Source organism: Aporhodopirellula rubra (genome assembly GCF_014192335.1).
GTDB lineage: Bacteria > Planctomycetota > Planctomycetia > Pirellulales > Pirellulaceae > Rhodopirellula > Rhodopirellula rubra.
The window spans coordinates 592,144-649,814 of sequence record NZ_JACHXU010000001.1; the positions used below are offsets into that span (position 1 = coordinate 592,144).

Annotated in this window: 41 protein-coding genes; 24 read left to right on the plus strand and 17 right to left on the minus strand. The window is 57.9% G+C overall.

The genetic code is table 11. From position 1 onward, the window contains the following. Window positions 1-170 precede the first annotated feature (170 nt). The gene (locus tag FHS27_RS01945; protein ID WP_184300918.1) at window positions 171-1,505 is read left to right on the plus strand and encodes a redoxin family protein; all 1,335 of its coding nucleotides are present in this window, start codon (window positions 171-173) and stop codon (window positions 1,503-1,505) included. A 123-nt stretch (window positions 1,506-1,628) separates the two neighbouring features. Here the strand turns inward: FHS27_RS01945 and FHS27_RS01950 are convergent, their stop codons facing one another. Together FHS27_RS01950 and FHS27_RS01955 are read right to left on the minus strand one after the other, a co-directional pair. Beyond that, window positions 1,629-2,087 carry a DUF3592 domain-containing protein gene (locus tag FHS27_RS01950; RefSeq protein WP_184300921.1) on the minus strand — a complete coding sequence of 153 codons (459 nt, stop codon included), beginning with the start codon at window positions 2,085-2,087 and terminating at the stop codon, window positions 1,629-1,631. Window positions 2,088-2,534: 447 nt separating this feature from the next. Beyond that, a complete protein-coding gene (locus FHS27_RS01955) occupies window positions 2,535-3,128 on the minus strand; it encodes a hypothetical protein (protein ID WP_184300924.1) in 594 nt (197 codons plus the stop codon). Between the two features lie 217 nt (window positions 3,129-3,345). Here FHS27_RS01955 and FHS27_RS01960 point away from each other — a divergent pair, with 217 nt between their 5' ends. Beyond that, window positions 3,346-4,257: an alpha/beta fold hydrolase gene (locus FHS27_RS01960; protein WP_184301241.1), complete on the plus strand. Its 912-nt coding sequence runs from the start codon at window positions 3,346-3,348 to the stop codon at window positions 4,255-4,257. Continuing rightward, window positions 4,254-5,213 (plus strand): triphosphoribosyl-dephospho-CoA synthase, encoded by a 960-nt coding sequence (locus tag FHS27_RS01965; protein ID WP_315854456.1) that lies wholly within the window; start codon window positions 4,254-4,256, stop codon window positions 5,211-5,213. The genes FHS27_RS01960 and FHS27_RS01965 overlap by 4 nt, the downstream gene beginning before the upstream one ends. Window positions 5,214-5,222: 9 nt before the next feature. Here the strand turns inward: FHS27_RS01965 and FHS27_RS01970 are convergent, their stop codons facing one another. Both FHS27_RS01970 and sthA read right to left on the minus strand, forming a co-directional pair. Next, the gene (locus FHS27_RS01970; RefSeq protein ID WP_009095008.1) at window positions 5,223-5,498 is read right to left on the minus strand and encodes a DUF202 domain-containing protein; all 276 of its coding nucleotides are present in this window, start codon (window positions 5,496-5,498) and stop codon (window positions 5,223-5,225) included. Window positions 5,499-5,502: 4 nt separating this feature from the next. Further along, window positions 5,503-6,972: a Si-specific NAD(P)(+) transhydrogenase gene (gene sthA, locus FHS27_RS01975; protein WP_246418990.1), complete on the minus strand. Its 1,470-nt coding sequence runs from the start codon at window positions 6,970-6,972 to the stop codon at window positions 5,503-5,505. A gap of 115 nt (window positions 6,973-7,087) precedes the next feature. Here sthA and FHS27_RS01980 point away from each other — a divergent pair, with 115 nt between their 5' ends. The 5 genes from FHS27_RS01980 (at window position 7,088) to rlmKL (ending at window position 13,218) form a co-directional block, all read left to right on the plus strand. Beyond that, complete coding sequence (locus FHS27_RS01980) at window positions 7,088-7,942, plus strand: carbon-nitrogen hydrolase family protein (RefSeq protein ID WP_184301246.1); 855 nt, start codon at window positions 7,088-7,090, stop codon at window positions 7,940-7,942. Between the two features lie 13 nt (window positions 7,943-7,955). Beyond that, window positions 7,956-8,300 carry a rhodanese-like domain-containing protein gene (locus tag FHS27_RS01985; protein ID WP_009095005.1) on the plus strand — a complete coding sequence of 115 codons (345 nt, stop codon included), beginning with the start codon at window positions 7,956-7,958 and terminating at the stop codon, window positions 8,298-8,300. 364 nt (window positions 8,301-8,664) lie between these two features. After that, window positions 8,665-9,474, plus strand: a complete 810-nt coding sequence (gene rpsB, locus FHS27_RS01990; RefSeq protein ID WP_184300927.1) for a 30S ribosomal protein S2 — start codon at window positions 8,665-8,667, stop codon at window positions 9,472-9,474. A 297-nt stretch (window positions 9,475-9,771) separates the two neighbouring features. Beyond that, on the plus strand, window positions 9,772-10,749 hold the full coding sequence (gene tsf, locus FHS27_RS01995) for a translation elongation factor Ts (RefSeq protein WP_184300930.1): 978 nt from the start codon (window positions 9,772-9,774) through the stop codon (window positions 10,747-10,749). Window positions 10,750-10,917: 168 nt separating this feature from the next. Beyond that, the gene (rlmKL, locus tag FHS27_RS02000) at window positions 10,918-13,218 is read left to right on the plus strand and encodes a bifunctional 23S rRNA (guanine(2069)-N(7))-methyltransferase RlmK/23S rRNA (guanine(2445)-N(2))-methyltransferase RlmL (RefSeq protein ID WP_184300933.1); all 2,301 of its coding nucleotides are present in this window, start codon (window positions 10,918-10,920) and stop codon (window positions 13,216-13,218) included. Between the two features lie 72 nt (window positions 13,219-13,290). Here rlmKL and FHS27_RS02005 read toward each other — a convergent pair whose 3' ends face one another. Further along, the gene (locus FHS27_RS02005) at window positions 13,291-13,974 is read right to left on the minus strand and encodes a tellurite resistance TerB family protein (RefSeq protein WP_246418991.1); all 684 of its coding nucleotides are present in this window, start codon (window positions 13,972-13,974) and stop codon (window positions 13,291-13,293) included. A 254-nt stretch (window positions 13,975-14,228) separates the two neighbouring features. Here FHS27_RS02005 and FHS27_RS02010 point away from each other — a divergent pair, with 254 nt between their 5' ends. From FHS27_RS02010 to FHS27_RS02025, 4 genes are all read left to right on the plus strand, one after another. Continuing rightward, window positions 14,229-15,689 carry a hypothetical protein gene (locus FHS27_RS02010; protein ID WP_184300939.1) on the plus strand — a complete coding sequence of 487 codons (1,461 nt, stop codon included), beginning with the start codon at window positions 14,229-14,231 and terminating at the stop codon, window positions 15,687-15,689. 126 nt (window positions 15,690-15,815) lie between these two features. Further along, window positions 15,816-17,570, plus strand: coding sequence for a type II secretion system protein GspK (locus FHS27_RS02015; protein WP_184300943.1), 1,755 nt, complete (start codon window positions 15,816-15,818; stop codon window positions 17,568-17,570). 179 nt (window positions 17,571-17,749) lie between these two features. After that, window positions 17,750-19,336, plus strand: a complete 1,587-nt coding sequence (locus FHS27_RS02020) for a hypothetical protein (RefSeq protein WP_184300946.1) — start codon at window positions 17,750-17,752, stop codon at window positions 19,334-19,336. Next, on the plus strand, window positions 19,336-20,589 hold the full coding sequence (locus FHS27_RS02025) for a hypothetical protein (RefSeq protein ID WP_184300949.1): 1,254 nt from the start codon (window positions 19,336-19,338) through the stop codon (window positions 20,587-20,589). Before FHS27_RS02020 ends, FHS27_RS02025 begins: the two co-directional genes overlap by 1 nt. A gap of 4 nt (window positions 20,590-20,593) precedes the next feature. Here FHS27_RS02025 and FHS27_RS02030 read toward each other — a convergent pair whose 3' ends face one another. After that, window positions 20,594-23,302 (minus strand): FAD-dependent oxidoreductase, encoded by a 2,709-nt coding sequence (locus tag FHS27_RS02030; RefSeq protein ID WP_246418992.1) that lies wholly within the window; start codon window positions 23,300-23,302, stop codon window positions 20,594-20,596. A gap of 114 nt (window positions 23,303-23,416) precedes the next feature. Between FHS27_RS02030 and FHS27_RS02035 the strand changes: the two genes are divergently transcribed. The 3 genes from FHS27_RS02035 (at window position 23,417) to FHS27_RS02045 (ending at window position 26,763) form a co-directional block, all read left to right on the plus strand. Next, the gene (locus FHS27_RS02035) at window positions 23,417-24,160 is read left to right on the plus strand and encodes a hypothetical protein (RefSeq protein WP_184301268.1); all 744 of its coding nucleotides are present in this window, start codon (window positions 23,417-23,419) and stop codon (window positions 24,158-24,160) included. A gap of 91 nt (window positions 24,161-24,251) precedes the next feature. Next, window positions 24,252-25,298 carry a F0F1 ATP synthase subunit A gene (gene atpB / locus FHS27_RS02040; RefSeq protein ID WP_184300952.1) on the plus strand — a complete coding sequence of 349 codons (1,047 nt, stop codon included), beginning with the start codon at window positions 24,252-24,254 and terminating at the stop codon, window positions 25,296-25,298. Between the two features lie 169 nt (window positions 25,299-25,467). Continuing rightward, window positions 25,468-26,763, plus strand: a complete 1,296-nt coding sequence (locus FHS27_RS02045; protein WP_315854457.1) for an amidohydrolase family protein — start codon at window positions 25,468-25,470, stop codon at window positions 26,761-26,763. Here the strand turns inward: FHS27_RS02045 and FHS27_RS02050 are convergent. From FHS27_RS02050 to FHS27_RS02060, 3 genes are all read right to left on the minus strand, one after another. Beyond that, window positions 26,709-27,500 carry a CPBP family intramembrane glutamic endopeptidase gene (locus FHS27_RS02050; protein WP_246418993.1) on the minus strand — a complete coding sequence of 264 codons (792 nt, stop codon included), beginning with the start codon at window positions 27,498-27,500 and terminating at the stop codon, window positions 26,709-26,711. The two genes, FHS27_RS02045 and FHS27_RS02050, sit on opposite strands and share 55 nt — an antisense overlap. Before the next feature lie 66 nt (window positions 27,501-27,566). Continuing rightward, the gene (locus tag FHS27_RS02055) at window positions 27,567-29,450 is read right to left on the minus strand and encodes an ATP-binding cassette domain-containing protein (protein ID WP_184300958.1); all 1,884 of its coding nucleotides are present in this window, start codon (window positions 29,448-29,450) and stop codon (window positions 27,567-27,569) included. A 106-nt stretch (window positions 29,451-29,556) separates the two neighbouring features. Further along, window positions 29,557-31,248: an ABC transporter permease gene (locus FHS27_RS02060; RefSeq protein ID WP_315854460.1), complete on the minus strand. Its 1,692-nt coding sequence runs from the start codon at window positions 31,246-31,248 to the stop codon at window positions 29,557-29,559. Between the two features lie 365 nt (window positions 31,249-31,613). Between FHS27_RS02060 and FHS27_RS02065 the strand changes: the two genes are divergently transcribed. Beyond that, the gene (locus FHS27_RS02065) at window positions 31,614-33,026 is read left to right on the plus strand and encodes a magnesium chelatase (RefSeq protein ID WP_184301253.1); all 1,413 of its coding nucleotides are present in this window, start codon (window positions 31,614-31,616) and stop codon (window positions 33,024-33,026) included. A gap of 40 nt (window positions 33,027-33,066) precedes the next feature. Here the strand turns inward: FHS27_RS02065 and FHS27_RS02070 are convergent, their stop codons facing one another. Then, a complete protein-coding gene (locus FHS27_RS02070) occupies window positions 33,067-34,110 on the minus strand; it encodes a GntG family PLP-dependent aldolase (protein ID WP_184300961.1) in 1,044 nt (347 codons plus the stop codon). A gap of 207 nt (window positions 34,111-34,317) precedes the next feature. Here FHS27_RS02070 and hisD point away from each other — a divergent pair, with 207 nt between their 5' ends. Next, window positions 34,318-35,685: a histidinol dehydrogenase gene (hisD, locus tag FHS27_RS02075; protein WP_184300964.1), complete on the plus strand. Its 1,368-nt coding sequence runs from the start codon at window positions 34,318-34,320 to the stop codon at window positions 35,683-35,685. A gap of 218 nt (window positions 35,686-35,903) precedes the next feature. On the opposite strand, the gene FHS27_RS02080 is transcribed toward hisD, so the two are convergent. Next, window positions 35,904-37,103: a hypothetical protein gene (locus tag FHS27_RS02080; protein WP_184300967.1), complete on the minus strand. Its 1,200-nt coding sequence runs from the start codon at window positions 37,101-37,103 to the stop codon at window positions 35,904-35,906. A 610-nt stretch (window positions 37,104-37,713) separates the two neighbouring features. On the opposite strand from FHS27_RS02080, the gene FHS27_RS02085 reads away from it, so the two are divergent. The 3 genes from FHS27_RS02085 (at window position 37,714) to FHS27_RS02095 (ending at window position 40,732) form a co-directional block, all read left to right on the plus strand. After that, the gene (locus tag FHS27_RS02085; protein ID WP_184300970.1) at window positions 37,714-39,168 is read left to right on the plus strand and encodes a DUF1598 domain-containing protein; all 1,455 of its coding nucleotides are present in this window, start codon (window positions 37,714-37,716) and stop codon (window positions 39,166-39,168) included. 165 nt (window positions 39,169-39,333) lie between these two features. Then, the gene (locus tag FHS27_RS02090; RefSeq protein ID WP_009094974.1) at window positions 39,334-39,516 is read left to right on the plus strand and encodes a hypothetical protein; all 183 of its coding nucleotides are present in this window, start codon (window positions 39,334-39,336) and stop codon (window positions 39,514-39,516) included. Window positions 39,517-39,934: 418 nt separating this feature from the next. Then, window positions 39,935-40,732, plus strand: a complete 798-nt coding sequence (locus tag FHS27_RS02095; protein ID WP_184300972.1) for a hypothetical protein — start codon at window positions 39,935-39,937, stop codon at window positions 40,730-40,732. 279 nt (window positions 40,733-41,011) lie between these two features. On the opposite strand, the gene FHS27_RS02100 is transcribed toward FHS27_RS02095, so the two are convergent. From FHS27_RS02100 to FHS27_RS02110, 3 genes are all read right to left on the minus strand, one after another. Continuing rightward, entirely contained in the window at window positions 41,012-44,101 is a 3,090-nt protein-coding gene (locus FHS27_RS02100) for a valine--tRNA ligase (RefSeq protein WP_184300974.1), read from the minus strand. A 146-nt stretch (window positions 44,102-44,247) separates the two neighbouring features. Beyond that, entirely contained in the window at window positions 44,248-45,879 is a 1,632-nt protein-coding gene (gene cimA, locus FHS27_RS02105) for a citramalate synthase (RefSeq protein WP_184300977.1), read from the minus strand. Next, window positions 45,876-46,454: a hypothetical protein gene (locus tag FHS27_RS02110; protein WP_184300980.1), complete on the minus strand. Its 579-nt coding sequence runs from the start codon at window positions 46,452-46,454 to the stop codon at window positions 45,876-45,878. The genes cimA and FHS27_RS02110 overlap by 4 nt, the downstream gene beginning before the upstream one ends. A gap of 187 nt (window positions 46,455-46,641) precedes the next feature. On the opposite strand from FHS27_RS02110, the gene nagB reads away from it, so the two are divergent. Further along, window positions 46,642-47,379, plus strand: coding sequence for a glucosamine-6-phosphate deaminase (nagB, locus tag FHS27_RS02115; protein ID WP_184300983.1), 738 nt, complete (start codon window positions 46,642-46,644; stop codon window positions 47,377-47,379). Between the two features lie 53 nt (window positions 47,380-47,432). Here nagB and FHS27_RS02120 read toward each other — a convergent pair whose 3' ends face one another. After that, the gene (locus FHS27_RS02120) at window positions 47,433-49,091 is read right to left on the minus strand and encodes a sulfatase (RefSeq protein WP_184300986.1); all 1,659 of its coding nucleotides are present in this window, start codon (window positions 49,089-49,091) and stop codon (window positions 47,433-47,435) included. A gap of 123 nt (window positions 49,092-49,214) precedes the next feature. Between FHS27_RS02120 and FHS27_RS02125 the strand changes: the two genes are divergently transcribed. Then, window positions 49,215-52,442, plus strand: a complete 3,228-nt coding sequence (locus FHS27_RS02125; protein ID WP_221224797.1) for an O-linked GlcNAc transferase — start codon at window positions 49,215-49,217, stop codon at window positions 52,440-52,442. A 157-nt stretch (window positions 52,443-52,599) separates the two neighbouring features. Here FHS27_RS02125 and FHS27_RS02130 read toward each other — a convergent pair whose 3' ends face one another. Continuing rightward, window positions 52,600-52,752, minus strand: coding sequence for a hypothetical protein (locus FHS27_RS02130; RefSeq protein WP_184300992.1), 153 nt, complete (start codon window positions 52,750-52,752; stop codon window positions 52,600-52,602). Between FHS27_RS02130 and FHS27_RS02135 the strand changes: the two genes are divergently transcribed. Next, window positions 52,751-53,770, plus strand: a complete 1,020-nt coding sequence (locus FHS27_RS02135; RefSeq protein ID WP_184300995.1) for a transcriptional regulator — start codon at window positions 52,751-52,753, stop codon at window positions 53,768-53,770. The genes FHS27_RS02130 and FHS27_RS02135 overlap by 2 nt on opposite strands. Before the next feature lie 273 nt (window positions 53,771-54,043). On the opposite strand, the gene FHS27_RS02140 is transcribed toward FHS27_RS02135, so the two are convergent. Continuing rightward, window positions 54,044-54,274 carry a hypothetical protein gene (locus tag FHS27_RS02140; RefSeq protein ID WP_184300998.1) on the minus strand — a complete coding sequence of 77 codons (231 nt, stop codon included), beginning with the start codon at window positions 54,272-54,274 and terminating at the stop codon, window positions 54,044-54,046. 319 nt (window positions 54,275-54,593) lie between these two features. Here FHS27_RS02140 and leuS point away from each other — a divergent pair, with 319 nt between their 5' ends. Further along, complete coding sequence (leuS, locus tag FHS27_RS02145; RefSeq protein ID WP_184301001.1) at window positions 54,594-57,461, plus strand: leucine--tRNA ligase; 2,868 nt, start codon at window positions 54,594-54,596, stop codon at window positions 57,459-57,461. Window positions 57,462-57,671: the final 210 nt, after the last annotated feature.

Below are 57,671 nucleotides of genomic sequence, written 5' to 3' on the forward strand. Positions count from 1 at the left end.
TCGAGAGCTGGCGGTGTGTGTTTGGGTGAAGGTGTCATTTAAACCTGAAACCTTCTGAGATTCTGCCACCGAAATTGGCGTCTGTTACGCAGCAGAGTCTTTGTTGGCATGCGGTTTCAGTTCACCATCCGTATCCCTCTTTCTTAACGCGATAGACCAGGAACGAATTGATGAAAAAATTGTTGCTTACCGTCTCTTTCACGCTGGCTCTCGCCTTTCTTTGTCCGAACGCGATCTGCAAAGAAGCCGACACCGAGGGAGGGAAGCCGGATTCAGCAAAGCCAGCGAAGGTGACGCCAACACCGGTCAAGCCAGCTCCGACCAAGGTCGCAAAAGCAGCTTCAACGCCTGAGGTGGAGGAAGTTCCTCCCATGACGATCGGTTCACCGGCGCCTTCGTTGGATATTGAAAATTGGATCCATGACGGCGAAGGACGTTTTCCCAAAGTCACGGAGTTCGAGCCCGGTAAGGTTTACGTTGTGGAATTTTGGGCAACGTGGTGTGGCCCTTGCATCGCGTCGATGCCTCACATTGTCGAGTTGCAAAACAAGTACGCAGATCGCGGCGTGCAGATCGTCAGCATCACTCGAGAAGATGTTGAAACCGTGAACGCGTTTCTCGAACGCGAGGTTCGCCAGAACTCACGCCAGAGCGACGATGACAACGTGGCCGATGATGAAACGGGTGAGGATGAATCGGACGAGGAGCCCGCGCCATTGACCTATCGCGAGCTCACGAAATCGTATTGCCTGACATCGGATCCCGACGCATCGACGAACGATGACTACATGAAAGCCGCAAAGCAAAACGGGATCCCTTGCGCGTTCATCGTGGGCAAGGACGCAAAGATTGAATGGATCGGACATCCCATGTCGATCGATGATGCGTTGGAACAAGTCGTCAGTGATAGCTGGGATCGCGAAGTGTACCGCGAGGAATTCGCCGCGAAGCAAGAATCGCGTGCGGTCATCACTCAGTTGAGCAAACTGTTGCGATCGAAGAAGGAAGATGAAGCAATCGAGCTGATCGACGACTATATCGCCAATGGTAAATCTGAGTCGTCAAAGACTCAGTTGAAATCGATCAAGCTCAGTATGTTGATGACGAGAGTCAAAACAGCTCAAGCTGCGGCAAATCGGGCCGCCTCAGAGATGTTGGCGGACGATTCATTGGACGCTTCGGGTGTCAATCAGATTGCCTGGTCCGTTTACGAAATGAGCCGCCAAAACCGAGCGAACAAGAATGCTGTCTTGAAGATGGCGTTGGAGGCCACGCAGAGTGCAGTCGCCGGTGCGGGCACCAATGCTGTTTTTCTGATGGACACGATCGCCCACCTGCAGTACCAACTCGGTGACCGCGAAGCCGCTCTCAAAACGCAGCGTGCTGCCGTCGAAGCGGCGACTCCGGAAGTTCGCTCTCGATTGGCCAAGTATCTGACCGAGTTGGAGAATGAAATTGCGGATGAGGATGGCGACAGCCAGGAGGTCGATTCGGACAACGAGTAGTTGTTGACGTCGGGGGCATCGTTCTTCTCGCGTTGTCACGGCCGCATTCTTTGCAGCGGGACTCAACATGAGTTCCCCGGCATCTGGCTACCTACTTTGGAAAATGCAGCCGCCTTTCGAGCCCTACGTTACTCTCAGAAACGCACTCGAGGTGTTTGAGGTTGGGGCGATTGGCGTTCGGGATTTTGGTGTTCGAAATGCCGTGAACATGAACATGCAGATGAAGACCGCGAGCGAAAACGCGACTCCAAAGAACGACGTGATGCCGATGAAGAACCATCGGTGGAGCCAGTCGTTGACGAGCACGTTGGTGGGGGTGTTAGGGTCGACGTAAAGCTCTGCGGAATCTCCGACGGAGTACCTCGGAGGGTTCGACGAGATCGAGCGTTCCCAGCGGTAGTCTTTTCCGTGGATCTGGTATTCGAACACGGGACGCTGCGCACCGCCCTCTGTTGAACGCATCGAAACCACGTCTGCGATTACCATCTGCGAGCGGGCGATGAGTTGTTGTTGCGATGACCAGGTGTAGTACGCGGTCGCGAACATGATCGTGGCGAGCGTGCACCATAGAAGTGTTTGCAACGCAAGAAATCGAGATGGTTGCCAAGTGCGCGTTGGTTGGTTCTTCGTGCCACGTTCGATTGACGTTTCGTGGGGCGGTACCGAAATTCGGGAATTCGGAGTGTCGCCCGATGCCGCACGCAATCGTGAGCCGGTTTGTTTCGGCCGCGAGCGGGCCACATGTTGTTCCACAAATTCTTTCGACTCCATGAGTGAGAGGCGAAACGTCTCGCGGACAAACTTGATCGCTTCGATTTTGCCCTGTGTTTGAAAGACTTCAGCGACCGAGTGGATTTGATCAGGGGTTGGGGGGTGGCAGCCACACATTTCAATGGAACCTGCATCCGAGTTGCGTGGATTCAGCCGACGTGGCTGTGGCTACCAAGCGTGACTCGGAGGGTTTTGTTACCAAGAGAAGTCTGGACCGAGGGAACTATCGGTGATTTCCGGCGGTCGTTCCTGCAGAATTTATTCAGCGGGCGCGGATTGGGTGGCGGGTTCGATCGTGCCGAACAGGTGACCGCCTTTGGCGTCGTGTTGCCAAGTTCCGGCGTAACGTCCGTCATGGATCAACACGCGTGACGAGAACGTGCCCAGGCCTGGGATCCAAACACCATCGAGGGTGATCACGGGAGTGGAACCCGACCAGAGGATTGTTAGGTCCATCGGAAATTCACCGTCGACGTCGCCGTAGCGAATCTTGACCTTGAGCCGGTACATGTCTTTTTCGGCCAGCGGTTCGCACGATGCGATTTTGTAGGATTCCGGTTTCGGATCGGCCTTCGCGTTTCCCTCGATGGTGAATTGTCCGGTAAAAGTTGAGCCTGATAGATAGGCCGCCAATCGGGCTTCGCGACCAGTCGGGGATACTTGACCGGCTTTCATTTCGCCCTGTGAATCGGCCGGTGGTGGGGCGGGCTCTGAGGGGGCTGGCGCCGCAGGGGGGGCTGGCGCCGCAGGCGGTTGGGCGGACCCGGACGTCGCGGACAAGGCGACGACGAGGACACACGTCAGGGTGTGAGTTGAGATGGCCAGGATCGTGTTCGCAGGACGAAAATTCATCGCGTCGCCTCAGTGGGTGGGGTGTGGGGGAGCGGGAGGATTGGGGGCAATCTTGGTCCGACGCATTATTACAGACCTGTCGCCTTGCAGGTACGCCGCCGAACCGACAAACTTCGCAGACGGTCGGGATTCTCGGTGATTCGGCCACTTCGAACGCTTTCGCACCCATTCTCCCACCCCTGACGATCTCTTGACGACGGAAACGAACGAACAGGAAATGATCTCCGTTGCTGAGGATTTGTTCCCCTACAAATCAGAAACGCTTTTGATCGATGGGAAGGCACTTCGCTATATCGATACCAAGGTTCCGTCGAGCGATTCCGAGTTGACGCTCCTGTGCGTGCATGGCAACCCGACGTGGAGTTTTTACTACCGCCGAGCGGTCGAGCGATTTTCGCCTCGCTGCCGCGTTGTCGCGGTCGATCACATCGGGTGTGGGCGTAGCGACAAACCGGCAGCCAGCGAGTTCGCGTACACGTTGGCCGCTCACCGCGACAACTTGATCCGTATGATCGATGAGCTCGATCTCCAGAACATTGTTTTGTTGGCGCATGATTGGGGTGGTGCGATCGGGTTATCGGCGGTGCACGAGCGTCGCGACCGTTTGCGAGGGATCACGTTACTCAATACCGCGGCCTTTCCGCCGCCCTACATGCCCCGCCGCATTGCCGCGTGTCGATGGCCGATCGTGGGCACGCCTGCGGTACGCGGGTTGAACATGTTCGCACGCGCCGCGATTACGATGGCAATGTCGCGAACGAAACTCTCCGCCGATGCCGCGCGAGGGTTATTGGCCCCATACAACAGTTGGGCCAACCGGGTCGCCATCGATCGATTTGTCCGTGACATCCCGCTCACGCCAGATCACCCAACACTCGCAACGCTCCAGCAACTCGAAGCCGATTTGCCTGATTTTTCGAACGTTCCGATTCAATTGATTTGGGGGATGAAAGATTGGTGTTTTCGACCTGAATGTCTGCGTCGTTTCCAACAAGTGTGGCCGCACGCCGCGGTGAAGGAATTGGCCACGACCGGCCACTATGTGATCGAGGATTCTCCGGAGGAGACTCTCGAGACGATGGAAGCATTCTTGTCCCAATTTGGCATCCCCGCTCGCGATGCCACGTGAGTGATTCACGACCGATTGCCAGTAGAGACGCGCCGTGGCGGGTGATCTCATCGGCGACACGTTGCCGAGCCGACGCGGTTCGGATGGCGTGTGTTCTTGAAGCGACCGCGCCGAAGGTCGGCAACGTGCATCCGGCGGCGCGGTTTGATGATCTCGCGTACGCCGATTTCGTGATTGCTGCGGGGGTGACGGCGGACGCACTCGGGAATCTCAAAAACGATGATCCGGTCGGCGATGCCATTGCGAGTGCGGTGCGGGCATCGGTGGAGGCGACGGGCACGAACGTGAATCTCGGCATCGTGCTGTTGCTCGCTCCGCTAGTAGCGAGTGAACCGGATTGGTCTGCGTTGAACGAGTCACAGTCCGCGAAGTCGTTCGATCAGCGCTGTCGGCAGTGGCAAGCCCGTGTTGAGTCGTTGCTCGCCGATGTCGACCCGCAACAGGGAGCGGTGATTGCCGGGGCGATCTCCGGTTCATCGGCTGGTGGACTGGATGACGACTCGCTCGGGGAGGATCATCCGCTCGACGTCAACGGCGATGTTGGCATGTCATACGACATTTTGGCGGCGATGCGTTTGGCGTCCACGCGGGACCGGATCGCTCGTCAGTATGCCGAAGGTTATCGCGATTTGTTTGACGTCGTTGTTCCCACGGTTCGTGAACGGGTTGACCGAACGGGTGACGTGTTGTCAGGGATTGTGCTCGCGCACATCGAATTGCTTGCGGCGGAGGGAGATAGTTTGATCGCGAGGAAATGCGGGAACCAAGAATCGGCTCGCGTCGCGGAACTTGCTCGAGAATGTTTGGCGGCGATCGACGGGAGCGATCCTGCGCAGATGGCCGGACACGTCCGCGTGCTCGATGAGCAATTGAGAGCGGACGGGAACCGGTTCAATCCGGGAACGTCGGCTGACCTGATTGCTGCTGCGGTTTACGTGTTGCTGCGGGTGATTTAGCGGACGGTTTTAGGCTCGACCGCTGATTTGTTTTCTCTTGATGTTGAAACGGGCGATGCCGGTAACAAACATCACCCCGCCGAGGATCAACAACACGATGCCCAACACCAGCATGTCAGGGGAATCGCCAAAGAATTTGATTAACGTGCCACCGGTACCCGCCATCATCAGCGCCGTCCGCCCGTAGGCGAGCAGCGTTCTTTCGTTGGCGAGGTCGGTTCGGAGCAGCGCGAGTTCGTTTCGTCGGTCTTGCGGTGCGTCTGGGGCATGCGGTTCGTTTGTCATTAAATCAAAACAATCGGTTGATGCCGTTGAGCGCTGCAACGCGGTAGGCTTCTGCCATCGTCGGGTAATTGAACGTGGTCTCGATGAAGTATTCGATCGTGTTGTGCTCGTCGGGCTGATTCATGATTGCTTGGCCGATATGCACTATTTCGGATGCGTTGGCACCGAAGCAGTGCACACCCAGGATGCGCTTGGATTCGCGGTGAAAGAGCAGTTTCAACATGCCGACGGTTTCGCCGGTGATTTGAGCCCGTGCCAGCGATCGAAATTGTGCTTGGCCGACTTCGTAGGGGACGCATTGGGCCGTGAGTTCTTTTTCGGTGGCGCCGACCGAACTGATCTCAGGACTCGTGTAGATTCCCGTCGGGATATCGTGCAGTCGCAGGTTACCGCTGCATTGGCCGAGCATGTGCATCCCGGCGGCCCGGCCTTGCGTGTAGGCGGCGCTGGCCAGGGACGGGATGCCGATCACATCGCCGACGGCGTAGATATGCGGAAGGCAAGTTTGGAATTGTTCATCGACATCAATTTGCCCGCGATTGTTGGCCTCGATCGGCAAGTTTTGCAAACCGAGATCGTCCGTGTTGCCTTGGCGACCGTTGGCCCACAGGAACACATCCGTTTTGAGCACTTTGCCGCTCTTGAGGTACAGCACCACGCCATCGGAATGACCTTCGATGCGGTCGAAGTGTTCGTTGTGCCGAATGATGACACCCTGATCACGCAGGTGATATGACAACGCGTCGATGATTTCGTCATCGAGGAATTCGAGCAATTGGGCTCGTGTGTTGATCAGGTTGACTTTGATACCGAGATTGCGAAACATCGACGCGTACTCGGTGCCGATCACACCGGCGCCATAGACGGTGATCGAACTCGGTCGCTCTTTCATGTCCAGGATGGTGTCGCTGTCGAAGATTCGCGGGTGCGAAAAATCGACGCCCGCAGGTCGATAAGGACGCGATCCGGTTGAGATCACAAAGTGGGCAGCCGTGATTGTTTCGCCGTTATCAACACGGATGGTGTGTTCGTCGACGAAGCGTGCTTGGCCACGATGGACCGGAACATTGTTGCGGTCGTAGAACGATTGTCGCATCGAGACTTGCCGACCGATAATCGTTTGGGTGCCGCGACCAAGTTGTTCCATCGTCGGGGCGACGGTAAACCCGAGTTCCCGCATGACGGGATTCTTCAGCGACTTCATCGTGCTGGTTACCGCGTACCGGAGTGCTTTGCTGGGGATGGTTCCCCAGTGAGTGCATCCGCCACCTATTTGTCGGTAACGTTCGGCGACGCCGACTCGCCATCCCCCTTTCGCCGCCTGCATCGCAGCCCCTTCGCCTCCGGGGCCGGTTCCGATGACGAACAGGTCGTAGTCAAATTTGGATCGCTCGGCTTCGGTCATTGGCTTGGGTTCCTTCTCAGGATCGTTGCTGGTTTCCGTCGATGCCGTCTTGGTGATGGTCGAACTCAATTGTGAGCTTCCTGTTTTTGAGAAGGGACGTGTCGCGGGCCGAATGATTTTGGTCGAATCAGGAGCGAGAAAGACAACAAATGATATTCCGGTTCCGCCAGCCCCTGGTTTTACGATGTTGCTAGCCTGCGTCCAGACCGACATCCAATTTGCATCGGTGAGAGAGAATCTCAAGACGGTTCTCGACACGCTCGAACGGCTCAGCGAGAAAGGCGTCGATCTCGCGGTTTTTCCCGAGTGCATGTTGACCGGGTACGCCTTCGACAGCCGCGAAGAGGCGTGGGGAGTGGCCGTTGCGGAAGATTCTGACGAGATTGCTGAAATCATCGCCACGTCGAAGCGGACGGGGGTCGCGTTGACGATCGGTTCGCTCATTCGCGACGGCGAAAAGCTGCACAATGCGGCATTGCTGATCGCGGGCGGGGACATCGTCGGCCGTTACCACAAAATTCATCTTCCGCATTTGGGGGTGGACCGCTTCGTTGACCGAGGTGAGATTCCTTACCAGGCATGGACGTTGCCCGGCGAGCACGCCGCCCGGGTGGGGCTCGGGATTTGTTACGATATCTCGTTTCCTGAGCCGATGCGGGCCCTCGGGTTGGCGGGGGCGGATGTGATCGCGTTGGGGACCAATTGGCCGGTTGGGGCGTTTCGTACCGCCGAAATCGTGCCGCCGGCCCGAAGCATGGAAAACCATCTTTTTTTTGTGGCCGCGAACCGGATCGGGCACGAACGCGGGTTTGATTTCTGCGGAATCAGTTCCATTTGTGGCCCCGATGGCGTTGAACTCGCTCGTGCGAAGGGCGCCGAACCCGAGATTTTGTTCGCGGAGGTGGATTTGGCGCAGGCCCGCAATAAGCGAATCGAGCGAACGACGGGCAAACACGTGATCGACCGGTTTGCTGATCGCCAACCTGAGTTTTACGATACGCTGACGCATCCCGTCCGCCCGAACTCCCCCTCTGAATGAACCTGAGAGTCCCATGAACGAATCTGACGAATTGCCGATCGAGGTTTCCGTTGAGGAGGTGGACGCACTTCGCAAGTCGGGCAAAGACTTCATTTTGCTCGATGTTCGCGAGCAACAGGAATACGACACCGCCCGAATTGAGGGGGCTCGACTGCTGCCGATGAGCGAGTTGCGGACGCGGCTGGGAGAGTTGGAGTCGCACCGAGATGACCATATCGTGGTTCAGTGCCATCATGGCGGACGCAGCATGCAGGTGACCCAGGCTCTACGTGGTGTGGGATTCACGCAGGTTCAAAACATGGCCGGCGGGATCGATCAGTGGTCCCTCAAGGTGGACCCGTCGATTCCCCGATATTAGAGAAACTGACTTAGGTTCTCCGATTTGCCTGCGGGGCTGAAGACTCACGAGAGCGAGTTTTTGGCGTCAATGCCCAGGATTTGCCGGAGAACAGAGCGTTGGGGTTGTGGGAAAACGTTTCGTTTTCTAGCATTTCGCGTTCCGATAAGCCGGCGGTAAATCTGCCCCGGCTCCCAATTCCCCTTTTCTTTCATGTCCTTGGTGGGGCGAAGGGCGTTAGCGTAGGTCCCGACCGGTGTAACCGGGGGTGCTGCCGAAATGCTCTGGAATCGGCACTCGTTATGACGATGTGCCTGTATTCTCGAACCCGACGTGAAAAGAAACAACATGGAGATTGCCCGCATTTACGGGCAAACAAGCACTGATGGCAAACGAAATTGTTAAAGAGATGATCGAGTCGGGCGTCCACTTCGGGCACCGCACCAGTCTCTGGAACCCGAAGATGGCCCCGTACATTTTCGGCAAGAAGAACCAGATCCACATTCTCGACATTCGCGAAACACTCCGCGGACTTCTGCGGGCCAAGAAATATCTTTCGCAAGTCGCAGCGGGCGGCAGCCTGATTCTGTTCGTCGGAACCAAGCGTCAAGCTGGTGAAGCCGTCGAAGAGCAGTCGCTGCGTGCCGGCATGCCTTTCGTCAGCGAACGCTGGCTCGGTGGTACGTTGACCAACTTCCGTACCATTCGCAGCCGTCTGGGCCGATTGGAAGAACTCGAAGCACTCCGCAGCGGCGACCGTATCAACGAATACAGCAAGAAAATGCAATCCTCGCTCAACCGCGAGTATCGCAAGATGTACCGCAACCTCAACGGTCTGCGGACCATGAACCGTTTGCCCGAAGTGATGTTCATCGTCGACCCAGGCAAAGAGCGTAATGCGGTTCGCGAAGCCAAGCGTCTCGGCATCACCACCGTTGCCTTGATCGATACCGACAGCGATCCGAGCCTGATCGATTTGCCGATTCCAGGTAACGATGACGGTATCCGCAGCGTTGAGATGATCATGCGAGAACTCGCTGATGCGGTCATCGCGGGCAAGGGCCAAGCTCAAACGCAGGCTGCCGACACTCCCGCTCCTGCAGCGGCCGCAGCACCCGAAGCTGCCGCACCGGCGTCGGAACCAGCCGCCGAAGAGGCCGCTGCTGCCCCAGCGACTGAACCTGCTGCCGAGTAGTTCGTGTCTCTCGTGGGAGTCAAAACGGCTTCCTGAATAATATCGCGGTAATCATTCGATTGCCGCGATTCGTTGGCCCGGAATCGGGGCGATCACGAGTTTCGTAAAACGAAGATTTCGTGAACCGGCGAACCAAAATTCTACGGCGCCGTTACTCATGGCGGGGGTGATTTCACAGCCTCATCTTGCCGGCAGCAATGCGGGCGGCCGCCGGCGCAGGCGGGCACCCGCACCGATTCACCAACCCATCTCCCCAATCAATACAGTTGACTCTCTAAAATTAGTTAGGAACAAAGAATGAGCATTTCTGCAAAAGACGTTAGCGAGTTGAGAAAATCAACCGGCGCTGGCATGATGGATTGCAAGAAGGCGTTGGAGGAATCCGGCGGCGACATGGAAGGTGCCCTCGATTACCTTCGCAAAAAAGGTCAAAAAGTTGCTGAGAAGCGTGCCGATCGTGATGCCAACGAAGGCGTCGTTGTCGCGTTGACCGAAGGCAAGAAGGGCATGTTGTTGGCTCTGAGCTGCGAAACGGACTTCGTCGCCAAGAACGAAAACTTCATCGCGCTGACCGAGCGAATCGCTAAGCTCGCAATGGAAAATGGCGCCTCGACGGTCGACGAAGTTAACGCGTTGAGCATCGAAGGCACGACCGTCAAAGAACACCTCGTGACTGAAACCGGTCGTACCGGTGAGAAGATCGAAGTCTCTGACGTTCAAGTCGTCGAAGGCGATAACATCGCGTCCTACATTCACGCCGGCAGCAAAATCGGCGTGTTGGTTTCTTACAAAGACGGCGGCAAGGAAGAAGCTCCTCAATTCTTCCGCGGCGTGTCGATGCACATCGCAGCGATGAAGCCATCGATCCTGCACCCCGATGAATTCGATGCCGAACTGGTTGAGAAAGAAACCGAGGCTCTGCGGGCTCAGATCATCGCCGAAAATGAACTCAACGAAAAAGAGAACCTCGGCAAGCCGGTCAAGAACGTTCCTCAGTTCGCCAGCCGTCGTCAGTTGACTCCCGAAGTCATGGCAGCGACCGAAGAAGCGATCAAAGCTGAACTCAAGGCCGAAGGCAAACCAGAAAAGATCTGGGACAAGATCATTCCTGGGAAACTCGAACGATTCATCGCGGACAACACCGCGTTGGACCAAGAGCGTTGCCTGTTGAGCCAGTTCTACGCACTCGATGACACCAAGACAGTCGAAGCGGCTGTGAAAGAACTCAGCCCTGAAGCTGAAATCGTCGAATTCAAACGCGTGGCCGTGAACTAGTCCAGCGACACGTTCACAGTCGTGTAACGATGAAAGACACAAAACGGTTCCAGTTCGCTGGGACCGTTTTTTTGTGCCATGATCAGAAACGCTTCCTTCGCCGGAGCAAACAAAAAGGAATCAGCAAACGATTCCGAACCTCCGCCCATCTTCAGTCGGTGACATCCTATGAATCCCACACAAACTTACGACCTCATCGCCGTGTGTGCCTTCGGCCTCGAAGCGGTCGTGAAGCGGGAACTCGCGGCACTCGGGATCGAAGCGACCATCGGTGAATCCGGGCGGGTGCATTTCCAAGGCACGTCGGAGACGATCGCAAAAACGAATCTCTGGTTGCGCTGCGCCGACCGCGTGACCATTCGCGTTGCCGAGTTTCCCGCCGCGGATTTTGACGCGTTGTTCGAAACAACGAAAGCGATCCCGTGGGGCGATTGGTTGCCCGTGGATGCGGAGTTTCCGGTGACCGGACGCAGTGTGAAGTCAACATTGACGAGCGTCCCGGCGTGCCAGCGGGCGGTCAAGCGAGCCATCGTGGATGCACTGCAGCGTGATCACAAAACCGAAACGCTGCCTGAGACGGGGACGCAGTACAAGGTTGACATCGCGTTGCTCAAAGACACCGCGACGATCACGATCGATACAACGGGGCGTGGTTTGCATCGCCGCGGGTATCGCGCTCACGTGACAGCCGCGCCGCTTAAAGAGACACTTGCCGCCGCGATGGTGATGCTGAGTTATTGGAAGCGTGACCGGCCTCTCGTCGATCCCTTCTGCGGCAGCGGAACGATACTGATCGAAGCGGCCATGATTGGGCGAAACATGGCTCCGGGGCAATCCCGTGAATTTGCATTTGAGCAATGGGCCGGAGCACCTCGCGAGGCGATGTTGCAACTGCGTAGTGACGCACTGCAAAACGTTCTTGACCCCTTGCCGCAGAGACTGCTGGGCAGTGACACCGACTTTCGAGTCCTGCGTTTTGCTCGCGAGAATTCCGAAGCCGCGGGGGTGACCGCCGATGTGCATTTCGAAACGGCCGATGTCCGCGACCTTAAGAGCAGTCGTCGATTCGGATGTTTGATCACCAACCCGCCCTACGGAATGCGGATCGGGCGTGATTGGGAGATTGAAGAACTCTATGCCGCGATCCCGCATGTGCTGCGACACTTGCCAACCTGGTCGTTTTATTTTCTGACCGCGTACGGTGGTTTCGAGCAGGTGTTGGGGCGTAAAGCTGATCGGCGTCGTAAGCTCTATAACGGGCGGATTGAGTGTACCTATTACCAGTTCCAAGGTCCAAAGCCGGTGCTCGGGGAATCCGGGAGAACGGCAGCGCCGCCGGAAGAGGTGGCCGCTCCGGCGCCGGAGTCTGAACCGGATGTTGAACCGGCGACCGTGGCTAATCCGTGGAGCAGCAAGTCCGTAACGCAAGAGAGTGAGCCGAGTAAACCGACATCGGATCCGCCACGCGCCGCGAAGCCGTATGTGCATGCCGTTGGCGATGCCGCGTTTGGTGCATTGCCCGGCAACGCTCAACATCAGGCCGATCTGTTTGCGACGCGTCTGCGGAAACGGGCGAAGCATTTTCGTCGGATGATGTCGCGACGAAACATCACGTGCTACCGGATTTACGAACGTGACGTGCCCGAGATCCCACTCGTGGTGGATCGCTATGAAAACTATTTGCACTTGAGCGAGTTCGAGCGTCCTCATGACCGAGACGCGGCCAGTCACGCGAGTTGGCTCGACCTGATGGCGGAGACGGCGGGTGAGGCACTCGATGTCCCCAAACAGAACGTTTTCCTGAAGCGTCGATCACGCCAGCGTGGAAAAACGCAGCACGAAAAGGTGGCGGAGACGGACCGGAAGATTCCCGTTCAGGAAAGCGGGCTGACGTTTCTTGTTAACCTGGCCGACTACATCGATACAGGATTGTTCCTGGATCACCGTGTGACCCGGCAAATGGTCCGTGAAGAGGCTGCGGGAAAACACTTCCTGAACCTTTTTGCATATACCGGTTCGTTCACGACGTACGCGGCGTCCGGTGGTGCCGCCTCCACCACGAGCGTGGATTTATCGCAGACGTACCTGGATTGGGCTCAAGAAAATTTACAAGCCAACGGTCTCGCGGGATCCCAGCATCAGTTCGCCGCGATGGATATTGGGGAGTTCATTCGTCGTCATAAACCGGGCGAAGTCTACGACCTCGTCGTTTGCGATCCGCCGACGTTTTCGAACAGCAAGCGAACGGACCAGGATTGGAACGTTCAGACCGATGCGGTCCCGCTTTTAAACAACGTGTTGAAGCTGGTTCGACCAGGCGGCGTTATTTATTTCTCAACGAACTTCCGTCGGTTCAAGTTTGACTCAGAAGCGTTAACCGCGTCGACGGTTCACGAGATTTCCAAACAAACGGTGCCCGACGAATATCGAAATCGCCGTATCCACCGTTGTTGGAAAATCGTGAAGTAGTCGATCCGTCGGGCGAGTCTCGCTACGTTAAAACGAGGGTGCTCTAGGGTGCCGTTTCGTTGTGGCGAGGCACTAGAACGTTCCTTGGTAACCGTAGCGATGGTGGATCGCTTGGCATTCGGGACCGGTGATGTGCAGGCACTCGGCGAGCTGTTGTAGGTAGGCCACTTCGGCTCGCGTGTCGACATCGATCGCCATCAGCGAGACGCTGTACACCTCATATTCCATGCCTTGGGGGACCGCGTGGGCGAATGCGTGTAGGTCGTGAGGTCGTCGGAATTCACGCCTCAGGAATTCGGCTTCGCTGGCGTCGAGCGGTTGGAGTTGGGAGATGATCTCCTCCTGTTCGCGGGGATCAATGCGACCGTCGGCCTGTGCGGCCATGATCATCGCGGTGATCAGGAGTTGTGCGCGGGCGTCGTAGGCGAGACCGGAGTGGTGATCGTGATGATGTCGGTCGTGCTGAGGCGGTGGAGCGGGAATTCCGCGGCCCCGGTCGTTAATCCAGTTCGTCGCCTGAGACGGGAAATGACCACCCTGGCGATGGCGTCTTGCGACGCTGTCGCGAACCATGTGCTCAAACGGCGAGTGATGCGACGGCGGAAAACGACCGGGCGGGCCGGGCCGCGACGTCGGTTGGGCCGAGCGGGTGATTGCCGCGACACCGTTGAGCACCTCGCCGAGAATTTGACCGTTGCGGGGCGTTCGACCCGCCCGATTACCGAGCATGGCACCGAGAACTCTGACTGCGTCCATCGAGATTTCCTGTGGGGAAAATGAATTACTGCGAAATGATGTGTACATCAGGATACCATTTTGGCCGGGGGAGTGCGCGTTCCGGATATGCCGCGGGGAGGTCCGTCGATTGTGGTGAAGTGCCGGCAAAACCGTTTCAATTCCTTATCTCGGCGGGTATTCTGAGCGGATGCATGCTGAAACCACTCACCGTAATCAACGCAAATCGCTCGATCGCCCACCGGCGTTCCCGGGATGGGGAGCGTAACGCCGGTATGCCGCAATTTTTCAAATTTGTGATCACGACCTTGCTCTGGCTATCGATCGCCGGGACCGGGAAGGTCACCGTCGCGGAGACGGTGACTCGCGAGGGCGTGCATTTGCGTTTGACCAGTGACATTCCCGATGCCCGTTTGCTCGACGACCTGGTCTCATCGTTCGATGCCGCGGTCCCTCAGTGGTTGGCATTTTGGGGATTCCCGCCCGAGCGTGGCTCGGGGTGGCGGATCGACGGATATCTGATGGCGGACTCCGACGCGTTTCGGCGCAGCGGTGATTTGCCGGCGAGCGTTCCCAACTTTAAGAACGGGTTTGCGACTCCCACCGCGATTTGGGTCAACCGGCAATCGAGTGATTACTACAACCGGCATTTGATCCTGCACGAAGGCGTGCACGCTCTCGCGTTTGAGTTGTTTGGTGGAGGCGGGCCGAGTTGGTACATGGAAGGGACGGCTGAATTGCTAGCCACTCACCGTGACCGTCCGGCATCGTTTTACTTACCAAATTCAGACCCTGGTGAAGGAAACGGTGCCGCCAACGGCATGCTCGCCCAGGCGGACACTCAGTTCGAAATCAATGAATTGCCACGCAGTCGAGACGAATCCTCGATGTGGGGGCGTTATCGGGTGATCGAGCAACGCCGCAACGCCGACACGCTGCCGACTCTCGCGAGTGTGATGCGATTGCCGAACAATCTCGAAGGCGACGTGGACTCGTACACTTGGTGTTGGGCGGCTTCGCTGATGTTCACCTCGTATCCGGACACGCAAGACGCCTTCATCGCGGCAGCCAAAAATGGCCGCGATCAGTCGCCTTCCTTCACGACGCGTTTTTTTCGCGAGATTGGTGACCAATGGCCTGCCCTCCGCGCCAGATGGCAGTTGTGGATTCACGATTTGGAATACGGTTTTGACCGGGATCGGTATCGAGTCGAGCTTTCGACCGATGACCCCCGTTACGATGATGTTCCCAAAATATTGGCGATCGATTCGCGGAAAGGGTGGCAGTCCGCGGGAGTTTGGTTTCCCGCAGGAACGATTCGTCTTCGACCGAGTGGCCAATGTGTGATCGTCGCCAAGGAGAGTCTGGGCAACGATGCCGGGCGAGATGAGGAGGCCACCTTATTGCAGCGAGATTGGGTCAGTACTCCGGCGGGTATCACAGTGCATTTCCATCGTGGGGCCCCGATCGGCCAGTTGCAGGTTTGTGTCCTGCCGGTTCCGTCGGCGGATCTCAAGGAAGTCAACGCGTTGGACATCCGCCCGTTGGATTCCCGAAACGCCACCGCGGTCCATTCGGCCTCTGCCGGGGTTACATCGTCTGCGGAAGCGGTCCACACGGTGCAAATCGATCGTCCGAGTTGGCTGTTGTTTCGTGTCCACGACGTCCCAGGTGATGACGGTCGGTATCAGCGGGCGGACAACCGTGGCGGGTACCAGGTTCAAGTTTCCCGATAGCGGGCCGGTTTGTATTTGGTTCGTGTGTTGCCCCGTTGAGTCCAGTTTGCCCCCTCCGCCGTATACTTTGTTTCTCCAGCGTATCGTGCGAGATGCCCCGCTCCTTCTCGATGACAGATAGCCCCGATGAATCATAGCCGCCTCCGTCGCCGACACGGTTTTTTCTTGATACTCGTTTTGGTCGTTGTCGCGGTGGCGACGATGGCGGTTTATTCGTTCACGGAACTGATGTTGGCCGCGGATGAGACTGCGTACCTGCAAGGTGATCTGGTGCAGGCGAGGTTGAACGTGGACACCGGGGTCGAGGCGATGCGATTGATCTTGGCGAGTCCGCCGGCGGATCGCGACGCGATGGGAGGCGTTTACAACAACGCGGCCCGTTTCCGCGGAGTCGCGATTACCAACAGCGTCGATGGGTCGGTACAGCGGTTCACGGTGATTGCACCTGGGATCGGTGACACCGGGGCGTACGGCGGGATCCGGTTTGGTTTGCAGAACGAATCGGCGCGAATCAACGTCAACGCGTTATTGGTTTTGGAAGAAAATTCCGAGGCGATCGGGATGCTGACATCGTTATCAGGCGGCGATGTGGATGCCGGTGGTATCCTCGGTGATGCGATCGGCGTTGGCTCCGGTGCAGCGTCTGGTGACGATGAGATGTTGGATGCGGACAACATTGCGGTGCAACTGTTGATGACATTGCCGGGGATGGATGAGTCGACCGCCGACGCGATTTTGGATTGGATCGACACGGATTCCGACCCGCGCCCGTTGGGATGCGAAGACGAATACTATTCGTCATTAACGACGCCTTACGCGTGCCCGAACGAGCCCCTCAAGAGTGTGGAAGAATTGCTGTTGGTCCGTGGTGTGACACCGCAACTGTTGTTCGGGGCCGATACCAATCGCAACGGGGTTTTGGATCTCGACGAACAACAGCGGACCGCCGCGAGCATCGATACCGCGGGCGTGCTCGGTTGGGCATCCTACCTGACCGTTCACGGTGGTGAGAACAACAAGACCGCTGCGGGTGATGAACGTGTCAATGTCAACGACGAAGACCTCGAGGTTCTCTATGACGAGCTGCTGACGGCGCTCGGCGACGAAACCTATGCATCCTTTATTGTCGCTTACCGGATGGCGGGCAAATCGTCGATCGAAGATTCGGCGGCATTGATGGCTGTTGCGGCAGTCGGTGGTGGCGACGGCGGTGACGAAGTCACGTCACCTACCGGAGGAGGTTCCGAGGACGATTCAGAGAAAGAGTTGTGGACCGGGGAAGCGATCGCGGACCTCGATCTCACCGCCGGCGCGGGAGTGGAGATCAATCAGATTTTGGACCTCATTGATGCGGAGGTCACGATCGGTGAGGGGGACAACGCAGTGGTGTACATGTCCCCTTTTATTGGCGACCCGGCTTTGATGGCCGAGTACCTGCCTTTGTTGGTGGATCAATTGACGACGCAGGACGTCGATGTGTTGCCCGGACGCATCAATCTGAACGAGGCACCGGCAGAAATTTTGGCTGGGATTTCGCTGGTCGATGTCGACACGATGGCGGCGATTCTCGAGGCCCGAAATGCGGGAGGTGCCGGTGGTGGGTCTCTCGAGAGCGGATCTTCGACCGACCGCACCCACGAAACCTGGCCCCTGACCGAAGGGATCATCACGCTGGATCAGATGCGAGCATTGATGCCACTGGTAACCGCTGGCGGGGACGTATTTCGGGCCCAGGTGGTCGGGTTTGACGAAACGACGGGCTTGGCCGCTCGCGGTGAAGCGATCATTGACGCCACGACGGTCAACCCGCGGGTGGTCGCGTATCGAGACCTGACTCATCTGGGACGAGGGTTTGAACTGTCGGTTTTGGGCGGATACTAGTCCACCGATGTTCGCTTCTCGGTCGATTTCTCGATGTTCCTGCGAGTCACTGAGACTAGACTGGGGTTTACCCAGTATCTCACGCGAAAAGACGCGAAAAATGCCGTTTTTGGCAACGAATGAAACCAGGGACTGAACACCCTGCCGACGAAACTTTTAGCACTCAGCCGTACACTTTTATGCTTCGAATTGCACTCGATTGGGATGACGAACAGATCCGGATGGTGGCCGCCGACCTCACGGGGCGGCAATTCAAGCTGCGCGCCGCCGCGGTGGTGCCCATTGGCGACCGGGATCTTCCGACGGCACTCCGCGATCTGATCCGGGATCACTCGCTCGAAAAAGGCGAGTGCTTGGTCGCCATTGGACGCGATCGGGCGGAACTACGCCAAATGGATTTTCCTCCGGTACCGATGGAGGAATTACCCGAAATCGTTCGCTTCCAAGCGATCCGGCAATTCGCGTCGGCCGGCGACAGTGCCGCGATCGATTACATGACCACGCATGTCGACGCCGACGGGATCAAGGCGATCGTCGCGGCGACGGGCCCGGCTCAATTGAATCCGATTCAAAAGACCATCGAGGCGGCCGGTTGGACGTTGCACCGGGTCGCGCTGCGGCCAATCGCTGCGGCAGCACTGTACCGGATGAAGGTCGCCGACACGCCGCCACCGGTTGATGACGAAACACAACCGACAATCGCATTGATCGATTTGGTCGCCGACGAAGCTGAAATCGTGTTACTACGCGGAGGCGAAATTGTCTTCGTGCGTTCGGTCCGATTGCCACCTCATGCTCCTGTTTCCGCTCCAACCTCGCATGCTCGGACGAATTCACTCGCTGGTGAAATTCGTCGTAGCTTGATCGCCTGCGGGGCGGTCGCGTCTCAGTGCAATGTGGTCATGTGGGGTACCGAAGAACGGCACGGCGAAGAGATGACGTTGTTGGCCGAACGCATCGGTCAGCATCAAGACACGCCTTGTCAAACACGTCTGATCGACCCGCTCGAATTGGTCGGTGCCGATCCGAGTATTCGAGCGTCGACTGGTTCTTTGGTCGGTCGTTTGGCGCCGTTGGTCGGCTTGCTCGTCGCCGATGCGAGCAGCCCTGATGAGTTGATCGATTTTCTCAATCCGCGGAAAACGATCGAAGCCAAAACGGACACTCGCAAGGTCGCCGCGATGGTTGGCATCCCGGCGGCGTTGGTCTTGGCCGTCGTTTGGATGTTGTGGGGAAACCTTTCCCGACTCGATGAGCAAATCGATAAACAGACTGCCGCCAATTCAGAGCTGCGATCGAAGACGAAAACGTCTGACAAGATGATCGAACGGACCGAGTTGATTGATCAATTTCTCGATAGCGATGTGAACTGGATCGATGAGTTCGAACGTTTGGCAAAAACAATGCCCGCAGCCGACGAATTGATCGTCAAGGAGGTCACCGCGGTAGCGAACCCGAGAGACGGTGGAGGGCGTATCGTCATTTCCGGTTTGGTGACATCGCCCGAAGTAATTGATGCTTTCGAAACCGCGATGCGTGATGAGTTCCACCAAGTCACCGGTGACAAGGTCACGCAGTTGGCAACCGATGACTCGTACCGATGGCAGATGATCGAAACGATCGCCGTTGCTCAGTCCGCGGTTCGTGAAAAACGATACGAACGCATGCGAGCCCTGCAACAAGAGACGACTGCGGACGAAGCATCCCAGAGCGAGAACACGAGCGATGACGAGACGACCGAACCCACCGCAACGGAGGCCACCTAATGACTCAGCGTGAACGCATTTTGTCGATCGCGATCGGCGGTCTATTCGTGGCCCTCGCGTTTCAGTGGGCATTCAACCAATATCGTTCGGCGGTTCGGTTTCGTCAAAACCGTTTGAATTCGCTCGCCAACGAAACCGAAGAGCTGCAGGCACAATGGCTCGCCGGTGCCGAGGCCGAACGGCAACTCGGTGAGTACAAAGTCCGCTCGTTGTCGAGCGATTCGGAAGTCGCCAAGAGTGCGTACCAGTCATGGTTGCTCGAAACGGTTGGACGCATCGGGGTTGTCGACGCCGTCGTTGACCCGGTGGGCGAAGTCCCCGTTGGTGACCTGTACACTCGGTTTGGGTTTCGCGTATCTGGAAAGACGAATCTTCAAGGGCTCGTTGATTTGGTTTATGCGATTCAAGCCCGTGATCAATTGCACCGCATCCGTGAGCTTCAGTTCGCGCCGTCGCGGCAGGGCGTTCGGCGTACCGACGCCAAGAGCGAAAACGGCGAAACGTTGAGTGTGGTGTTAACGCTCGATGCGGTTTCGATGGCGATCGCCGAGGCATCACCGCCTCCGCCATCGAGTGATCCGTCATGGCGAATCACTCGCACACTCGCTCAAACGCGGGACATCATTCTGAACCGCAACCTTTTCCAACCGCCGAATCAACCGCCACTGTATCGAGGCGACGAGCAAATCGTCGCTTACCGAGGGCAGAAGAACCCCGTCGATTTTTCGTTCACCGATCCCGAGAATGACTCGGTCAGTGTTCGCGTGGAAGGTTACTTTCCTGAATGGGTCGAGTGGGATAGCGAGTCGGAGCGATTGATCGTGAGTCCGCCGGTCGATGGCGAGAGTGCGAAGGATGAGGACGGAAAACTGATCGAGCAATTTGAGGTGCAGGTCATCGCCAGCGACAACGGTTATCCACGTCGTCAAACGGCATTTCCGTTGGTTGTCAAAATGCAATCGCCGCCGCCTCCACCGGCTCCCGAAACGCCACCGCCTGGATTTGACGACGCGACACAGACGTTCCTGACCGCGCTCGTGCAGGGCCGTGATGACTGGACCGCGTGGATGAACGTCCGAACGCGAGGGAAGACGTTGAAGCTCAAAATCGGCGATGAGTTCGAAATCGGTTCGATCCGCGGCAAAGTCACTGGCGTTTCCGCACGACGAGTGACGCTCGAAATCGATGGCCAGACGTATGAATTGCGTCCCGCCGGAAAACTCAGCGACGTGCTCGTCGACGACGAGTCCTAGCGCGTCACGACGACGAGACGCTCGTTCGATCCACCGCCTCGGTTGCTTCGGCAGCAGGGCGGTCGATCGTGACGTGACGCAAGATCGCACCGGCCATCGCGGCTCCGCTGAGGAACGCGCCTTCGACCCGTGGGCCACCGCACCAATCGCCGCACGCACCCAACATCGTTGTCCGGTCCCAAAGGCAACGATCGGGTAACGCTTGTTTGGTGTTGGCGTATCGCCAACGGTGAACGGCAACGTGATGGACACTGCCCAGCGTTCGACCGAGGATGGTTTGCAACGCGTCGATGAGTTGTTCGCGGACATCTTCAGTGTCGCTCTCGAGGTGCTCGGCCGACCAGTTCTCTGACGCGTGCAACACCCAACTCGACGAGGACTCGGGAGCCGGTTTCGCTCGTCCCGGTTTGGCATCGTTGCGAGCGATCCATCGCAGCGGACCGTCGTTCACGAACGCACCTTCGAACGGCAAGTCCGATAGTCCCTCGCAGTGCAACATCACTGTCCAGCAAGGAACCATGGGCACCGACGCGGCGATTTCGGCGAGATCAGTATGTCCATCAAGTAACGCGGCGGACTGCAACGGTGGGCAGTTCATCACTACCGCATCGAAACGCCCGAGTGACTCGTCGCTCTCATCGATCAGTTCCCAGGCATTGGAGTCGCGGACGATTTTGCCAACGCGGCAACCGAGCGAGACGTTGAGATCCGTGGCTAAATGTTTGGCGATGGAGTTCATCGCGGGCGAACCGACATAGCGCGATTGCGAGCGTTTTTCGGCGACGACTTCGCCGCCGGGTATCAGCTCGACAATACGGCCCATCCACGGAGCGGCCTTTCCGCCAGCGATCCAGCTCCGAACGTACCGGGCGAACCGGTCGTCGCGAACGGTGAAGTATTGGGCGCCATGATCGAACGAGGGAATGCCGTCGCCTCGCCGCGTCGCCATTCGTCCGCCGACCCCGCGAGACTTATCGAAAACGCGAACGTCGAGCCCGTGGTCGGTCATCGTTCGGGCAGCGGTCAAACCTCCTATGCCGGCGCCAATTACGGCAACGCGGGGCAGTTTCGCCGCGATCGCACGATCACAGCGGGCGGCATAACGGTCGAGGTCGATCCGGTCTGTGTGTTCGCTGATTGATCGCGGACGTACCAGTCCGAACACCGGAGCTGCCGGTTTGAAAGGTCTGTCGAATTGACCAAAGCACCACAGGATCCCACCGTAGCTCGCCGGGCTGCGACCATCGAGAGCGTATCGGTGGTTCAGGTCGACGAGACAACACATCGCTTGTTCGGGGCATTTCGTCATCGGCAGGAACGCTTTACCCCACGTCATCCGGACGTTGTTGTGTAACTCGCCGTGCCGCACCAGGCTTCGCTGAGCCGCGTCCCATAACGGGATATCCGTTTTGCCTCGAGCGAGTGTTTCCCAGTCGCGGGGGTGTTCCCGTTCATCTTTGCTGTGATCGCAAAGAGTTTCTTGGGCCCACCCGGGGCACGCCTCCAACGTGTCGAGTTTCTCGGCGTGCAACTCGCAGAAGTGAAACGACATCTCTCGCCAAATCAGGAATTCGTCGAGGAATTTTTGAGCCGCTGGGTTTTGGGATGCCAGGTTTTGAGATGTCGGGTCTTGAGTCGCCGAATCATTTGTTGCTGGAGTTCCCACTTCCGCCGAATCCGCTGCCGCGAGTGCTTCGCGGGCGATGCGGAACGGACTGACCATACCGTAATGAAGGTAGGCACTCATGCGGCTGCCGGCGAGCGGATCGGCGGAGTCGTTGCGTCGCTGGTCGTAGACGTGCAGTCCTTCCTCGCGGAATGCGTCCCAGCGTGCGTACCCTGCTCGCGATCCACCGGGAGAATCAGGCACCGGTGCGATCGAATGGTCGATCTTGCATTGACCGATCAACTCCACCAGGCACGCGTCCTGAAGATCGAGCGGTTCTAAACCGAGAGGACCGACGTAAGCCTCCGGCAATGCGGTCTCGTTGTTCGGGTGATCGGACGACGTTGAAAAGTCGTAGGCCGTTTCGGTTCGCTGTTCGTAGGCGGCGGAGGTCAGATCGCGGTATCGGAATGCTCGACATACCCACGGTTCGAGTTTGGAATAATCAATCACCGTGGCATCGCCAGCAGTCGTGACTCCGCAATCGGAGTCGTTCGGATCGGGGGCGCGACTGGGAGCGTTCGGCTCGTCGATGCCCGGTCGTTTCGAAGCCAGTGCGGCGATGACCGAAAGCGGCAGGACACAGGTCGTGTCGACGCTGACCATCGGTGTCGAAGTGATGCAGCGTAAACGTTCGGTCCACTGCACCAACGGGGCCACCGGCATGGTCTCGGTGACGACGACGGCGGCGCGTCGGGCGAGGTCTCGCAGGTGGGCCCCGCGATGTCCTGCACGCTCGAGATGAAAGACGTACGTGTATCCCGCCGCGGCCATTTCTCGTTGAACGTCGCGGGCGCCCTGCAAGATGAACGCGTGATGGCGATCGCAGGCGTAGGGGTACTTTTCGGACAATCCGTGATAGATCAACAGCGGCAGACCGTTTTGGCGAGCCAGGGTCGCGGCGACGTCGAGGGCCGGGTTCTCGTGTGCTCGTAGGGCGTTGTGCATCCAGTACAGCACAAAGTCCCCCGGAGGGTGACTCGTCTGGTCAGGGGCGAGACACCAATGGCAACGTTCGGAGAGCGGGGTGGGGAGTTGGTGATCCAATCGAATTCCGTCGTTCCAACGGGTCCTTCGTGGTTTGGAAAAAGTCAGCGGCGTTTTCGTCTCGCCACTTGCAGGTTAGGGTTTTGGCAACGGTCGGGAACCTCCCGCGACCGAATGACCGCCCGGTTGGCAGGTCAAGTTTTCTCGCCGATGGAGACGCTCGCGTTCATGGACACCCCGCTCATCCGACCGTACCGCAACGTTTTGATCGCCGTTGCAGGGGTGTGGTTGATTGTCGCAGTTGCCTCGGTCGGGTTCGAGTGGTCTGCCCGGCCGGCACAGCGCGACGCCGCGAACACGGTGCTTTCCACACCCGATATCGTATTGATTGCTGTCGTCAGCGGTATGGTAGCGATCGGTTCCATCATGCCGGGGTGGTCGATCACGATTCCTCCCGAGGAGGATGCCGAATCTCACGTCGATGGTATTGGTCCCGGTGGCGTCGTTGGGGCGGGCTCTAGGGAGGTTTCGGGTGCTTTGGCGTCAGGCGAGACGGGACCACAGGAGCCGGTGGAGCGAATTCCGGCCGTGAACGAGCCACCGGACGCGGTCGCGGAGGGCAGTTCCGAAGGCCCTGCGGGTGGTGCTTCCGAGGGGAGTGCGGGTGATTCCGAGGAGGAGGCCGTGCCGGTGCCGTTGTCGCCCCGGGCGATGGCGATCGAGCGTCTCGGGCACGCTTTTCTGATCGGAATGATGATTCGCATCGCTGGCACCGTTGCTTTGTTTTTATTCAGCAGTTATTACATGGACGCGTCATCGACGAGGATCGGAATTTGGGTGTTAGCATGGCACTTGGTTCTCTTGATGACTGAAGTGATTACGCTATCTCGCGAGATCCAATTGCCGACGCAGAGTTAGCCCAAAAAGCCCGATTTTGATGCCGCTGGCGAATCTGCCGGCGAGCTCCCCACCCGCATTTCTCGGTTCACCTCCGCCTTTCCAACATTCCATGTTCTATTTTCTTGCCGCCGGACACGACCCGACCGACCACGCGATCCCGCACGCATTGCACCATTCGCCTTTGCTGAAGATCCCCGCTGGCGGTGCCGAAACGAACATCCCGGCGCTCGGGATCCGAGACGGCTACTACGAGTTTTTCATCACGAATCACTTGATGATGTCCGCGTTCGTCGGTTTGTGCCTGATCGTCGCCGGTGTGCTTTGCTCGCGGAAGATCAGCATCTACCACGGCGAAGGTCTCGGCCGCTATCAAACCCGTGGACGCATTTCGCAGTTGTTTGAAACGATCTGCGCGTTCATTCGTGACGAAGTCGCCTATCCGAACCTGCGTGGGCTCACCGACAAGTACATTTACTACATTTGGACGGTGTTCTTCTTCATCCTGTTTGCCAACATTCTGGGTGTGATTCCGTTCGGTTACATGTTGCAACTCATCACCGGTGACACGCACTTTTCCCACTGGGGCGGAAGTGCGACCGGAAACCTTTCATTGACCGGTGTTTTGGCGATCACCTCTCTGTTCGCGATCGTGTTCATCGGCATCCGTGAAACGAGCGTCAAAGACTTTTTGAACCACTTCAACCCGATCGGTTGGGACGGCGGGATTGCGATGTTGCCAATCGCTCTGTTGCTCTACGTCCTCGAGGTTCTCAGCCTCCTGATCAAGTGCTTCGTGTTGGCGATGAGGCTCTTCGGCACGATGATGGCCGGGCACTTGGTGCTCGCGGCGTTCGTCGGTCTGATTTTCGCCGCTCGTGCTGCGGGCGATGGAACTGCCTACGCGGTCAGCCTGCCTGTCGTGTTGGTCGGTACCGGTTTGACGTTGCTCGAACTGTTCGTCTGCTGTCTGCAAGCGTTCATCTTCACGTTCTTGACCGTGCTGTTTATCTCATCGATGGCCGTTCACGAGCATGACGAGCATCTCGATGATGACCCGCACGCGATGGAAGACGCCTACCAAATGGATCCCGACAAAGCTTTCGATCCAGGCCGTATCAGCCCTTCGGTCGGCGCCAGTCATCCTGCGACCAGCTAGAGCGGGTCTCTAGGAATTTATAGCCACCGGTGCCCGGCGGTGCCCACGTTTTGACGAACGTAGCAACCTTCGCCAAAGGTCGTTAACCAACGGCGGCATCGCGACGGATCTCTCGAAAGGTCCGCCTGACGCGATGAAGAAGAGTCAATCATTGAGCGTTGACTGACGCGTGGCGATCTCAAGATTGTCGAATCCACCGACGGAGCCTCCTACGGAGTGTGAACTCATTGACGGTGAAGTGACCCTGCGAGCCCGGTGGGTTGTCCCGATCAGCGGGCCGCCAATTGAGAACGGATTCGTTGTCGTGTCGGGCGGCCGAGTCGTTCGGGTCGGTCAGGTGCCGCAGAGCCAACCCGTTGTCGATGGGAGCGTGAAAGACCTCGGTGATGTCGCCGTATTGCCCGGCCTCGTCAACGCGCACACGCACCTCGAGTTCAGTGACCTGGACGCACCGATCGGTAATCCGGGCATGGAGTTAGCAGAATGGATCGTGCAGGTCGTGCGTGCCCGCCGCGAGGCGTTGTCGCGTGCTCCTGATGTGTTGACGCCTCGTACGACGGTGGCTCAGGGCGTCAGCGAGGCGTTGGCCAGTGGAACGGCCCTGATCGGCGAGATCGCGTCCACGCCTTGGCCTGGGGGCGATTCGCGGTGGGATGATCAGCAGGCGATAACGGTGGTCGCGTTCGCGGAGGTGCTCGGTCTGACGCCTGAACGTGCCGCGGAGAAGTTCGCCCTCGCTCGCGAGCATGTCGATTCGATCAGACCGTTTTCCGGCGTGAGTCCACACGCACCCTATTCGACGCCTCTCGAATTGATCAGCCGTTGTATTGAATTGGCTGTCCAGGTCGATTGCCCGCTCGCGATGCATGTGGCGGAGTCTCCGGCCGAGCGAGAGCTGTTGACCCAGGGCACCGGTCCGTTCGCCGAGAATCTCACGAGTCTTGGGTTCGATGTTGCGAAAATGTTCCCTTGGCGGCAGGCTGAGCCGATTCAAACGTTGATTGAATTGCTCGCCCGAGCACCCGCCTCGCTGCTCGTTCATGGCAACGGCTTGCAGCCTCATGAGATCGCGTGCCTTGCCGAGCATCCATCGATTAGTGTGGTTTACTGCCCGCGAACGCACGCCTTTTTCGGTCACGCCCGGCATCCGGTCGCGGATCTCATTGCGGCGGGTGTGAACGTGGCATTGGGCACCGATTCGCGAGCCAGCAATCCTGATCTGCAGTTATGGCGTGAGGTCCGACACTTGCTGAATCATCGGCAAGACCTTTTGCCCGCGACGGTATTGGAAATGGCGACGCTCGCGGGAGCCCGGGCGATGCGGCAAGACGATCGGTACGGGACGATCGCGCCCGGGCGAGCGGCAGCGTTTGCCTGTGTGCCGACGACGGCCGCCGACGTCGAAACGCTCTATGCCGACTTTGCGTCCTTGGATGCTTCTTCCGCGGCCGCGCTCCAAAGCTGAATCGCATCGTAGAGAGCATGAGCGATGATCGGAATCATCAGGTTCCCGGTCAGGATTAAGAGTGCCCCAAAATACAAACCCATCAACCCGGTCACGCCGATGTACAGCTTGCTGATCGGATGAACAAATCCGAATCCGATCGACGAGAGGATCCACGCGACAGTCATTTCCCAACCGATCGAGTTGGACCACCACTGCGTTAGTCCCGACCAGGTGACCGCCGCTGATTCTCCGGCAGCGGATGAGTTGCGGCTGAGTTCGTTGGCGATTTCAGACGTCCATCCTCCGAACGCCCACCAGGGCCGAACGATCGATGGATCTCCGCTGAGCAGGCTGACCGGGTCGCCGTGAAGCAATTGTGCAATCGCCGGCATCAGCCAGCCGCGAAACAGTAACTCTTCCCCGACGCCCGCGCATAGGCTGATCACCAGCAGTTCGGCCGGCCCGAGTTTCAGCATCAACTCGATCATCGGGTGTTCGCTCAATTGATCGAGCTGTTCCACGGCCGGGTGTTTGATCCGGCGGATCACTGCCATCAATAGCAGCAGCGGAAACGTGGCCAGGATACCGAGGCCGACACCGCCGAGAAGGGCGGGCAGTTGGTTGAACGCGGGGACGAGTTCCCGGGCGTCTGGACCTAGGAAATACCCCAGCGTGAGAGCCAGCACGCCCAAACCGCCTTCCACTCCGACGGCGGTATGGAAAAGTGTTTCGGGTGTCTGCGGCTCGTCGTCCATGTCCGAATCCGTCAAAGCTTTCTCGATCCGAGTGAAGTGGTAGAAGCTGGCGAGTGAGCGGCGATTCTAGTTGCCGCTACGGTGACGGTAGGGATTGAACAAGAGGTAGTTCAAGTGCCGATACAAATCGCTGGAATTGAGCAGTTCGGTGTGGCCGCCCTCTCCAACCAAGTTAGCGCCATTGAGTAGCACGACGCGATCGCATTGGCGGAGCGTCTGCAGTCGGTGTGGTAGCACTAATACCAACGCGCCGGAAGCGGCGAGGGTTTTCATCGCTTTCAAACACGGGTCGTTCGAAAGATGTTCTGTCGGGGCCGGTGGTTCTTTCGCGAGAATAATCGGTGGTCGGTGCAGCAGCGCCCGCGCAATGCCGAGCATGTAGCGGGCGTTCATCGACAACCCATCGCTCGAACGCCCGTCTCGCAGATCGGTAACGGGGCCAACCATCGTTTCGAGGCCGTCGCTGAGCCGCGTGATCTGTTCGTAGATGCCCAGTTCTTCGAGCACGTTCACCATGTCGCGTTTGTCGACCGATTTGCTCAATCCAGCCATCAGGTTTTCGGTGATCGTGCCTTCCCATAGCGGGCCATCGGGAGCGATCCACATCACCTGTTTGGCGAGTGCCTGTGGGTGAACGTCTCGCAGCGAGATCCCGTCGATTTCGACGATCCCGCGTTGAGGTCGGCCGAATCCCATCAGCAATTCGGTGAGCGATTGGGTGGAGACGTCGTCGGTGCCGAGCACCGCGACGAGCGACTTCGGCCGCAGCGATAGGCTGAGGTCACGGAGGATCGGTTTGCCGCCGGCGTCTTGCAGCGAAACGTCACGGAGGTCGACGGATTCACGCAGTCCTGCGAGCCCGACGAGGCGTTCGCTCGGTGCGACGTCGTCTCCGCGTTGCAAGTACAGATAAATCGATTCACAGGCACGGGAACTTCGTCGCAGCTGACGGGCGAGTTCGCTCAAGCGGGCTGCCGAAAATGCCGACGCGGTCAACGCAAGGCCCAGCACCAGTGATGCGGGCAGGCTCAGGCCCTGTTGCCCGTGCAGGATGTTGGCTCCCAAACCCATCACCAACAGGGCGATCGCGATACTGCCGGCGAACATCAACACCGGCCACAATCGACCACGACGAGCGTCGTCACCGGCGACCCATCGATCCAGTGCATCGAGTTCCGCCTGGAACGCTTGATCGGCCAAGCCTCCGGCCTGCAGTCTCGCCATCATCGGCGCGTCTCCGATCAGGGACACCAATCTTTCGCGGATTTTGGGGATCTCGAATCTCGACATCTGCAACCAGTCGGGGCTGCGCATCCATGAGTACAAACGCCACAGTCCGGCGCCGCTGATCACCGCAAGGATCGCCAACCAAACGTTGACGAGCAGTGCCAACACGACGCATCCGCCCAGCATCAAAACGCTGCGAGGGATCACGCGATGCCAGAGCGATAATCCGATTCCGAGTTCAGGGAGGTCGTTGCTGATCAATTGTCGGGCCCGCGATCGCTGTGCCGCGGCGCCCTCGCTCTCGGCTCTGCGGAGGCTCTGTTGCAGCAGACGTTGGTGCAGGTTCTTAACGACTTCGCGGGTGCGGTGATCCGATGATCGTCGGTTCATCCAAACGGCGAAACAGAAGATACCTGAAATCGCAATCGCGATGATGACCAGTTCTGTGAGTTGGGCGAACGGGGCCTGGGTCGCGAACGCGGACGGTACCGGAATGTTCAGGTACGTACCGAGTTCGACGGAATGTTGGTTTCCCGTTTCGCGAGCAAAGCTCGCGGTCGTTCGTGGCAATTCGCCGTACTCGATCAGTGCGGCAACCATCCCGAAAATGACGATCAGTATCGGGACGGAAAACCCGGCAATGATCGCCCAAAACCAATGGAACGCGGATCCCGAAGAGGTCGCTTCGTGGCGGGGTTGAGCTAAAGTTGCAAATCGATTCACGTTCACCAGCCTCATGATCCTGATCGTGGAATAGGCACTCGCAGGGGACCTGCCTGTGAACCGAGTTTACACCAAAAGATTGGGTTATTCAGCGAAGCCCTAATTGCTACGCCAGATCGCGATCCTCAAACAGCAACATTGCCAACATCCATACCGCGATCACAAACACGACCAGGTAGTTGAACACGCCCGCTAGGTAGATCAGCGGCACCGCATTCCCAGAGTCGACCGCCGCCTGGACGTTAAACGAGTTCAGGTTCGGCACCACCACCGCAATCAGTTTGCCGACAAAGCCGACTAGTTCAGTGTTCTCCTTCGCAGACGCCACCAAGGGGCTGGTCAGGTTACCGATCACATAGATCGAGAAGCATGTGATGAAGTTCGCCAGCAACGGCAAACGGGTTGCCAGAGCCACGGCCACACCACCGATTGCCATCGTCTCCATGAAATACAGGCCCAGAACCGGCAGGGTTGTCATGATCTCTTCATGTCCCACCTGCCACACGGGGAGTTTTTCGCTCGTCTCCCGGGCGTCATAGATCGGTTTGTAACTCAGCACCACCAACAACACAGCCGACAAGATCACGAACAGGACCAACACGCTCAGCATGATGCCCGTGTACTTGCCCAGGATGAACGAACGCCGGCTGACCGGTTTGCTCAAGACGGTCAACGCGGTCCGGCCTTCGATCTCTTCGCTGACCGACGTGCCCGCACTCCAAACAGCCAACAACATGCCCATGATCATGATCAGGGTCACGCCGCTGTCTTTGAGCAAACGGATGTCATCGCCGAGCGTGTTGAACGGGAAAATTCCAAACAGCAGCACGCCAAAGATGCCCAACGCGAGCAACAGCAGGTACAGCGGTTGAGCCATTTCGTTCTTCGCCGTCGAGAGAGCCAACGCCCAAACGCGTGGTGCGGCTTGGCGTGTCGCCATCAGCGCGGTCAGCGTCAGGAAGAAGATGATTGCGATGAAGACGATCGACGAGGCCTGTGGAATTTGCGGAAGGTTCTTGAATGTGAACACCACGCGGGCGGGGTCGATTTCTTGGTTGTAGATATGCAGTTTGCCCGGATCGCCTGGGATCGGTGGTTGTTCACGATCTTGGTAGCGGTACTTGATCGCCTCGCTGCTGCCCGGGTTCAGTTCCACCGGTGAACGGCTGAACGCGGCAGGATCCGCAGAGTCGGCCAGGAAGACTTTCTTGTCGCTCTCGATGGTCAGTTCGGCCACGTTGCGGAAGTTGTATTCGATTCCGGCGGCAAAGAATTCGGGTTCGTCCGAAGATGCCGGATCGATCGTGGCGACTTCCACTTGCGTGCCGTCGCTCATGACGTTGACCGAAGGGATGCTCTCGAGAATGCCTCGTGGGTTTTCGACAAACGGCGTCAGCACTAAACCGAGTACCGCGAATACCGCGGCTGTTCCGAGCAGGTAAGGAACCACGCCTTCGGTCAGCATCGAGAACCATTCATCGCGGGTCCGGTGCCACATGCCATAGATGAAGCCGAATCCCAGTCCGACGCCGATCGTGATCAGCGGCAGTAGCAGCAGTTGGCGGTTGTCACCCCCCTGCGGTAGATAGATTACACACAGGATTGCCGAGAAGATGGCTCCCGCAATCAGGGAAAGCGTGACGCCCTGCCGGGGACGGTCCGCGATCGTGCCGAGTGCCGGGACGAACGAGAGGATCGCCAAAACGCCGTAGGCTACCGCGGCCATCAAAACGCCGAGCAGCAATCCGATCGACAGTACCCAAATCGGCGTCGCGAACGTGGGCATCCATTTGCCCATCTGTCCAAGGACCAAAAACGAGTCCATCGAGCTGGTCGACAAAGAATCAACGAGTGAAATCGATTGTTCCCGGCCGAACGACAAGGACGAAAAGGCATCAGGTAGGCCAGCGATCATGCTCGGCAACTCAAAACGAGGGGAAGATTGCAAAAATAAGGTACCCATCGCGAATCGGGTTCGCGAAACCGGAGGTCTCGAAGCTACGCAGCGTTCCGGGTTTTGGTTTGCCGAAAAACTGCCATCTGTCGAATTCCGTTTCCGGCCTAGGCGATCCGGTAAGATGCCGTTGGCCGCCCCAAGGCCGCCTTTCGTTGAACCGTCCGAGTTTGCTTTCCTTTTCCCGAGACCGCCCCGTGAGTTCCACAATGGCCCCCCCGGCTGCCACTAACCTCCGCGATCTTCTCAGCCAAGGCTGGAAATCTAAAACCGTGAAGGAGGAGATCCGAGACAACTTTTCTCGCATGCTCGCCGCCGGTGAAGAGCTGTACCCGGGGATCGTTGGCTACGAGGATACGGTGATTCCCGAAATCAACCTCGCCCTGTTGGCCGGCCACGACGTGTTGTTTCTCGGTGAGAAGGGGCAGGCGAAGAGCCGGCTGATGCGGCAACTCGTGCAATTTCTTGATCCGTTCGTGCCTTACATCGATCATCCCGACCTTCCGATTCACGAGGACCCTCTCAAGCCGATCTCATCGCTCGGTCGGCGTATCGTCGAGCAGAACGCGCCCGAAGACATCGCGATCGCATGGTGGCCTCGCGATGAACGGTACGCCGAACGTCTCAGCCCCGGGACCAAGTTCGCCGACATTATCGGTGAAATCGATCCCGCCAAACTGACCGGCGGAGTCAGCATGAGCGCCGAGGAAGCTCTTTCGTTCGGTTTGATCCCGCGAATGCACCGCGGCATCTTTGCGATGAACGAATTGCCCGAACTCGACGATCTCGTCCAGGTCGGTCTGTTCAACATTCTCGAAGAACGCGATGTGCAGATCCGAGGTTATCCGATCCGCTTTGACGTCGACGTGATGATTCTGTTCTCGGCCAACCCGGCAACGTACAACCGCAGCGGCAAGGTGATCCCTCAGCTCAAAGACCGTATCGGCACGATCGTTCAAACACACTACCCGCGCGAACGCGATCAAGGGATCGAGATTCTGCAGCAGGAAATCGGCGGCGATCTCGGTGGCGATTATCCGGTCCATGTTCCGTTGTTCATGTATCAGATCATTGAAGAGATCACCAACCGTGCTCGGAAAAGCAAATACATCGATCAGGCGTCGGGGGTCTCGGCTCGCTTCTCGTTGGCGAACTTCCGAACGATTGTTGCCTCGGCACGGCAGCGTGGAATCGTCCACGGTGAGTCACCGGCCGTCCCTCGAATCAGTGATCTCGGTCACCTCTACGCCAGTTCGCTCGGCAAGCTCGAGTTGGATTTGATGGGGACGCATCAAATGAGCGAACGGCAAGTCCTCGATAATGTGGTCGCGGAAGCGATTCAGATCGTGTTCAGCGAATACATCGAGGAGCACGGACTCGCCGAAATTGCGGAGATCTTTCGAGGAGGAGTGCGAGTCGAAGTCGGCGATATGCTACCGAGTCGCCTTTACGCCGAACGACTGCAGCACGTGCCACCGGCGTGGGACCGGGCGTTCGAGGTCAATGCGAGCGAGAACGAAGCGATGCGAGCTTCTTGCGTCGAATTTATTCTGGCGGGCCTCTACAGCCTCGACAAAATCAGTCGCTCGCAGAAGCACGGCAAGATTCATTACGAAACCTGATATGCGGCCGCGTCGCGGCACGGTAACGGCGCTCCAGTGATCAGTGGATGCTGCCTGCCATGGCCATCACGTCACGTAAGATGCAGCTCGCCCGTTGGATTTGTTCGGGCGTGATATTCATGTGTGTCACGAAACGGATCGCTTGATCATCGATCGCAAAGCAATCGATGCCGGATGCAAACAGCCGTGATTGCAACTCCGACGCTGTGCCCCACATCGGATCGATATCCAGGATGACGATGTTTGTGTCAACACGTCCTCCGCGGATCGACAACGCCGGTAAGTGCGAGGCCGTGTAGGCGAGTTGTTGAGCGGCTTCGTGGTCGAAGTGCAATCGGGCGCGATGATTGTGGATCGCGTGCAACGCACCGGCGGCGATGATTCCGGCTTGACGCACTCCGCCACCGAACAATTTCCGGGCGCGGCGTGCTTCGTCGATGAACGCTTGAGACCCGACCAAGGCTGAACCAACCGGTGCACCGAGACCTTTGCTGAAACAAACGCTGACCGAATCGAACGGAGCGGCCATGCGAGCGACGTCGATTCCGGTCGCCGCGGACGCGTTCCAGATTCGTGCGCCGTCGAGGTGTGTTTTGAGAGAATGCTCATGTGCCCACAGACAGGCCGCGTCGATCGACTCTTGTGGGATCACTCGACCTCCCCAGCGGTTGTGGGTGTTTTCCAGACACAGCAATTGGGTGCGGACCATGTGGTCGTTTTCAGGACGGATCGTTCCGACGAGATGCTCCACACCGAGCTCGCCTCGATCGCCCGTAATTGTTCGAGCGACCAAGCCTGATAATTGAGCGAATGCCCCTTGTTCATAATGATAAATATGACAGTCCGTCTCGCAGAGGAATTCGGAACCCCGTTCGCAGTGCGTTCGCACGCCGACTTGGTTCGCCATCGTGCCGCTGGGCATGAACAGGGCGGCCGCTTTGCCGAGCAACGCTGCCGTTTCGCGTTCGAGTTGATCGACGGTAGGATCAACGTCGATGACGCCGTCGCCGACGATCGCGTTGGCCATGGCTCGCCGCATTTCCGCGGTGGGTTGGGTGACGGTGTCACTTCGCAGGTCGATCATGGCAGAGTTCTTGTGCAATTGCCGGGAAAGGTTGGGAAGAATACCGTTCTCGCAAGAGATGCCTGGCGATCGGTGTGCCCCCATGCTCTGGCGAAAGCCCGCCACTGGGTTTAGCTTAACGATTCGCCTCCTGGCTGAGACGGCCTCGAGACGGCTTCAGACTATCACAAAACGTATCCGAAATCCGACATCATACGACGAATTTTCATGACCTCCGAAACAGTCGACTCTTTGATCCGATTCGTGGACGCACGCGAAGGCGGGATGGACGTCCTCGCCGACCTTCGCGAGAAACTCAGCCCACGAGGTGATTTGGTCAGCCCCCGTGGTCGTGAATTGACGGCCGCCGTGTTCGGCAAACCGCTCACCCCCGTCGAAGTGGTCGAGACGATTTGTCGAGACGTGCAGTCCGAAGGAACCGCGGCGTTGCTGCGATATACCGAGTCGCTCGACCGAACCACATTGACCGGCGAAACGCTGCGGGTGCCCGCCGCAGACCTGGAGGCTGCCCACGCGGGGGCGGACCCGGATTTCCTCGCGTCGGTCCGTCGGATTCGCGACAACATCGTCGAATTTCAGACCGCGATCCGGCATCAGGATGTCACGATCCAACCGAGACCGGGCGTTCGATTGACCCAGCGATATGTCCCAATGCGGCGGGTCGGCATTTGCGTCCCCGGTGGCGCCGCGGCATATCCGTCGACAGTTTTGATGACCGCCGTGCCCGCCCAAGTTGCGGGCGTCGACGAAATCGTGGTGGTCGCGCCGCCGACGCCCTTTGGTGCGTACAACAAGGACATGCTCGCCACCTGTCATGAACTCGGAATCACCGAAGTCTACCGGTGCGGCGGCGCGCAAGCGGTCGCGGCGATGGCGTTCGGGTGCAACGCATTACCGGCGGTCGACAAAATCGTCGGCCCCGGCAACCTGTTCGTTGCTTTGGCCAAGAAACAAGTGTTTGGCACCGTGGACATCGATTCGTTCGCCGGGCCGAGCGAGGTGATCGTGATCGCGGATTCGACCGCGTCGCCCGCCTACGTCGCGGCCGATCTGCTCGCCCAAGCCGAACACTCGCCGGGGTCGGCGATCCTAATCACATGGGACGAATCGTTGATCGATTCGGTACGCGGTGAACTGCAAACGCAGCTCGCTAAACTCGAACGCAGTGACCTGACGCGTGACGCGCTCGCGGACTTCGGTGCGTTGATCTTGGTGCGTGATTCCGAGCAAGCGTGTGAGCTGACCGATTCCTTCGCTCCCGAACACTTGCATATCGAAACAGCGGATCCCGACAGCCAAATCGCTCGCATTCGCAACAGCGGCGCCGCCTTCCTAGGGCATCACACCCCTGTCGCATTGGGCGATTATGCGGCCGGACCGAGCCACGTGTTGCCGACCGGTGGGACGTGCAAGTGGGCGGCCGGGTTGTCGGTGAACAGTTTCTTGCGATCAGGCAGCGTGACGATGTTCAGCGAAGAGGCAACGAAAGAGATCGCCGGCGACGTGATCCGAATCGCCGAGAAAGAAGGCCTGACCGCTCACGCCCGAAGCGTTTCGATCCGAACGGACGCGTAAGCGTTGAGGGCCCCGCCTCGCAATCGCTGAAGCGTCCAAAGCGTCTGACGCGTCGTCTTTTTCGCCCTCGGGATCACGAAACGAAAACAGCCGGTCCACCTGAGTGGATCGGCTGTTGGTGTGTTCGGCGAGCGAGCGATTGGCGAAGTGTTCTGAACGGAGAAGCTTCGCTCATGCCGGCGGTATTTGCGACGGCGTCGACCCAAAACGATTGGGTGTTACGATTCGAGCAACATTTTCACGGCATCGAGGTAACGTCGAATCACGTCCGCGTCGACCTCTTCGAACCCGGCGGTCTTGTGTCGCAGCACTGATAATTTGAGCGACTCGATCACGTCGGCCAAATCATCCGGCAGTTCGGGCAATCCCGCGAAGGGCTGCATCGGCGAAGGCGAGGCCTCTTCGGCGACACCCACTCCGCCACCGCCTTCGGCTTGGTTGGCGTCGTTCATGTTGTTGCCTTCGGGCAACGCAGCAAGTTCGGTTTCTTCGCCGAAGTCGGGAGCCTCGTAGGCGGGACCGGCCGCAATGCCGTCGGTGTCGCCGTCGTAGTCTCGGGTCGAACTGCCGCCTTGGGCCGGTGCGGTACCGAGGTCAGGGGTGTCTTCGTCGAGGTCGACTTCGATGATCTGGCTTCCACCCGGTCGATCCGATTCGACGGCTCCGTTGGCCTTCCAGCGTTGTTCACGCATGATCGAGACGGACCATTTCTCCTCAACCGCCCCTTGTAACCAGAGGGCGGCATCGTCCCAGTCCAGGGCGGCGAGGAAGTGGCTCCAGTACAGCGATGGGTAAGTCTTGGCTTGCTCGCCGAAGCGATCGTGCACCCGTCGGAGTCGTCCGACGTGAGGTGACGTGACGCCGCCGACTCGCGACGCCCAGGCTTCGTCGGAGTAATCCGTGACAGGTGCACCGGCTTCGATGAGGGCTTCACGCCACTCGCTAATGATGCGGCCCTTTTCCCAGTTCGTCGTGCTGATCAACGAGTTCCATTGCCCAACGAAGGGTTGCTGCAACTCGATCAGTTCTTCGTCGCTGCCGGCGGGTTTGAAACCTGCGGCGGGATCAGTCGACTCGGCCGATTCGTCCACCGCTTCGAGTGCGGCGGGGGCTTCCTCGATCGTCGCCGTGGCGTCGGTGACGTCTTCGTATTGGTCGGCATCGCTATCGTCGGCGCTGTTTGGGTCAACGCTGCTTTCGTCTGACATTGCCGGCGAATCATCGACTGAATCGCTCACTTCGGCAGTGGCAACGGCCGCAGTTTCTTCGTCTGGCACGTCTTCGTAGACTTCCGATGCGTCAAAACGAGGGTGCGTGGTTGCTGGAGTCGCCGAGACATCCGACGACGCGGCGACATCGGTTTGGGCGGAATCAGCAGTGTTATCAGGGGCGGAGGCGTCAAAGTCGTCTTGGGTCATCGGCTTCTGCTTACGGGGTTAAGATTGGGCTCCATCACGTCGCCGCATACGCTACCCTGCCGCCGCCCCGATCGTGAAGATTCGATGTCGAATTTCGTCGATTCTCAGCCGTATCGGTATCCAATCGCACGGGCGAGGAAAGCAGTGCGGTGTGGGAAAACTGTCCGGAGTATGGGGCCGGGTGGATGTTCGGGTTGAGACCGCCTTGCGAGAGCTCGACGAACCACCCGTTAATCCGTGATTTAGCGATCCCTTCTCGAGAGGGTGAGGCGCGAGCGAGTTGCGATGGCTCGGTCGTGCCGGAGCCGCACGCGGACGGCTGGATTCAACTGATGCTCTCTCGCCGTGTGTTCTCTGAGCGTGGCACGCGCTGCCCTCAAAATTGATGTGCTGCCCTCAAAATTGATGTGTTCGATTCAACTCGAACCGTTCTGCGGCCAATTTGGGGCATTCACGGGCCGGCGCGGCAGGTTTTCGAAGGGTTTGATTGCGTTTTTGTTGCCCATATGAATCGGTCGAGCTATCCTGAGTCTCATTCACACATGCTGTCGCTGACCGCCCCCACCGTCCGCCGTGACGATGGTCTCTTCCACGCCGAATCTGCTCTCTCATGAACGCAACCTTCCGCCGTTTCCTGCCCGCCCCGGTTTCCTGCGGCCTTTCGAATTCAATCGTCCGCTCGGCCGGATGCTTAATCGCTGGTCTCATCCTGTCGCTGAGCGGTTCGATCGCGATGGCTCAAGACGGCGGTGGTGGCGATGGTGGGGACACGATCATTTTCGGTAACCCGATTGCCGGGGTTGATGTGGACGCGACCGGTGTTTTGAAGGTCCGTACGGTCGACCCGCGACTGGCACGTCAGCGAATGATGCAGGCACAGCAGGCGGCCAAGACCGAGGACGTGATGCGTCGCAGCGATCTGCGGAAAGTTTCGCTCAACCGTCTCGAAAAGGTCGTTGCCGAGCACGTCGCCGCCGATCGTCGGCTGCCCGACGATATTCTCGCGGTGGCGGGTTTGACGACGGTGAAATACGTCTTTTTCTATCCTGACACGCAAGACATTGTGATCGCAGGCCCCGCCGAAGGTTTTGTTGCCGACCCAACCGAGCGTTTTGTCGGCATGAATACCGGCCGCCCGACGATCCTGCTCGAAGACCTCGCGACGGCCCTTCGTGCCTATCCACCCTCTGCACCACCAACCCGCGTGATCTCCGTTTCGATCGACCCAACTCCCGAGGGGCTCGCTCGGATGCAGCAGTTCTTGCGTTCGGTCGGTGGGCGTGCCAATCGCGGCGATACCATGCGTTTGGTGCAAGGTCTCAAACAAAACCTGGGGCTGCAAACGGTCACGATCAAAGGGATCCCGGCGGCGACTCACTTCGCCCGCGTGCTCGTCGAAGCCGATTATCGCATGAAATTGATCGGGATCGGGCTCGAACAGTTGCCTGTTCCCGTTCGCAGCTATGTGTCCCGCACCAGTCCCCAAGCCGTCGCGGCCAACGCACTCGAGCGTTGGTATTTCCAGCCGAACTACGACGGCGTTTCGGTCAGCGATGACCGCATGGCGATGCGAATTAACGAACGTGGCGTCCAATTGGTCGGCGAAGGCGAACGCGTCATGGGCGATGGAAAACGTGTCATGGCAGGTCGTGGAAACCGAGCTAGCCAAGCGTTTACCAAAGAGTTCACCGACAAATACCCGCTGATCGCAAGTAAAGTTCGTGTCTACGCGGAGCTGCAACAGTTGATCGACCTCGCGATTGCTGCCGCTTACATCCAAGAGCAAGACTTCTACGCACAGGCCGATTGGAACATGCCGGTACTCGGTGATGAATCGCAGTTGACCGTCGAAACGTACACCGCGCCGGAGAAGGTCGAGACCGCAGTGAACGCCATTTGGCGTGGCAATACGTTGATGACGCCGCTCGGTGGTGGAGTCAACATGCAACCACGCGTGGCATTTAACAGCGATCGAATGCAAGTCGACGCCAGCGGCGAGAACGTTGAAACCAAGAACGCAGCCGGACCGACTGATCTCGAACCCGGACAATGGTGGTGGGACTGATCGGCTAACACCCCCCGGAGAACAGCGTGATTCGTTCGCGTGTTGGACTTGTGGCCGGACAATCTCATCCTATGATGGAGCAAGGTTTGCGTTCAAATTGAACGTTTCCGCGTCGCCCCGATTTCGCCATCCCCACTTCCACTCTCCAGCACAAGGACTCCCCCAGTGTTAACTGAATCCACCGTCGAAAGCATGTTCCGCGAAATCGTTTCGGTACCTAACCCAACCGAAGAAACGTTTGACCGTGCGGAAGATCTTCTGGAAGCAGAACTTCGCGACGAAAGTCCTTTGCGTCATCGCCTCAGCGTCGAACTCGACGAATTGCGTTCACTCGCAGCCGCCAAGTAAAAAATAGCCCTCCACGAAGGAGGGTTTTCGCTGTTCACGCATGTCGTATCAGCGAACATTCAATCAATCAGGTTCTTCGCTCGCTCAATCGATGCGAAGTCACCTCTTCTCTTGTTTTGCCTCGTTTACCAAACGGGGCCCGCGTTCTGTTGATCTTCTCGCATCAGGCGAGTGGAATTTACACGATTGCGGTCTCTCAAAGCCGGTCTCCATGCACCGGTTGATTGGTGACTACGTGACTGCCGATCACGTGTTACTGGCCCCTTTCGTGTCACGGGCTCTTCTGCCGTCACAAAAGTGAAGCATCGGTTGGGTTCGGCACCTCGCTGGGCGACCGTCTACAATCAGGTGTCGTTGCTGAGGAATGGTCTCCTGCTGATCATGCAGTCAACTTGCTTGTCGCGTTCCCGCTCTCTCTATGCCGAACGAATCTGATTCCGTCGATCGTCGTCAGCAATTCCTTGCGGAGTTTGGTTCCAAACCGCGTTGGTTTGTGCGTGGGTTGGCCGTGGGGATGTTGTTCATGGCGAGCCTCAACGCACTGTCTTACTTCGTGCGTTCAGAACACTGGGGCAGCCTCGTTGGGAAGGCGCAACCGCGCGGTGAATCGATCGGGTTTCCGTTTGAAATTTGGGAATCCGGCAACATGTATGGTGGGCTGTTTGCGGACTACCCCATGATCGGAATCAATATTCTGGTGGCCGTTGTGGTCAGTATGCCGATCGCTATTTTGACGACGATGAAGGCCGATTGGCTCAACCAGTTGATGCTCGACAGCTTTGAAAGCGAAATCAACGAAGATGCGGGCGACTCGGAGACGCAGCCGATTCAGTTCAGTATCCAGAGCCTGATGATTGCGACGACGGTCGCGGCGGTGTTCGCGATGATCGCGAGCCGATTTGCTGCACGCAAGGAAACGTTGGTCGTCATCTACGCACTCGGGCCACTTTGTCTGGTGCTCATCGCCATGCTGCCGCGGAGGCTATCGTGGCAACAACGCGTTGTCATCCTGATGCCGTGCACGTTTGCATTGATCGCTGTCGCGCTGGTGGTCGGTCAAGCGTTGAGCATTGATTTCGACAAAGTGTTGATGGGGATCTTTCTCTGTTGGACCCCGCAAAGTGCCATTGCGGCAATCGTATTAACGATCACCGTTTTCGTGCAATTATCGCGAAGCCGATCAAAATCAGCGACGGAACCAACTGCCGTAATCTAGACCGCAGAAGCGGCAAAGAACGTGGTTTGGCAATCGGATGAGCAGTCTTAGGTTGCTGCTGTAGCAGCCGTCGCCAGACGGCGGGGTAAGTTCTAAACAACTCACCTCCCCATTCAGGAATGCTCTATTCGCTGAGCCTTGTTAACTGCCTAACGTTTGGGACTGCCGATAACCTGCCCCGCTAACACTCCACCCTACGCCCGATTCGCTGAGATCACCCTCGGGAGGGTGAAGGAGAAAGCAGGGACAAGAATGATCGGTGATGGACCGGATTGAGGGTTAGCCTAATTTGGCTTTGAGGCGAGCGATGTCGTTGAGAATACTGGCGTATTGCTCGCGGAGCACGGCGAGTGATTCGCGTTCCTTTTCGACGATCTCTTTCGGAGCCCGGCTAACGAAACTCTCGTTGTTGAGTTTGTTTTCTTTCGCCGTAATCTGGCCCGCAATTTGAGCTTTGGATTTTTCCAATCGCGCGAGTTCCGCTTCGGGGTCGATGAACTTGTCGAGGTCGACGTGCACGTCAACGTTCACATCGGCCAGTCCGATGTGGGCGTCGGTTTCGAACGGTTTGACGTCTGATCCGATTGCCATGATGTCGGCCGAGGCGAGGCCCTTGAAATAGGCGGCCATCGGTTCGAGCAGTTCACGTGACGATTCATCGCAACGGATTGCGACCGGCACGGTATCGCTCGGTTTGATGTTCTGCGACGCGCGGATTTGACGGATCGCGGCAACGATCTGTTGAAATTCGCTGAATTGGCGTTCGATCTGAACGTCGTGGTGTTCGGTGTGTGCGACCGGCCATGAACTCGTCATGACAAAGCGTTCCGCTTCGATGGGCTCGGGCACACCGCGGCTCGGTGCGAGTTCGCCGAGGTATCCCCAAACCGATTCGGTGACAAATGGCATGATCGGATGCAGCAAACGCAGCAATTGATCGAGGCCGTGTGCGATCACGTTTTGGGTGACCTGTTTTTGCTCAGGATCACTCAGTCGTGGTTTTGCGATCTCGACGTAGAAACTGCAGAATTCGTCCCACGCAAAGTTGTAGAGGATGCGTGCGACTTCGCTGTATTGGTAGCGATCGATCCCTTCGCTGACCTGCTGCGTGACGCTCGCCAATCGGCTCAGCAACCATTTGTCTTCGATCGGAAGTGTTGCCACATCGATCGGTTGTGGCGTGAAGCCTTCGAGGTTCATCAGTACAAACCGCGATGCGTTCCAAAGCTTGTTTACGAAGTTTCGTGCGGTCTCGAATCGTTCGCTGACAACGGCGCCCTTCGGCAGGGCTTTGTCCTCTTCCGTTTCTGCCCACTGGGTCGAGAAAGGTTTGCCGCATGAGGGGCAATCGAGTTTCGGCAGCGACCGATTTTTCTTCGTTTGGTCGATCAGTTTTTCGCAGGCAGGGCATTCGTACTGCACGGGCATGCGAACGTCTTGCGTGTCGCCGGCGAGACGGGCGAGTCCGAAACGCAATGCGTCGGGGCCGAACTTGTCGATCACGTCGTTCGGGTCAACGCCGTTGCCTTTCGACTTCGACATGGTTTCGCCGAGACCGTCGAGGATCTTCGGATGAATGAAGACTTCTTTGAACGGGATTTCGCCGACGTTGTTGAGTCCCATCAACACCATTCGTGCGACCCACAGCGTGATGATGTCTCGCGAGGTGATCAATGTTGATGTGGGATAGAACTTCGCCAGTTCAGCGGTTTCGGCAGGCCAACCCAGCGTGCTGTGTGGCCACAATGCGGACGAGAACCAGGTGTCCAAAACGTCTGGATCTTGTTCGAGTCCGAGTGCTTCGACGTCGGCTTCCACCGTGGCGTCTTCGTCGCGGATGCAAACGAAAATTGCGACAGTCTCTTCGCCGTCGGGATCGATGCGGTGGCTGATTTGGTCGGGATGTTGTTCGGCGAGCTTTTCCAGTTTGCTCGACAATTCGTTCGCATCGGTTTGCGATAAACCGCCACATGACCAGATCGGAATGCGATGTCCCCACCACAATTGGCGACTGACGGGCCAATCTCGTTTCTCGCTCAACCAGTCGAGATAGCCCTTGCGATATCGTTCAGGATAGATCTGCACGCGTTCATCGGTCACCGCATCCATCGCCGATTGAGCGAGCGTGTCCATCGCGACGAACCACTGGTCGGCGAGGTAGGGTTCGATCGGCGTTTTACTGCGGTCGCTGATCGGAAGTTCGATCTCGCGATCTTCGACTTCTCCGAGCAATCCTAATTCATCGAGGTCCGCGATGACGGCCTTGCGTGCCTTGGGAATGGTGAGTCCTTCGTACTTGCCACCGTCGGCGTTGATCGTGCCGTCGGGGTTCAGCACGTTGATCATTGGCAGTTCGCAGCGAAGTCCGACTTCGTAATCGTTCGGGTCGTGAGCCGGTGTGATTTTGACGCAACCGGTACCCATTTCGGGTTTGGCCCATTCGTCGGCGACGATCGGAATCTCGCGATCGAGTAGCGGCAAACGGATGTGTCGACCGTCGGCGGCCATGTCACGCAGTTGGATCAACGCGGGCAGCATTTGCGTGCGACGTTTCTCCAGTGCAGTGATTTGTTTTTCGATCGCGGGTTTTTCTTTTTCGCTCGCTTCGGCGAGCTTCTCCTTCAACGCTTCGCCGACGCGGTCGAATGCCGATGCGGGATCGGGATGCACCGCAACGGCGGTGTCACCGAGCATCGTCTCGGGACGCGTGGTCGCGATTTCGATAGTTTTGGGTTCGCCGGGTTTGGGATCGATAACGGGATATTTCAGATGATAGAAGTGGCCTTTCTTGGTTTCGTTGAACACCTCGTCATCGGAAACGGCGGTTTGTAAAAACGTGTCCCAGTTAACGAGACGTTTGCCTCGATAGATGAATTGTTTTCCGAACAGGTCAAAGAATGTCGCTCGAACCGCGGCAGCGCAAATCGGATCGAGGGTGAACCGCAATCGTTCCCAATCGCAACTGCAGCCCATTCGTTTGAGTTGATCCAGGATACGTTGTTCGTACTGGTCTTTCCATTGCCAGATCCGCTCGACGAGGGCTTCGCGTCCGAGGTCATGCCGCGTTTGGTTTTCGTTCTCTTTAAGACGTCGCTCCACAACCGCTTGGGTAGCGATTCCCGCATGGTCGGTGCCGGGCATCCAGAGGGTTTCGAATCCCTGCATGCGTTTGCGACGGACGACGATGTCCTGCAGCGTGTTGTTAAGGCCGTGCCCGAGGTGCAACGCGCCGGTCACGTTGGGTGGCGGGATGACAACCGAGAACGGCGGTTTGTCGCTGGACGCTTCGGCGTGCGAACATTTCGCGGCTTCCCACTGTTGAAGGATTCCAGAAGCGGCGTCGGCGTGATCAAAACGAATCGGAATCATGTGAAAAACGAGATAGCAAAGGAAGAATAGCGTTGGGCTACTAGCGACGAGCTACTAGCGTCCTGCTCTTGGTATGCGAGTGAGAGGAAAGCGAACGGCTTTCACGATCGTTCATGCCGAGGTGGCACTGCGATCTGACGCGAATTTTAGGAACCGACTGATTGCGCGACGACCGGTTGCGAGACCGCGGATTCTCGGTGCAGTTTGTATTCGACGCTGTCGACGAGTGCTCTCCAACTGGCTTCGATAATGTTATCGCTGACGCCGATCGTGCCCCAGGTTTCTTTGCCGTCGGTGCTCTCGATGTTCACGCGGATGGAGGCGGCGGTGCCGGACGCAGAATCAACGACGCGGACCTTGTAGTCGATCAGGCTGACTTCACCGAGTTGCGGGTACGCACCGGTGAGTGCTTTACGCAGTCCGGCGTCGAGCGCGTTGACTGGTCCGTGTCCTTCGGCGGCGTCGAACCACAGCGTGTCTCCGACTTTGAGTTTGATGATCGCCTCGGCGAACGCGACATGATTCTCGACATCCCGATCACCCGCGACGATACGGTATTTGATGGTTTCGAAATGCGGCTTAAACGTGCCACTGACCCTTTTGATCAGGAGATCGAAGGAGGCCGTTGCCGATTCGAACTGATAACCTTGGTTCTCCAACCGAACGACTTCGGCGAGAATCTTGTTCATCAGTTCTTTGTCTTCGCCGAGGTTGTGTTTGCCCGCGACGGCTTCGATATTGCTGCGGCCCGACAATTCGCTGACGAGGATCCGGCGTTCATTTCCGACCAGAGCCGGATCGATATGTTCGTAGGTCTTGGCGGCTTTGTTGATCGCGTGGACGTGCATGCCGCCTTTGTGCGCGAAGGCACTTTGGCCGACGAACGGTTGGTTGCCACGCCACTGCAGGTTGGCGGTTTCGTAGACGAACCGGCTCAGTTCGGTGAGTTGCGTGAGCGGGCGGCCACCGAGGACCTCGTAGTTCGGTTTCTTCAAGCTGAGGTTGGCGATGATCGCGATCAGATCGACGTTCCCGCAACGCTCACCGATCCCGTTGATGGTTCCTTGAACTTGCGTCGCACCTGCGTCGAGGGCGGTGAGCGAATTAGCGACGGCGAGTTCACTGTCGTTGTGACAATGGATGCCGAACTGCACGTCGTAGTCGGCGAGTCCTTCCCGGGCTGCGGTCGTGATCGCGGCAATTTCCTCGGGGAGCGATCCGCCATTGGTATCGCACAGTACCATCCATTTTGCGCCGGCGGAGGCGGCGGCGCGGAGGGTTTCGATCGCGTACTTCGGGTTGGCTTTGTAGCCGTCGAAGAAATGTTCGGCGTCGTAGAGCACTTCGCTGTGACGGGCCAAAAATTCAGCGCTTTCGCCGATCATGGCGAGGTTCTCGTCGAGAGTCACTCGGAGGACTTCCGTGGCGTGGTAGTCCCACGTTTTTCCGACCATGGTGCAGCACGGGGTGCCGGCCGCGACGAGAGCACGCATGCCCGGATCGTCTTCGGCTTTCATGCTGCGGCGACGCGTCATTCCGAACGCGCAGACTTTGCTGTTTCCCAAATCGAGGTCGCGGACCTTTTCAAAGAACGCGACGTCTTTTTCGTTGGACAGGGGGTAGCCACCCTCAATGAAATCGATCCCGATCTCGGCGAGCCGTTGAGCGATGTTCAGCTTGTCTTGCAGCGAAAAACTCACACCTTCTCCCTGCGATCCGTCTCGCAAGGTGGTGTCGTAGATGGCGATTGGCGTGGGGGACACGTGAGAGGCTGTCATTTCGGGGTGTGATCGGTCAGTTTGCTGGAAGGAGCGGGCGTCGGGGGCGAGATGGAAGCCGGGGCGTCCAAAATCGCGGGCGTCTTGTAAGGATTTTCGTTGTCGCCACGGGCCCGGGTCACGGCGGCAGACGGGTCAACGTTCTCGGCAGCGGAGGTCGCCGATTCGATCGTCGTAGTTGCAGAGGATAATGCGGATGACTTAGCGGCGTTTTCGCTGCGACGTCGATTTCGCCGCCACCGCTCGGCGACAATCACAAACACGCCACCGATGATCGTCATTCCGGCGACGAGGCGTACCGAGAGCGGGTTGATGTGTTCGCCCGCCATCCATGCGAAGCCCAACGAGATCAGACGTCCACCACCGAGGATGGTGCATAACAGAGCGAGCAACAACGCGACGAAAACAGACTCGCCCCGTCGATGCGGGTTCAACGCGACAACCCCGAGAAACAACAGCGGGATGCCGAACATCATCGGGATGAATTGCGTGTACGTTTTCTGCGAGGTCGTGCTGAGGCCCGCGATCGTCAGACCGAAAAGTAGCAATCCGAAAACGATTCCGATTCTCGCCATGGTGTTGAAATGCTACTCAGGCCGGTTTTAAGGGGGACCACCGAACGATTTTGGCCGCGGAACGCCCGCGTTGGAGTGCTTGTTGTACCCTGCGACGTGGTTTTTCTGTAGGGCCATGTTAGACTCCCGGCCCTAGCAGGCGGTCAGGACGCCGCCGTCAAATTGACTCGCAGTCGAGGATAAATGCGTGGGGATCCATTGGACCGTCTACCCTAATCATCACGAAGCGTCGCTTGCGGTCGCGGACACGATTTCCGCTGTTCTGATCGAAAAACCCGCATGTGTCCTGGGATTGGCGACCGGGTCGACCCCGTTGGAAGTCTATGCGGAGTTGGCCCGAAGGCATCGCGAGGAAGCCCTCGATTTCGGAAAGGCGACGACGGTCAATTTAGATGAATACATCGGGCTGCCTCCCGGGCACCCGCAAAGCTACGTGCATTATATGCATGAGCACTTGTTCAGACACATCAACATCGACCGTGACCGAACCCATTTGCCCAACGTTCACGCCGCCGACCTGAGCGAGTCGGCGAACGACTTCGAGCGGCTGGTCGAGTCGACGGGCGGCGTGGATCTGCAATTGCTCGGTATCGGTACCAATGGTCATATCGGATTCAACGAGCCCGGGGCTGAAGAAGATTCCGTGACCCGCGTTGTCGATTTGGCCCCCGGAACGATCCACAGCAATTCGCGTTTCTTCGAATCCGAAAGCGACGTGCCGCGTCGAGCGATCACGATGGGCATCGCCACGATCCTGCGTGCCCGGAAAATTGTGCTGTTGGCGACCGGAGACTCGAAGGCCGAGGCCGTTGCCGAGGCGATCAACGGTCCGATCTCCCGCGACAACCCGGCCTCGTTTTTACAAACGCACGCGAACGTTCACTTTGTGCTCGACTCGGCCGCGGCGGTAGGGCTCGCAAACTAATTTGGAGCTCGCAGATTGATTCGGCGATCGCGAATTCGGCGATCGCGAACGGATCATGGGTTCGTGAGGTCGATTACCCACTTGCGAGTTTTGACGGCGGGGCGACCGTCTTCGGGAATGCCTCGGGCGATCTCTTTGCGAAGCATGTTTGAAAGTTTTTGGATCGTCGCCAACGTGTCGGCGTCGCGGGTCATCGAATCAGTTTGATCGCCGTCGAAGGCCAAGTTGTTTTTCTCGGTCGGGTCGGTCTGATGATTGTAGAGCTCGACGCCATTCTTGCCGTCGTCCCAAAGCGTCAGCCGATACTGAGGCGTGCGGATGGTGTAGCCGAAGAAACGCGACTTCTGTTTCGGCAATTTTCGGGTGACTTGGGAAATCGTGAATCCGCGTCCGGGTTCGTCGACGTCATCGATCATCGGTCGCAGTGATTGGCCCTGCAGATTGGCGGGCGGTTTGACATCGCACAGTTCGGCGAGGGTCGGGTACAAATCGATTAACCCCACGGGCGATGTTGCTGTCTCGCCACGGCTGGTTCCTTCGGGTGTTGCGATGATCAACGGCACGCGAGCGGACTCCTCGAACAAACTCATCTTTTGCCACAACCCTTTGGCGCCGAGGTGATACCCGTGGTCGCTGGTGAAGACGATCACTGTGTTGTCGGCGAGCCCGTGTTTTTCGAGGGAATCGAGCACTTTGCCGACCTGCGCGTCCATAAACGTGATGCTGGCGTAGTAGGCCTGAATGGCTTCCCGTCGGAGTTGGTCGGTTAACAGGTCGTGATCAGCCTTATGGCTCAGCAGGCTCGCCGGAGGTAAGTCGACGCGATCTTCCTCGACGTCATCTACGATTGGCATGTTGTCGAGATCGTAGGATTCGAAATACTTTTTCGGCGCCACGTACGGCGTGTGGGGACGATAAAAACCGACGGCGAGAAAGAACGGACGGTCCGCTCGCTTCGCACATCGTTCGAGTACCCAGTCGGCTTCCTCGGCCAACATCGCGTCGGTGTGCATTTCTTCGCTGCGAGGCGACGCATACCAGGACAACGTTCCGCCAAAACTGCCTTTCCTAAGTGAGAAGATCTCGGACTCTTCGAGTGATCGATCGCAACCCATCGGATTGATCTCCATCTCCCATGATGCCGGGTCGTCATGCCCGTTCGTTCCCACACTGCGTGGAACGTTATAGTGATAGAGTTTGCCGATCCGCGCCGCAAAATAACCGTCGAGTCGAAACGCGTGAGGCAACGATTGGTGCTGCGGAATCGTTTCGCGAAAGATCTGTGAGTTTGCCAAAATCCCGGTCGAGTCGGGGTAGAGACCGCATAACATCGAATTGCGTGAGGGGCCGCAGAGCGGGAATTGGCAGTACGCGTTTTCAAACCGCACGCCCCGCGCGGCGAGCCGATCCAGGTTCGGTGTTTGGACGTTTGGGTCTCCGTAGCAACCGATTCGGCAATTCAGGTCATCCGAAATCAGGAACAACACGTTCGGCCGATCGGCTGAGGTGGTCGTGGCGGAGGTTTCAGTCGTTACGGGGTCGGACGCGTTCGCCCCGACATGGCCGACCGCGGTCAACAACGCGGCCAAGACGAGGATGAGGTTGCGATTTGTGGCTGCGGGAGGCTTCGTTGTTGTGGGAGATGTTGTTGTGGGAGATGTTGTTGTGGGAGATGAGGTCAGGTGGGACAACCGGCGGGAAAGCTGGGGCATGGGTCGCTCGGAATCATCGTGGGGGATTTAGAAATTGCTATCCTGGTATCTTAGTGGCACGTTACGCGATCGTTTGGGGTGAACGTTTGCAGGCTTTCAATTTTCTCGACTATCATCGTGGGCATGAACATCATCGATTTCTCGTGTCGGATTGAACGTGTCCGGCGAATCGTCGCCACGGGGGCCGCATTTCTGTTTGCGGCCGGAACCTTTGTGGTGTGCGACGGCGCCGATCAGGTGACCGCGAACACGCGTCCGCCCAGCGCTGTGGGCAACGAGGGCGTGGATCCGGATGCATCCGGGCCGCTCGGTGGACGGGATTTTTCACTTCGCCGTCGCTCGACGCTGGATCTTTGGCTCGACCGAGATCGATATCGCGATGCGGTCTTGGCAGCCGCTCGCAGCGAGGAGTTGGAAACGGCCGAGCGGGCGCGATGGGTGTTGGGGCGATGGCAGCGTGGGATCTTAGCGGACACACCTCCGGATCTCGCCAAACAACTCGCGATTCTGCCGCCGGTCGAAGCGATCGAATTGTTGCTCGAGGAAAGCCATTTTACCGCGGCGACGATCGCGATGCAGGAAGCAACCGGGACGTTGGAGTTTGAGTCCGTCGCTGCGCGTGTATCGATGACGCTCGACCAGCGGTTTCCGATCTACGCACGTGCTGCGGTCGTGACGGATCAAACCTCGCAATTACTCGCGTTCTTGGATGTTGCCTGCAGCACGAAAGAGATGGCAGTTTGTCGTCGTGATTGGGCGAAACTGTTCTCACACGATGACATCGATAACGATGGAGCGGAGGCGTCGAGCAATCCGAATCGGCGACGACTGCCCCCGGCAATGGAAGCATGGGATCCCGAACTGGTCGCTCAAACCGAATGCCTGCTGCATCTGCTCGATGGCGACATTGAGATAGCGATGGATGTCGCCAAGCGGGCCGATCGAGAACTTCAACAACGCGAAATGGCAGCGGGAAATCGCGGCGGCGATCCCGTCACGGGCTTGCTGTCGCGGAAACAGCAACCACTCGTTCGCGTCGTCCGCATGGTCACCTCGCGATGGAACGCCATCGCAGCGGCAGCCTCCTCATCGGCACGAGACTTTGAACGCGCCGCTGAACGGCTTAGCCCTGTCAAGGACGGCGGTAACCAAGGTGACAGCAATCAGAGTAAGGAGTCGAAACCTGACGGCGCGAAACGTGATGCCAGGCACCAATTGGCGAACATCGCTCAGATCACCCTCTACCGCGAGGAAGCCGTTCGGCACTGGTCCGACGCGTTAATTGCCGCAGATCGCTGCAATAACGACGAAATCCGCGCTGCCGCCGTCGAGGGTTTGATCACCAATGGCAGCGATGAATCGGTATCGATCGCAGCGGACGTGAAGGCCCTCCTTTGGCGAACGTTGTTGATCCACGGCGAAGTCGACGCGGCGCTCGATGTGGTCAGGGAGACCGATCCGTCCGGTGCGGCGGTGATCGCTGTCGATGGCTCGCGTGCGGCCGATGCCCTTTCGGGGCTCGGGTTTCCTGCCGATCAAATCGACACGCAACTGGAGTCGTGGATCGACGCCGCCATCGAGGCTCAACGAGATCTCTATGACGCGGCAACCTCCGACGATCCCGCGAAACTCGCTGAGGCGGCCCGGGTCAGTGAAACCGGATTGGCGCCCGAGATCGAAACGATGTTCACGCTGATCCGATTGTTTGACGAGGTCAGCCGCGACGACGCGGCGTGGCGAATCGCCGACCGGTTGTCGCTCGAAGATCTGCACGCCAAACGTGTCAACCGATCGAGCGAATACTTGGTACGTGACTACGTGTTGTTGGCCCTTTTGTGGACAACGCACTCGGACTGGATGATTGAATTGGGGATGCGTGACTGGGAGATCGAGCCCTCCGTGGTGAGTCAAAGTCTGATCAGCCGGATCGCGGTCACCGATGAGTTTCAATTGCTCGCGATTCTTTCTCACTTTGTCGAATTGCAGAAACCGACGACGTCGGCGAAAGCGGCGTTTCGGATCGCGTGTGAGATCGCGCGGGCGGAGGAGCAGGACCGGCGACGTCATGGTCAACGTGTCGCGGATTTGTCCCAGGCGTTGCGTGACGGTTCGCTGCGTCGAAAGGTCAGTCCAGATCCGGATCTCGAAGAGTTTTTTGAAGGCACGCCGCGCGTCTGGAGCGATTTGTTTCTCGCTCACGGCCGGCCTGATCTCGCCGAACCGTTCCTGGAACAGCAGGCTGCCACGGGGGATCTCGAGGCGACGTTCACGCTCGCGAAGGAATACCGACTCGGCGGGACGATCACAGCAGATTTCGACACCTTTGAGGAAGTCTGGGACGCGGTTGCCTCCGCCCACACGGACGGAAATCTCCGATTCCGTGACGATGTGATGACCGGCGTCAAAGCGGTCGGTGAACAGTTTCGGTTGGCACGCGATCGAGGCGATTCGAACACCGCCGACGCGATTTTTAAACAAATCCGAGCAATGGCCTGCACGCCATCGACCGACATGCGGCAACAGATCGCCGACGTGTTGGCTGATTGTGGGCAATGGGAGATCGCCGATTCGGTTTACCAGTCGTTATTGATGATGACCGCGATCACGTCCGACGAAACGCAATCTCTGATCGATATCGCTCGCAAATATCAACGCTTTGCGGTCAAAGCGACGGCGGCGGAGGTTTCGACGACCGAGTCCGCGATGCGGGCCAATCAGATTGAAAAACTCGCACCTGACGATCTCGATCTGCGTCGCCGTGCCGTGACCTGGTTTGACACCGCGTTCGCGGGAACGCTCACGGGCGTCGAATTCCGGCCGCAGCTCTATCTCGTTTATCCGCGGCTAATCGCCCGCGAGCAACTCGAACTGACCGTCATCGACATTGTTCAGACGGAGGACGAATCACTGGGGCAGCGTGCTCGCGGTTTGCTCGAACGGTTGCACCAACTCGATCGGATGGACATCACGACCGCCGAGTCAATTCTGCCCAAAATGCAGCAAATCGGGATGAAGGAAGAGGTGAGAGCCTCCCTCCGCCGAATGTTGGACGTCGCGGACGAACACTTGAAGGCTTTCCCTGCCGACGCGGTCACCGCGAACAACATTGCTTGGGGAGCGGCGATGAATAACGTCGAATTGCCTCGAGCCCTCAATTTGGCTCGTCACGCGGTCTTTTTCGAACCCGAAAGCGCGATTTACCGTGACACGCTCGCGGAAATCCTGGCACGCTCGGGTAACCCTGCCCAAGCCCTCATGATTGAGCGAGGATGCCTCATCGACGACCCGGGGCAATGGCACCTGCACGAGCAGATCGAACGTTTCGAGAAGAATTCCTCAAACCAGCGTTGACAGCCGATTGCCGCAATTGATACCCACCAACATGAGTAACCAAGACATAGGTTTTCGTTGTTGAGTCGTTGATTTGCGGGAATTGCTTCTCGATCAGCTCTGCTGACGGAAATATTTATCCTGTCGCGAAGATTACTGGGTCAATCGTCCCGGCAGTTCAGTTTCCCAACGAAATCCGCTGATGCATCGGGGTGTCGATTCGTCGACACCCCGATGCACCGATACAAAAATCTGCCGCTGCGACCGCCAATGCGACCGGCGGGACTTCCTTTTGACGTCCGATAGCGCGTGACGCTAATTTAGTTTTCATGAACGCGCCCCCTGACGATGTCGAAGCAACGCCACCGGAGTCCGAAGAGGCACCCAAACCCGGACTCAAGGCACGCCTGCGTGAGCATACCAAGCCGCTGATTGGGATGGCGATCTTCGGATCCATCGCCGTTTTGGCCGTAATCGTATGGTACGCGTGGCAGGCCGATGTCCCCGTCGCTGAGCAAACGGCACCGCTGGTCCAAACGTCGGACAAGGAACAATTCACCGAGCAGGTGGATCTGGTGCTCAAGGGGAAAGCCACTCGGTTGTATTTTTCCGATCTCGTCATCACCGACGAACTGCTCGATGAGTTGCCGTTGGACACTCTTCTCCAAGAGTCCATCGATGCTGCCGAAGAAAATCGAAAAACTAGCGAAATTCTTGCCCAACAATCCGAACTGGATGACGACGGCGAGTCCCGGTTCGAGACGGCGCGCCAAAAGGACACTTCAGCCGACGATCAGGTCCGGTCACGCGGCAATTCGGGCGATAAAGCACAGACCAAACCAACGTTTGCACGCCTCGATACCGTGCTGATTGACCAAGGCGTTGTCACGGACAAAGGGCTCGATGTGATCTCGCAATTGCCTGATCTGGAGCATTTGCGGCTGCGTCTTTCTCCGATCACCGACAACGGGATTGCCAGTCTCGCGGCCTGTAACAAGCTCTGGCTGCTTAATTTGCCCCATTGCCGAGTCTCCACCGAGGGAATACGGAAACTCAAAAAGTTGCCAAAGTTGAAACAACTGCGTCTTGGCTCGCCGAATTTGAGTAATGAATGCTGCCGAGCAATTGCCGAATTGACGACACTCCGTGGATTGCATTTGATTGGGGTGCCGGTCACCGACGAAGGGCTGAAAGTGCTCACCACACTCCCGAGGTTGGAGTCGCTGTATCTCGACGATCCTGCCATTACAGACATCGGATGGATGTGGTTGTTCCGCAATCACCCGCAACTGCATGTGCACGTGAATCAGAAACATCACGACCATGATCCGCACGCACATGTGCACTAACGCTCCTTAATGGACGAGTTAAGTTCTTACTGTGTTTGAACTTGAATGAACGTTCCGCTATTGGAGGGGTGATTTGCGAGGTGCGGGCATTTTGCCTAGTTGACGCAGCGACTTCAGGCCGTAAACTCTCCCCAAATTGCCTCGTCGTCCGACGAGAGATACACCCCCATTTGGAGAGAGTTAAAATGATTCGTACGATCTTGGCTGTTGCTTTGCTTGCTGTCGTCAGTTCCGTCGCCGCTCCTCAAGCCGAAGCTGGCTTGTTTGGCTGCTTCAAGAAGAAGGCTGACTGCTGCGAGCCAGTTTGTTGCCCAGCACCAGTTTGCTGTCCAGAGCCAGCACCTGTCTGCTGCCCAGAGCCAGCTCCCGTTTGCTGCCCAGAGCCAGCACCTGTCTGCTGCCCAGAACCAGCACCCGTTTGCTGCCCAGCTCCAGCACCTGTTTGCTGCCCAGAACCAGCTCCAGTTTGCTGCGATCCTTGTGATCCTTGCTGCGAACCACCACGCAAGGGCTTCTTCGCTCGTTTGCGTGAAAAGTGTGCCGCACGTCGTGCAGCTAAGTGCTGCGAGCCAGTTTGCTGTGATCCTTGCTGCTACTAAGCCGCAACGACCCACACGCAGAGACGAACAGAGCGGGCGACACATCATTGATGTCGTCCGCTTTTTTTATGCGCCGAGCCAGCCCGTGCCGGCGTCGATGACACGCCCGAGGGCCTGATCGCTCGCCGGGGATCGATCGTCAAGGCGTTGTCGTCGAGACGCATCGCGATTCTAATCCCGCACGATCGTTTCCCATTTCCTCGACACTGTCCTTTGAACCACCTATGGTCCGCTACAACCCCAACGAGATCGAACCCCGCTGGCAATCCTATTGGGACGAACACAACACATTCGCGACGCCCGGTCCCGCAGACCTCGGCGGCGATGTGGCCAAACGATATGTGCTGGACATGTTTCCCTATCCGAGCGGCGACGGTTTGCACGTCGGGCACCCGGAAGGATATACGGCCACGGACATCGTTTCCCGGTTCGCCCGCGCTCGCGGCGAGCGAGTCTTGCACCCGATGGGATTTGACGCGTTCGGTTTGCCTGCGGAAGAGCACGCGATCCGGACCGGCGAACATCCCCGGGTTCAAACACAACGGAACATCGACAACTTCACTCGCCAACTGAAGATGCTCGGTTTCAGTTACGACTGGGACCGTGTCCTCGCGACCACCGACGAAAATTACTTTCGCTGGACGCAGTGGATCTTCTTGGTCTTGTACGACACCTGGTTCGATACCGAAACACAGAAGGGACGCGCGATCGCCGAGTTGCCGATTCCGCCGGAGGTGTCCGCGGAGGGAGACCATGCCGTCGAACTGTATCGCGATTCTCGACGCTTGGCTTACCAAGACGACGCGTTAGTGAATTGGTGTGCGAACCTCGGCACGGTGCTCGCCAACGAAGAAGTCGTTGATGGTAAAAGCGAAGTCGGCGGTCACCCTGTCAAACGAATTCCGCTTCGGCAGTGGATGCTGCGAATCACCGATTACGCAGAACGGTTGATTGAAGGTCTCGATGAACTCGATTGGCCGGCCGGAATCAAGAAGCTGCAGTACGACTGGATCGGACGCAGCACCGGAGCGGAGGTCGATTTCTATCTGCAGTCGGGAGCCTCGTCGGGCGAGGATGCGACCGGTCCGTTTACCGCATGGAAGCGTGCTCGGGCAACCAGCGGTTTCTCCGGAGAATCGCAGGACGACAGTTTGCGTGTTTACACGACACGGCCGGACACCCTGTTCGGAGCGACCTACATGGTGGTCTCGCCCGAACACCCGTTGATCGACCGACTCGTAACTCCCGAGCAGAAGGCCGAAGTCGACACGTACTGCGAGAAGGCTTCATTCAAGAGTGACCGTGAACGCACCGATGGTGATCGTGCGAAGACCGGTGTCTTCACGGGATCGTTTGCGATCAATCCCGCCGACGGACGTGCGATTCCGGTTTGGGTCGCTGACTACGTGCTCGCTGGCTACGGGACGGGTGCGATCATGGCGGTTCCTGCGCACGACGTTCGTGACTTTGAGTTCGCGGTCGCATTCGATTTGCCCGTGATCCCAGTGGTGAACCCACCGGCCGACCATGAACAACGCGATGATATTCTCGCGGGGAAGGCCTGTTTTGCGGCCGAGGGCGAAGCGATTAACAGTGGTGAGTTCGACGGGAAAACGACCGCCGAAGTCAAATCCGCGTTGACGTCTCGATTGGCCGAAGAAGGTCTCGCCCGCGAAGCGGTCAACTTCAAACTGCGCGATTGGTTATTCAGTCGCCAACGATTCTGGGGTGAACCGTTTCCGATCCTTCACGAGATCGATGCCGACGGAAATCCGACCGGGATCAAACGCGGTGTGCCGGACGAGCAACTGCCCGTCACCCTGCCCGAGCTCGAAGATTTCAAACCGCACGGACGTCCGGAACCGCCGCTGGCGAAAGCGGACGATGATTGGTTGATCGTTGAACTCGATGGCAAACGGTATCGCCGCGAGACCAACACGATGCCTCAATGGGCGGGATCGTGCTGGTACTACCTTCGATACATCGACCCCAAAAACACGCAGCAACTGATCGATCCAGAGCTCGAAAAAGCCTGGATGCCGGTCGACCTGTACGTCGGCGGTGCCGAGCACGCGGTGCTGCACCTGCTGTACTCGCGTTTCTGGCACAAGGTGCTCTACGACCGTGGCCACGTGTCGTGTCCCGAGCCGTTCCGAAAACTGGTTAACCAGGGCATGATCCTCGGCGAAGTCGAATTTACGGGCTATGTCGACGAAGCGGGCAAGCCGGTGTCGACCAAGAACGTTCGCCGTGATGCCGAAGGAAATCGTGTCACCAAAGACGGACGTGTGGTCGAAACGGTCAAGATCGCCGAAGAAGATGTTGAAAAGAAAGGCGAAGGGTTTGTTCTCAAATCCGATCCGTCGATCAAGATCGACAGCCGTGCATTCAAGATGAGCAAGACTCGCGGCAACGTGGTCAATCCCGATGGCGTCGTTCGCGACTATGGTGCCGACTCGTTGCGTTTGTATGAGATGTTCATGGGACCGCTTGAGGCGACGAAGCCGTGGGTGATGACGGGTGTCGGTGGCGTTCGCGGCTTCCTCGATCGCGTGTGGCGATTGATGGTCGACGAGAAAGCTGATGATTTACGACTGTCCGATGCGATCGTTGACGAGCCCTGCGACGAGGAACAACTCCGTGTGTTGCATCAAACCATTCGCAAGGTCACCGAAGACACCGAGGCGATGAGTTTCAACACCGCGATTGCCAAGATGATGGAGTTTTCAAATCACTTCACGCGATGCGATAAGCGTCCCCGTGATGCGATGGAAACTTTCCTCGTCTTGCTGCACCCTTATGCTCCGCACATCGCTGAAGAATTGTGGCGTTTGCTCGGTCATCAGGAATCGATCTCGAAGCAAGCGTGGCCGCAATGGGATGAGGCAGCGTTGACGGAATCGAGTATCGAGATCCCGGTTCAGATCAATGGTAAATTGAAGGCGAAAATCAATGTTTCGCCGGACGCAACGAAAGACCAAATGATCGAAGCGGCAACGGGTGACGAGCAAGTTCAAAAAGCGATCGGTGACAAGCAAATCGTCAAACAGATTGCGGTCCCCGGACGGATGGTGAACTTGGTCGTGAAATAGTGGTCGTGATAGACCACCGCGAAACAGACGCGGATTGTATCCGTCCTCTCATCGCTGTCGTCGATGGACATGTGCTTAATCATCAGGCCTGGTTTGCTCGGACGTTCGTCCGCTCGGGCCTTGAGATTCGAGCATGGAGGGTGAATTCCTGGGCCATACGACCTCTTTGTGGGGACAACGGCACGAGGATCAGGAGGCTGGTGGGAAACG

Bases quoted from the DNA above. Each gene is read 5' to 3' on its own strand.
- FHS27_RS01945 (WP_184300918.1), top strand. From the start codon at position 171: ATGAAAAAATTGTTGCTTACCGTCTCTTTCACGCTGGCTCTCGCCTTT.
- FHS27_RS01955 (WP_184300924.1), bottom strand. From the start codon at position 3,128: ATGAATTTTCGTCCTGCGAACACGATCCTGGCCATCTCAACTCACACC.
- FHS27_RS01960 (WP_184301241.1), top strand. From the start codon at position 3,346: ATGATCTCCGTTGCTGAGGATTTGTTCCCCTACAAATCAGAAACGCTT.
- FHS27_RS01970 (WP_009095008.1), bottom strand. From the start codon at position 5,498: ATGACAAACGAACCGCATGCCCCAGACGCACCGCAAGACCGACGAAAC.
- FHS27_RS01980 (WP_184301246.1), top strand. From the start codon at position 7,088: ATGTTGCTAGCCTGCGTCCAGACCGACATCCAATTTGCATCGGTGAGA.
- FHS27_RS01985 (WP_009095005.1), top strand. From the start codon at position 7,956: ATGAACGAATCTGACGAATTGCCGATCGAGGTTTCCGTTGAGGAGGTG.
- rpsB (WP_184300927.1), top strand. From the start codon at position 8,665: ATGGCAAACGAAATTGTTAAAGAGATGATCGAGTCGGGCGTCCACTTC.
- tsf (WP_184300930.1), top strand. From the start codon at position 9,772: ATGAGCATTTCTGCAAAAGACGTTAGCGAGTTGAGAAAATCAACCGGC.
- rlmKL (WP_184300933.1), top strand. From the start codon at position 10,918: ATGAATCCCACACAAACTTACGACCTCATCGCCGTGTGTGCCTTCGGC.
- FHS27_RS02005 (WP_246418991.1), bottom strand. From the start codon at position 13,974: ATGGACGCAGTCAGAGTTCTCGGTGCCATGCTCGGTAATCGGGCGGGT.
- FHS27_RS02010 (WP_184300939.1), top strand. From the start codon at position 14,229: ATGCCGCAATTTTTCAAATTTGTGATCACGACCTTGCTCTGGCTATCG.
- FHS27_RS02015 (WP_184300943.1), top strand. From the start codon at position 15,816: ATGAATCATAGCCGCCTCCGTCGCCGACACGGTTTTTTCTTGATACTC.
- FHS27_RS02020 (WP_184300946.1), top strand. From the start codon at position 17,750: ATGCTTCGAATTGCACTCGATTGGGATGACGAACAGATCCGGATGGTG.
- FHS27_RS02025 (WP_184300949.1), top strand. From the start codon at position 19,336: ATGACTCAGCGTGAACGCATTTTGTCGATCGCGATCGGCGGTCTATTC.
- FHS27_RS02035 (WP_184301268.1), top strand. From the start codon at position 23,417: ATGACCGCCCGGTTGGCAGGTCAAGTTTTCTCGCCGATGGAGACGCTC.
- atpB (WP_184300952.1), top strand. From the start codon at position 24,252: ATGTTCTATTTTCTTGCCGCCGGACACGACCCGACCGACCACGCGATC.
- FHS27_RS02050 (WP_246418993.1), bottom strand. From the start codon at position 27,500: ATGGACGACGAGCCGCAGACACCCGAAACACTTTTCCATACCGCCGTC.
- FHS27_RS02060 (WP_315854460.1), bottom strand. From the start codon at position 31,248: ATGGGCAAATGGATGCCCACGTTCGCGACGCCGATTTGGGTACTGTCG.
- FHS27_RS02065 (WP_184301253.1), top strand. From the start codon at position 31,614: ATGGCCCCCCCGGCTGCCACTAACCTCCGCGATCTTCTCAGCCAAGGC.
- FHS27_RS02070 (WP_184300961.1), bottom strand. From the start codon at position 34,110: ATGATCGACCTGCGAAGTGACACCGTCACCCAACCCACCGCGGAAATG.
- hisD (WP_184300964.1), top strand. From the start codon at position 34,318: ATGACCTCCGAAACAGTCGACTCTTTGATCCGATTCGTGGACGCACGC.
- FHS27_RS02080 (WP_184300967.1), bottom strand. From the start codon at position 37,103: ATGACCCAAGACGACTTTGACGCCTCCGCCCCTGATAACACTGCTGAT.
- FHS27_RS02085 (WP_184300970.1), top strand. From the start codon at position 37,714: ATGAACGCAACCTTCCGCCGTTTCCTGCCCGCCCCGGTTTCCTGCGGC.
- FHS27_RS02095 (WP_184300972.1), top strand. From the start codon at position 39,935: ATGCCGAACGAATCTGATTCCGTCGATCGTCGTCAGCAATTCCTTGCG.
- FHS27_RS02100 (WP_184300974.1), bottom strand. From the start codon at position 44,101: ATGATTCCGATTCGTTTTGATCACGCCGACGCCGCTTCTGGAATCCTT.
- cimA (WP_184300977.1), bottom strand. From the start codon at position 45,879: ATGACAGCCTCTCACGTGTCCCCCACGCCAATCGCCATCTACGACACC.
- FHS27_RS02110 (WP_184300980.1), bottom strand. From the start codon at position 46,454: ATGGCGAGAATCGGAATCGTTTTCGGATTGCTACTTTTCGGTCTGACG.
- FHS27_RS02120 (WP_184300986.1), bottom strand. From the start codon at position 49,091: ATGCCCCAGCTTTCCCGCCGGTTGTCCCACCTGACCTCATCTCCCACA.
- FHS27_RS02125 (WP_221224797.1), top strand. From the start codon at position 49,215: ATGAACATCATCGATTTCTCGTGTCGGATTGAACGTGTCCGGCGAATC.
- FHS27_RS02135 (WP_184300995.1), top strand. From the start codon at position 52,751: ATGAACGCGCCCCCTGACGATGTCGAAGCAACGCCACCGGAGTCCGAA.
- FHS27_RS02130 (WP_184300992.1), bottom strand. From the start codon at position 52,752: ATGAAAACTAAATTAGCGTCACGCGCTATCGGACGTCAAAAGGAAGTC.
- leuS (WP_184301001.1), top strand. From the start codon at position 54,594: ATGGTCCGCTACAACCCCAACGAGATCGAACCCCGCTGGCAATCCTAT.